Source organism: Streptomyces sp. NPDC059696, from assembly GCF_042733745.1.
Classification (GTDB): Bacteria; Actinomycetota; Actinomycetes; order Streptomycetales; family Streptomycetaceae; genus Streptomyces.
Genome location: NZ_JBHWFG010000027.1, coordinates 57,672 through 109,110, shown reverse-complemented (window position 1 = coordinate 109,110; position 51,439 = coordinate 57,672). Strand labels below are relative to the sequence as shown.

Below are 51,439 nucleotides of genomic sequence, written 5' to 3'. Positions count from 1 at the left end.
GGCTCTGCTTTGATTATTTGACCCTGGGCCCCCAGGTGGGGGTGGGCGGGTCGCGGCTACCCGTCGGGGCGCTCCTGAACCTCGCGCGTACGGGTCGCCGTGCGTGTCGCTCCGCGGCCACGACGCCCGCGCCCGCGCCGCCGCCCGCGCCGCGCCGCGGCTACGACGCCCTCGCCACCCGGGAGTTCGCCGCTGCCCGGTGGACGGTGTCGGCCCGCGGTCAGCGGTCCCGGCCGCCGAAGACCTCGGCCGTGTGCTCACCGAGCTCCGGTGGCGGCAGCCGGTGCCGTGCCGGTGACGCGCTCAGGGTGATCGGGCACGCCACCTGCCGGGACCCCGCTCCGCCGTCCGTCCCGGGCACCGTGACGACACCGGGCAGTCCGAGCCGTTCCGCGAAGGCGAACGCCTCGTCGACGGTGTTCACCGGACCGGCGGGCACGCCGACCGCCGCGAGCGCCTCCGCCCAGTGGTCGGCGCCCGCCGTACGCAGCCGTTCGCCCAGCACCGCGCACAACTCGGTGCGATGGGCCACCCGTTCGGGGTTCGTGCGGAAGCGGGGGTCGCCGGCGAGTTCCGGGCGGCCGAGCGCCCCGGCCAGTGCCGCGAACTGCCCGTCGTTGCCGACGGCGAGGGCCAGCGGACGGTCGGCGGTGGGGAAGGTCTCGTACGGGGCGATGCTCGGGTGCGCGTTGCCCATCCGGCCGGGCACGACGCCCGCGACGGCGTACGCCGAGGCCTGGTTGACCATGGCCGACAGCAGGGAGCTGAGCAGGTTGACCTCCACGCGCTGCCCCTCGCCGGTGGCGTCCCGGTGCCGCACGGCCGCCATGATGCCCAGGGCCGCGTGCAGTCCGGTGATCACGTCGACGAGAGCCACACCGGCCTTGGTCGGTTCGCCGTCGGGCCGGCCGGTGACGCTCATCAGCCCGCCGACCGCCTGGACGAGGAGGTCGTAGCCGGGGATCGCGGCGCCGCCGCCGGTGCCGAAGCCGCTGATGGAGCAGTAGACCAGGCGCGGGTGCCGTTCGAGCAGGTCGTCGTGGCCGAGGCCGAGCCTGTCCATCGTGCCGGGCCGGAAGTTCTCCACGAGCACGTCCGATGCGGCGACCAGGGCGCGGGCCCGTTCCCGGTCGGTCTCGTCCGACAGGTCCAGGGCGACCGAGCGCTTGTTGCGGTTGACGCCGAGGAAGTAGGTGGAGGTGCCGTGTTCGTCGGTGGGCGGACGCCACTGCCGGGTCTCGTCGCCGGTCCCCGGGCGCTCGACCTTCACCACCTCGGCGCCCAGATCGGCGAGGAGCATGGTCGCGTACGGCCCGGCCAGGACCCGGGAGAAGTCCGCGATCCGCAGCCCCTTCAGGGCGCCGTGCTCCAGGTCCACGTCTGCCTCCGAGAGATCGTCGCTGATCGTTTCCGGCTACCGGCCCCCACCCTCTCACCCTCACCCCTCTTGACGCGTCACCGACAACGGTGGCTTGATGCCTTGGGAGCGCTCCCACTCCTCAGGGAGACCGCGCCGGGCGGGAGGCGTCCCGCCCGGGCCGCCCTTACCCGGCCCCACGGCAGCACCCCGTTCCGCACGGCAGCACCCCAGCGCGACCTCCGACGAGTGCCACCCGACCCCCACCCCTGGAGCCGTCATGAGACTCCGCACCCCCACCGCGCCACGCCGGGCCACCGTGGCCGCCGCCCTGCTCGCCCTCTTCCTGTCCTTCCTCGTCCTCACCCCGCCCGCCCAGGCCGCGCCCACCGGGTTCCGGGTGCACAACGGCAGGCTGCTGGAGGCCGGCGGGAATGACTTCGTGATGCGGGGCGTCAACCACGCCCACACCTGGTATCCGGACCGGATCGGCTCCCTGGCCCACATCAAGGCCGAGGGCGCCAACACGGTGCGCGTGGTCCTCGCCAGTGGCGACCGCTGGACCCGCAACGACGCCGCCGATGTGGCGAACGTGGTCTCCCAGTGCAAGCGGAACCGGCTGATCTGCGTCCTGGAGGTGCACGACACCACGGGCTACGGCGAGCAGAGCGGAGCGGCCACCCTCTCCCGCGCGGCCGACTACTGGATCAGCGTGCACAGCGCCCTGGCCGGCCAGGAGGACTACGTCATCGTCAACATCGGCAACGAGCCCTACGGCAACACCGGCTACTCGGCCTGGACGGCCGACACCAAGGCCGCGATCGTCAAGCTCCGCGACGCCGGGTTCGACCACACCCTCATGGTCGACGCGCCCAACTGGGGCCAGGACTGGGCCTTCACGATGCGGGACAACGCCGCATCGGTCTTCGCCGCCGACCCCGACGCCAACACGGTCTTCTCGATCCACATGTACGGCGTCTTCGACACCGCCGCCGAGATCACCGACTACCTGAACCGCTTCGTCACCGCGAAACTGCCCATCGTCGTCGGCGAGTTCGGCCACGACCACTCGGACGGCAACCCCGACGAGGACACCATCCTGGCCGTCACCCGGCAGCTCCGCCTCGGCTGTCTCGGCTGGTCGTGGAGCGGCAACGGCGGCGGGGTCGAGTACCTGGACATGGTGACGGACTTCGACCCGAACCGGCTGACCTCCTGGGGGCAGCGTCTCTTCCACGGCGCGAACGGCATCGCCGCCACCGCCGAGGAGGCCGCTGTCTTCGGCTCCGGCGGAGGCGACACCACTCCCCCGACGGCCCCCGGCACCCCGGCCGCCTCCGAGGTGACCTCCTCCTCCGCCACCCTCGACTGGGCCGCCGCCACCGACGCGGCCGGCGTCACCGGCTACGACGTCGTGCGGATCAGCGGTGGCGCCGAGACGGCCGTCACCAGCACCACGCGGACGACCGCCACCCTCACCGGACTGTCCCCCGGCACCTCCCACACCTTCGCCGTCTACGCCCGCGACGCCGCCGGCAACCGCTCGCCCCGCTCGGGCACGGTGACGGTCACGACCTCCTCCGGCGGCTCGCCGGCGGCCTGCGGGGTCGGCTACCGGGTGACGGGCAGCTGGCCCGGCGGCTTCCAGGGCGAGATCGTCCTGCGCAACACGGGCACGGCGGCGATCAACGGCTGGACGCTGCGCTGGGCCTTCCCGGACGGCCGGCGCATCACCAGCCTGTGGGGCGGCACGGCGACCCAGAGTGGCTCCGCGGTGAGCGTGGCGGCCGCCCCCTACACCGCGTCGATCCCCGCGTCGGGCTCGGTCACCCTCGGCTTCACCGCCACCGGGCCGGCCACGAACCCCGCTCCGACGGCCTTCACCCTGAACGGCACCGACTGCTCCGTGAGCTGAGCCCGGTCCTCGTGCGCCGGTGCCGCCGCGCCCGGGCCCGGCGGCACCGGCGTCCCTGTGATCCGCGCTACAGCCCGGCGGAAAGCGGTTTGGGTCGCTCCGCTTCGGTCAGGCGGCGGGGATGGCGCACCGGCTCCCCATCGCCGTATCTCCGGCACGACGCGTACGCACCCGTCCGGGTTTCCCGCACGCCGGGCGGGAGGCGCGATGAGTGAGGACACCCTGCGTCTCCGCGCGGTCCGGGCCGACGGGCCGGAGCGACAGGCCGCCGCGGCGGAACCGGCCGCAGGGCGGGACGCGTTCTTCGACAATGCGAAGTACCTCGCGATCGTGCTGGTGGCGATCGGGCACTCCTGGGAGCCACTGCGGGACGGCAGCCGGGCGGCCTCCGCGCTCTACATGGTCGTGTACGCCTTCCACATGCCGGCCTTCATCGTGATCTCCGGCTACTTCTCGCGCTCCTTCGACGCGAGCCCCGGCCGGATCAAGCGTCTGGTCACCGGGCTCGTCGTGCCGTACGTCGTCTTCGAGACCGCGTACACCCTCTTCACCCGGTGGACGGACCAGGAACCGGACCGGCCGGTGAGCCTGCTGGACCCCCTCTATCTGACCTGGTTCCTGATCGCCCTGTTCATCTGGCGGCTGACCACACCGATCTGGCGGCGCGTACGGTGGCCGCTGCCGGTCGCCCTCGTCATCGCGATCCTGGCGACGCTCTCGCCGTCCCTCGGCAACGACCTCGATCTCCAGCGCACGCTGCAGTTCCTGCCGTACTTCGTCGTCGGTCTGCTGCTGCGGCCCGAGCACTTCCGGCTGGTGCGGCGTCGTGCGGCGCGGGTCCTCGCCGTGCCGGTCCTGGCCGGGGCGCTCGCCGTGGCCTACTGGGCGGTGCCGCGGATGAGCGGTGCCTGGTTCTACCACCGTGACAGCGCCGCGGAGCTCGAGGCGCCCTCCTGGTACGGGCCCGTCATGACGCTCGTGACCTTCGGCTGCTCGCTGGTCCTGGTCGCCTGCTTCCTCGCCTGGGTGCCAGGCCGCCGCACCTGGTTCACCGTGCTGGGCGCGGGCACGCTCTGCGGTTACCTGCTGCACGGTTTCGTCGCGCAGGGCTCCAAGTTCTGGGGCTGGTACGAGCCGGCGTGGGTGCACCGGCCCCTGGGCGAGATCCTCGTGACGGTCGCCGCCGCGGCGCTCGTGACGGTCCTGTGCACCCCGCCGGTGCGGCGGGTGTTCCGCTGGGTGCTGGAGCCCGACATGGCGTGGGCGTTCCGCCGGGACGCACGCGACCGGGCACGGGAGCGGAACGCCGTCCGCGCCTGAGCGGACCCTCTCACGGCTGAGGGACCAGCCGGACGAGCAGCACTCCGGGTGTGCGCGGCACGGACACCGTCAGCGCCTCCCCGTCCCAGACGGCCCGGCCGGCCGCCGTCGACGAGGGGTGCAGGACGTCCGCCCGGGCGGCCCGGCCCGCCAGGTGCCGGACGGGGACGCGGAGTGTGCCGGGCCCGCCGCGCCGCCACAGGGAGAGGTAGGCCGTACCGTCGCCGGGGATCCGCAGTCCCAGGGCCAGCCACTCGTCCGTCCAGCCGGGCAGGCCGAGCGGCCAGAACGGCAGGGCCCGGGCGAGGTCTTCGCGGATCGACTTGTAGACGCCGACGGCGTCCCGCACGAGCGCGCGCTGGTGGGCGGACATGCGGTCCAGGTGCCCGGAGAGGTGGATGCGGCCGAGGAGCGCCCCGCCGAGTGTCCAGGTGATCAGGTCGTCGTCGTACTCGGGCTGCGGGTAGGCCCAGACGGCGCCCTGCTCGGGCGGGACGGCCGTGGGCGCCGCGGCGGCGATGGGCGGGTAGCGCAGCGGGTCCTGCTGGTCGCTGGTGGACTGGAGCTGGGCGACGGCGAGGGTGGCGCCGTCCATGCGCATGCCGCCGGAGGCGCAGTTCTCCACGACGAGGCCGGGGTGGCGGTCGAGGACCGCGGAGAGCCAGTCGAGGTAGGCCTGGGCGTGGCCGAGCAGGCCGGCTCCCGGGGCGAGGTCGCCGGGGGCCTGGGTGCCGGGGTCGACGACGATGTTGTAGTCCAGTTTGAGGTAGCCCACGCCCCACTCGCCGGCGATGCGGTCGACCGTCCTGTCGAGGTGGGCGCGGGCGGCCGGGTGGCGCAGGTCGAGCTGGTGGCGGCCCTGTTCGGTGAGGCGTACGCCGTCGCGCTGGAAGAACGCCTCGGGCGGCAGTCCGGCCGCGACGGGGCTGCGCGCCCCGACGACCTCGGGCTCCAGCCACAGCCCGGGCACCATGCCGCGCTCCCTGATCCGGTCCAGGACGGCCCGGATGCCGCCGTCGGGAAAGCGGCGCGGCGAGGGCTGCCAGGCGCCGACGCTGTCCCACCAGCCGCGGGTGTCGTCGTCGTACCAGCCGGAGTCGACGCAGAAGTACTCGGCGCCCGCGTCGGCGGCGGCGTCGATCAGCGGCAGCAGCTTGGCCGTGGTGGGGTCGCCCATGAGGGTGTTCATGTAGTCGTTGAAGACCACGGGGAGGGCGGTGTGGTCGGGATGGGGGCGTCGGACGGCCCTGCGGTAGGAGGTCAGGGCGCCGAGCGCGGCGTCGAGGTCCGTGCCGAGGGCCAGGGCGGCCGGGACGGTGGTGAACTCCTCGCCCGGTGCGAGCCGGACGCGCCACTGGTGCTCCGCGTCCGTGGGGCCGTTCAGCGCGAGACAGGTGGCGTGTGCCCGTTCGCCGAGGTCCCAGCGCCAGCCGGCCGGGGATTCGACCTGCCACGCCCAGGCCCGCTCGCCGTTCCGCTCGGTCAGCGCGCCCATGGCGAGGTGGCCGTCGGTGGGCCAGCTGCCGCGTCCGGTGAGGGCGAGGGCGGCCCGGCTGTCGTGCTCGTGGACGTCGGTGTGGACGTCGGCGACGGTCGCGCGCAGCGGCTCGGTGTACCAACGGCACTCGGCGAGCCAGTCGTTGCGGGCCCGGTGGACGTCGAGGGTGTCCGGGGAAGGAAGGCCGCCGAGCAGCAGGCTGCTGACGGACTGGACGACGAGGGGTTCGGTTCCGTCGTTGCGGAGCCGGACGCGGGAGCGCAGGACGGGCAGGCCGGTGGGTGAGCTGAATGCGGCGAAGGCCGTCAACCCGGTGTCCGGGTCGTGGAGTTCGACGGTCAGCCGCTCCCAGCCGTCGCTGCTGCTCGCGTGCTGGGCACGGTGGGCGAGCCTGCTGCCGAGGGCCGTCCCGGTGAAGCGGGGGCCGGACCAGCCGCTGCCGTGGCCGAGGGCGGTGAGCTCCACGAGGGGCAGCGCGGACTGCGGCGTGGCCCCGCGGTCGTCGCCGGGGTGCGCCAGCCGGACCAGTCGCGGTGTTCCGTCGGGGGCGACGACGAACCGGGCGTCGAGCGCCTCGTGCCCCCAACCGAACTCGTTTCGCCGCTGGTCGGAGACCATGTGCGCCGCATCCGCCGTGCCGGTCAAGGTGCTCCCCCTCCTGACCACGCCCCGCCGCCCGGGAGCGGAGGCCCGTGTGCGTCCCTCGTCGCGGTCTCTTGACGACCCAAGTGTGACCGGTCAGCGGGAGAACGTGCTCGGGGGCCACGGCCACGCTCGCGGGTGGCGCGAAGCTCGTCGACGCGAGAACACCTGGAGCAAGGAACCACCGCGCGGGGCCCGGGGTACGGCCCCCCTCTCACAGGGGAGGGCTGAGGGACTGGGTGGGTCCGTTGTCTGCCGGGTGCGGCGCCACCGTGGCGTGTCGCCCGGTTCCCCGCGTCGCTGAGGGCGCGACCCGACGGCGGACCGAATCCGCCGCCAGAGCGGTGTTGCCGCGTGGAGGATGAGGACCATCAGACCCCCATGAGCCTTCAGTCTTCCCCTTCGCCCCGGGCCTGATCCAGCAGGTCGCGCAGCAGCCGCTCCTCGTCCGGTGCCGAGGCCGGTGACGAAGCTGGCCAGTACGGCCCCGCGGTCGTTCTCGGCGTCCAGCACCTTGCGCATCTTGCGGGCGGCCAGCCCCGCCTGGTCCGAGGCCGGTGTCCACGCGAAGGAGCGTCCGACCCGCTCCCGGGTGACCGCGCCCTTGCCCAGCAGCCGGGTGAGGATCGTGATCACCGTCGTGTACGCGAGGTCGTCGCCGAGGCGTTCCTGCACCCACCCCGCCGTGGCCGGGCCGTCCGCCTCCCGCAGCACCGACAGCACCAGTGCCTCCAGCTCGCCCTGCCCCCGTCGGGCGCGCTGCCCGGGATCCGTCACCGCCCCGCCTCCCTTGCGCCGCCCCGTGTCGCCCTGTGTCGACCTCGCGGACATCGGAGAGACCGGCACACGCCCGGCTGGTCCGGCGGCAGGAGCTGCTCGACCGCGGGATGCTGCCCCACCTGCGCCGGCACCCGGGGTCGCATCCCGGAACGGCGATCACACCGTGCTCCCCGCCCGATACGCTCACGCCGTGCCCGGACCGGGCCGGAGAGGACAGGACACCATGTTCGGACTGAGCGAGCTCGCGCTCCTTCTCATCGTCGTCACAGCCGTCATCGGGATCAAGAAGCTCCCCGAGCTGACCCGCTCGGCCGGCAAGGCGGCTCGCATCCTCAAGGCGGAGGCACGCGCCGCCAGGGACGAGGAGGCCGGGACGGCCCCCGCGCCGCGGGTGGTCCAGGGCGAGACCGTCCCGCCGGGCACCGGCACGACCCCGCCCGGCGCCCGGCCCGCGGGCACCCCGGACCACCCCTGATCCGGCCCTGACTACAGCGTGCGCTCCAGGCGGTCCGCCACGAGCCTGACGAAGCGCGCCGGGTCCTTGGGCTGGCCGCCCTCGGCCAGCACCGCCAGCGTGTGCAGCAGCTCCGCGGACTCGGCGAGCTCCGTACGGTCCTCGCTCGTCTGATACGCCTGGTGCAGCCCCTTCACCAGCGGGTGGCCCGGGTTGAGCTCCAGGATCCGCTTGGTGCGCGGCACCTCCTGGCCCATCGCCCGGTACATGTTCTCCAGGGCCGGGGTCAGGTCGTGCGCGTCGGAGACGATGCAGGCCGGGGACACGGTGAGCCGCGTGGAGAGGCGCACCTCCTTGATGTCCTCCTCGAGCCGCTCCCGCATCCAGCCGAGCAGCCCGGCGTACTCCTCGGCCTGCTTCTCCCGCTCCTCGCCGGCCTTCTCCTCGCCCTCGGCGTCGAGGTCGATCTCGCCCTTGGTGACGGAGCGCAGCTTCTTGCCCTCGTACTCGCCGACGGCGTCGACCCAGACCTCGTCGACGGCGTCGGTGAGCAGCAGGACCTCGATGCCCTTGTCCCGGAACGCCTCCATGTGCGGGGAGTTCTCGATGCTCTGCCGGGACTCGCCGGTGATGAACCAGATGTCGTCCTGGCCGTCCTTCATCCGCTCCACGTACCGCGCCAGCGTGGTCGGCTCGTCGTCGGAGTGCGTGGTCGCGAACGAGGAGACGGCGAGGATGGCGTCGCGGTTCTCGGAGTCGGTGACCAGCCCCTCCTTCAGGGCGGTGCCGAACTCCCGCCAGAAGGTGGCGTAGCGGTCGGCGTCCTTGGTCATGAACTCCTTGACCGTGGAGAGCACCTTCTTGGTCAGCCGGCGCTGCATCATCCGGATGTGCCGGTCCTGCTGGAGGATCTCGCGGGAGACGTTGAGCGAGAGGTCCTGCGCGTCCACGACGCCCTTGACGAAGCGGAGGTACGGGGGCAGCAGCGCCTCGCAGTCGTCCATGATGAACACGCGCTTCACGTACAGCTGGACGCCGCGCTTGAAGTCCCGCGTGAACAGGTCGTGCGGGGCGTGCGAGGGGACGAAGAGCAGGGCCTGGTACTCGAAGGTGCCCTCGGCCTGGAGCCGGATCGTCTCCAGCGGCTCGCGCCAGTCGTGGCTGATGTGCTTGTACAGCTCGTGGTACTCGTCGTCGGACACCTCGTCGCGCGAGCGCGCCCACAGGGCCTTCATCGAGTTCAGCGTCTCGGGCTCGGGCGCGTCCTCGCCGTCCTTCGCCTCCGGGACCATCCGGATCGGCCAGGTGATGAAGTCCGAGTAGCGCTTGACGATCTCCCGGATCTTCCATTCCGAGGTGTAGTCGTGCAGCTGGTTCTCGGGGTCGGCGGGCTTGAGGTGCAGCGTGACGGACGTGCCCTGCGGCGCGTCGTCGACCCGCTCCAGGGTGTACGTGGCCTCGCCGCGCGACGTCCAGCGGGTCCCCTGGCCCTCCCCGGCCCGGCGGGTCACCAGCGTCACCTCGTCCGCCGCCATGAAGCCCGAGTAGAAACCGACACCGAACTGGCCGATGAGGCCCTCGGCCCCGGCTCCCTCCTTGGCCTCCTCCAGCTCCTTGAGGAAGGTGGCGGTCCCCGAGTTGGCGATGGTGCCGATGAGCTGTCCCACCTCGTCGTAGGACATGCCGATGCCGTTGTCCCGCACCGTGAGGGTGCGGGCCTGCTTGTCGACGTGGAGCTCGATGTGCAGGTCCGAGACATCGGCGTCGAGGGAGTCGTCCCGCAGCTTCTCCAGACGCAGCTTGTCGAGCGCGTCGGAGGCGTTGGAGACGAGCTCCCGCAGGAAGACATCCTTGTTCGAGTAGACCGAGTGGATCATCAGCTGGAGCAGCTGACGCGCCTCTACCTGGAACTCAAACGTTTCGGTCGTCATGGTTCGCGAATCCCTCACAGGTCCCACAGTCGCCTGAACTGGTGAGAGTCACTGTAAAACACCAAGTCAGGCCGGTGCCCCGGTTGTCAGACGAGGTGGGCGAAGACGACGAGGTTCTCGGTGTAGTCCCGGGCCTGGCGGTCGTAGGAACCCGAGCAGGTGATGAGCCGGACCTGGGCCCGTGGCGTGTCGCCGTACACGCGGTCGCTGGGGAAGGCGTCCTTGTCGAAGGACTGAGCGGCGTCCACGGCGAAGGTCGCCTTGCTGCCGTCGGCCCGCACGACCTGGAACCGGTCGCCCTTCTTCAGCTCGCCGAGCCCGGCGAACACGGCCGGGGACGTCAGGGTGTCCACGTGCCCGGCGATGATCGCGGTGCCGGCCTCTCCGGGTGTGTGGCCCTTGGCGTACCAGCCGACGAGGTTGGTGTCGTTCGGCGGCGGAGGCTCCAGCTGGCCCGACGGGTTGATGGCCAGGTCGGTGAAGGGCGCGTCCACCGAGATCTTGGGAATGAGCAGGCGGACCGGCCGGGAGCGCGGCAGGTGGGGCCCCTCGGACCGGTCCGGTGCCGCGGACGTGCGCGTGTCGGGCAGGTCCGGAACGGCCGAGGAGGCGGCCACGGCGGGCGGCGCGTGCGGTGGGCCGGCGTCGTCGGGCGACTCGCCACCGCCGCCGAACAGGTTCACGGTCAGTACGAGTGCGGCCACCGACCAGACCACCGTCACGACGGCGCGGAAGCGACGCCTGGACGGTGCGGGGCCGAGGTCGGACAGGGTGGAGGGAGGGGCTGCCATCGAGAACCACCTCATTCGGCACGGCAGCGGTTACGGCACACGGGAGGACGAGCCGGGCCGCCGCGACGTGCGGGGCACGTGCGGCGGCCACGGCGGCTATGAGGTCAAGCCGGTCAGGCGGCGCCCTGCGCGGCCTTGCGGCGGCGCAGCGCGTACATGCCGGTGCCGGCCACCGCCAGGGCGGCCAGACCGCCGGCGGTCACGCCCGGCGCGGAGGCCAGGCCGCCGCCACCGGTGTGCATGCCGCCGTGCGGCTTCTCGTGCTTGCCCTCCCAGGAGCCCTTGTCGTGCTTGTCGCCCCAGTCACCCTTGTCCTGCTTGCCGGAGCCGCCCTCTTCCTTGCCGCCCCAGTCGTCTCCGTCCTTGTAGGACTCCGGGTCGTACTTGGAGCCCTCCCAGTCGTCCGAGTTCACGGAGGCCAGGGCCCCGCCACCGGTGTGCATGCCACCGTGCGGCTTGTGGTGCTTGCCCTCCCAGCCCTTCTCCTCTCCGTCCTCCTTGCCGTGCTCCTTGCCGTTCTCCTTGCCGTGCTCCTCGTGCTTGCCCTCTTCGCCCTTGGCGCCCTTCTCCTCCTCCTCGGAGGAGCCCCAGTCGTCCGAGGTCACCGCGGCCAGCGCTCCGCCACCCGTGTGCATCCCGCCGTGGGGCTTGTGGTGGTCGCTGTCCTTGTGGTGCTCCTTGCTGTAGGAAGTCGAGTCGTGGTCGCCGTCGCCCATGGCGTCGGCGTAGGCGGCGGGTGCGGCGATCGCGAGGGCGGCCGTGGCGGTGGCCGTCGCGAGCATCATGCGGGCAGAGCGCATCGGTGAGTCCTTCCGTCGCGAACCGGGCAGCTGACGCCTCGCCAGCTCACGAGACCCGGTCTCGACGTGAACCACCGTCAGTCGCGTCGGGCCGTCCCACCATCCGGGGCGTGCACACGGGTTACCACGACACCCTGACGGCCCACACGACGGCCGCCCGGCCCCCGTGGGGAGCCGGACCCGGAGGGCCGCCCGCGTCAGCGGCGCCCGAACCCCCGGTGCGTCGTACGGGCCGGGTCCGGATCCGCCAGCTGGGCCGCCATGCCGACGAGCACCAGCCCGCCCGCGATGAGCAGCCCCTCGGCCAGGACGATGCCGGAGACCAGTACGGCGACTCCGAGCGCCAGCCCCCACCAGGCTCCGGTCCGCCGGTACTCACGGGGCCGGGCGGGGCGGCCGGAGCTCATGGCCCGCGCGAACCGGGGGTCGTCCCGTTCGAGTCGTGCTTCGAGATCCACCAGACGGTGGTCTTCGGACCGGGGCACGGCTTCTCCTTCCCGGACCCGAGCGCTTCGGAACAGGCGCTGGCCGAGGTCATGACAAGGCCCGGGGTGTCGGGTCCTGTGACGGTGCGCGGGGAGGCGGGCCGCGGGTGCGGCTGTGCCGGGTGACACGACCGCCTCACCAGGGCTTCAGCCTCTCCCCCCGACGGCGGCTCGCACCATCGGGCCCCACCCCCATCCTTCCCGGTGGCGGCACCGCGTGAACGCCGGTCCGTGGGCGGGGTGTTCACCCGGAAATGGGTCCCGTCACGGATGGCGGCCGTGCCGCGCACACGCTGGCGGTGACGGTCCGGAGGAGGCGGTACGCGGTGCTCCTGTTCAAGCGGATGTTCGAGCGAATCCCCCGGCGGATGTTCCCGACGACGGTCGGATCACCGGCCTGCTGGTCGTCGGCGCCAGGACGGTGGAGCGCCCGCTAGCGCTCGGCCTCGGCAGGCTGGGGAGCGGACCGGCCGCCGTCGTGCGCGGGCTCGCCGTCGTACGGCGGTGAGGGGCGGTGGGGCAGGAGTCCCTGCCCCGCTCGGAGCGTGCGGGCGAGCAGGTGGGCGCGTCCGGCGGCGATGGGTCCGAGGACCGCGAGGACGAGGACGTACCCGGCGATGAACGGGGCGAGCCGGGCGTCGAGACCGGCGCCGGCGGCCATGGCGGCCAGGATCAGCGCGAACTCGCCGCGGGCCACGAGCGTGGTGGCGATCTCGGCGGCGGGCTCGATGCCGTAGCGGTAGACGCGGGCGACGAGGAGGCCCGCGGCGACGTTCATGACGAGGGTCAGCACGGCCGCCACGGCGACCGGTCCGGCCACGGAGACGATGTCGCCGGGGTCGATGGAGAGTCCGAAGGCGAAGAAGAAGAGGGCCGCGAAGGCGTCGCGCAGCGGATGCACCAGGTCCCGGATACGTGGACCTGAGGGCGTGCCGGCCAGGATCAGGCCGACCATGAACGCGCCGATGGCGTCGGCGACTCCGAGGACCTCGGCGACGCCCGCCACCAGGACGGCCGCGCCGAGGAAGCTGATGACGAGCAGTTCGTCGTCGCGGGTCGCGATGAGCCGCCCGACCAGTGTCGTGCCGTAACGGGCTGCCGCGGCGAGCAGCAGCAGGAAGCCGAAGGCCCTGACGCCCTGAAGGACCATGTCCCCGACTCCGTGGGCGCCGCTGATCACGGGCTGGAGGGCGGCGAGGTAGAGGGCGAGGAAGATGTCCTCCACCACGATGACGCCGAGAATGAGGCGGGTCTCCGGGCGGCCGATGCGGCCGAGGTCGATGAGGATCTTGGTGACGATGGCGGACGAGGAGATGCCGAGGACACCGGCGAGGACCAGCGCCTCACGGACGCCCCAGCCCAGCGCGAAACCGAATCCGAGGCCCGCGCCGACGTTGAGCAGCAGATAGATCCCACCCGCCGTCAGCAGGCGCCGGCCGCCCTCTTCCAGGTCGTCGAGGTGGAACTCCAGGCCCAGGTAGAACAGCAGCAGCACCAGACCGAGCGCGGAGAGCATCTCGAAGTCGTGGGCGTCCTGGACGATCACCAGGCCCGGGGTGTGCGGGCCGAGCAGGATGCCGGCGAGCATGAACAGCGGGATCGTGGGGAGCCCGATTCTGCCGCCGAGACCGGCGAGGAGGGCGGCGGCCAGGAAGGCTCCGCCCAAGGCGAGGAGGCTGTCAGCGTGTCCCACGGATCACCGCCTTCGTGGACGCGCGGGCGGATCGTTTCACCGGACGGGGAGGGATAGGGGCTCCTCCTTCAGGGGCATGGGCGAACGGGGGTGTACGCCTCTCGGCGCATCCGCGACACCGCGCCCGGGACGGGGGCGCGGCGGCTCAGGCGGTGCTGCCAGCCTCACACGGGCACCGGGGTCCCCACCATCGGTGCCGCCACCCATCCGCGGGCGGGGACGACACCCATCCGTGCCCTCGGCGTCTCACCGTGCCTGCCGGCCCTGCCCGAGGCGACCCTCGCCCGGGCCCACGGGCGTCCCGCGCTGCTGCACGGATGTGTCAGACGTGCCGGTGGTCGATGCCCAGCAGGCTCGCGGCGGCCCGGAAGTCGGCCGCGTGACGGCCCACCGTGAGGGACCAGTGGTGGCCGACGCCCGTGGCGCTCCAGGCGTCGACCCATTCGCCGGGGTCCCGGCCGAAGTCGACGCGGCTGGTGGTGTTGCCGATCTCCAGCAGCGGCCCGGGTACGACGGTTCCCTCGGAGGTGACGAAGGACAGACCGCCATCGGCGTCCTGGCCGAGGCCCAGCAGGGTGACGGGCCCGTGCCGGACGTCCAGTTCGACGCTCACTCCCCAGCCGCGTTTGCCGTGGTAGACGCCGAGCCCGCGCAGCAGCGGGTCGCGGGCGCCGACCCCGAGGTGGGCCGGTCCGTCGTGGCCCATCTCGACCACGCCGTCCTCGAAGTTCACAGCCGAGGGCGCCGACCGCGAAGCAGAAGATGTCCCAGTTGTAGACGCGGCGGCGGCCGAAGAGGTCGGCGAGCCGTCCGCCGATGAGTGATCCGACGGCGATGCAGCCGGTGACGATCGCGCTGATCGCCCCGGCCATCCACACGCCCATGCCGTAACTGTCCCGGTAGACGGCCAGGTTGACGGAGATGCTCACGATCAGCCCGGCGTCGAGGTAGGAGGCCATGCCCGACAGCGCGGCGGCCTTCCAGAGCGGTCCGGGGATGGGGCGGGTACCGGCCATGATGCGACTCCGTCGTCTGGTGACATCGCGGTTCCGGGGGCCTGGTCGCAGCGAATATAGGGGGAGAAAAACGTTCCAACAAGGTGTCGCGCACGCATCGCCGCCGCGGGGCCGGGCCGCGTGACTCCGCACGGGGGTGTGGCGCGTCCGTGCCAGCTCACCTACGGTGAAAGCGGCCTGAAAACGTTTCAGGGGAAGGACCGCGTCCGTGATCTCCCCCGAGCTCCGGCGACTGTTCGACGACCCGCCCCGCGCCTTCGGCCCCACACCCCTGTGGTGGTGGTCGGGTGCGAAGGTCACCCGTGCGCGACTCGCCTGGCAGCTGCGGGCGTTCGCGGCCGGCGGCGTCCACAATCTCGTCGTCATCAACCTGGCCCCGGCCGGCCCGACGTTCGGAGCCCGGGCCGACGATCCCGCGTGGTTCGGCGAGGAGTGGTGGGCCCGCTTCACCGACGCCTGCGAGCTCTCGGCGGAACTGGGCACGCGGCTGTGGTTCTACGACCAGATCGGCTTCTCCGGGGCCAATGTGCAGGGCGGTGTGACGCGCCGTCACCCGGAGGCCGCCGGACTGGCGCTGCGCTGCCGCGAGGTGCGTGTCGCCGGGGGCGCGGTCGGCCTGACGGGCCCCGGTACTGCGCTGGCCGCGTACGCGCCGCAGGGGCGGCGGCTCGACCTCTCGGGGGACGGCCGGATCGCCGCCGCCGACGGGACCGCGGTCCGGCTCGTCACCGCCGTACCGACGGCGTTCGACTACCTGGACCCGCACGCCGTGGGTCTGCTGATGGACGCCGTCCACCACGAGTACGACCGCCGCGTGCCGGAGTACCTGGGCACCGTCGTCGCGGGCAGCTTCCAGGACGAACTCCCCGGCACCAACGCCTGGAGCCACCGTTTCGCCGACGAGTTCCGCACGCGGCGCGGCTACGACCTGCTCGACCACCTGCCCGCCCTCTTCGGCACGGCGGCGGGCGTCGCGGAGGGGAAGATCCGCGCCGACTACTACGCGGTCCGGGCGGAACTGACCGAACAGGCCCTGTTCCGGCCGCTCGCCGCCTGGCACCGCGAGCGCGGCCTGCTGCTGGGCAGCGACCAGAGCCACCCGGCCCGCGCGGGCTACCCGGCCCAGTCCACGCAGATCTACACCGACTACTTCCGCACCCACCGCTGGTACAGCGCCGCGGGCAGCGACCACCACGGCGACGCCAAGGTGCATTCCTCGATGGCCCACCTCCACGGCCACGAACGCGTGTGGATCGAGGCGTTCCACTCCTCCGGCTGGGGTGGCACGCTGGAGGACACCTACGACTGGCTGCTGCCGTTCCTGCGCAGCGGCGCCAACCTGTACAACCCGCACGCCAGTTACTTCGGCACGGCGGGAGGCTGGTTCGAGTGGGCGCCGCCGTCCACCGACTGGCGCCAGCCCTACTGGAGGCAGTACCCGGCGTTCTCGCGGGCCGTGGCCCGGATCTGCTCGCTCATGTCGTGGGGCGGCTACGCGGCCGATGTGGCGGTGCTGCACCCGACCGCCACCATGCAGGCCCTGGTGCCGCTGGACGCACCGGTCCGGCACTTCGGCGACGGCCGGCTGGGCGGGGGCCACGCCCTCGCCGACGAGACCCAGCGGCACTACCTGGACCTGTGCGGCACCAACAACTGGCTCGGCCCGCGTGCCGGTGCCCTGGACCGGCACGGGGTGTCCTTCGACGTCGTCGACGACGACTCGGTCCAGCGCGCCGGGGCCTGCGACGGTGCCCTGCGGATCAGGGATCTGGCGTACCGGGTGGTGCTGCTGCCCTCGGCGAGCGTGCTGGAGGAGGGCACGGCACGGCGACTGTTCGACCTGCTGGACGCGGGCGGGCGGGTGGTGGTCGTGGGCCGTCCGCCCGCGACGGCCGCCGGCCGGTCCGGTGACGACGCGGTCGTGGCGGCGCTGCTCGCCCATCCCCGGCTGGAGCGGGTGCGCGACCCGCAGGCCGCGGCCGCGGCGGTGGCCGACGCAGCCGGGCACGCGACGGGCGACGTTCCGCTGCTCGTCCGGCGGAAGGGGAACCAGGCGGTGGCACTGGTCACGGCGGCCTTCCCGGAGCTCGGCGCGCATCCGCTGCGGACCGGCCCCACACCCGAGCCCGTGCACACCACGTCCGTCACCGTCCGGGCCGCCGTCGCCCGGGCCGAGGTCTGGAACCCGGCGACCGGCTCCCGCCGCCCGGCCCGCGTCACGGTCCTGGCGGACGGCGCCTCGTCGTCCGTCGAGGTGCCGCTGGAGGGCGCCCCGGCGGTCCTCCTCGTCTGGCGCGAGGGCCGTGCGGAACCGGCGCCGGCCCCGCAGGCCACGGCGGTCCGGGTGCTGGACCTCTCGTCCGGCTGGCAGGGCCGGCTGGTGCCGACGATGGACAACACCTGGGGCGACCTCGCACTGCCCCCGGGGGCGTCGGTGCGGGAGCCGCAGATCTGGACCATGGAGTGGACCGAGGGGACGGTGTGGGAGCGCGCCCGGGTCACCTACGGCAACCGGGTCCGTGTCCTGCCCCCGGTGCCGCTCGGCCGGGCACCCGCGCCACTGGACGCGGGGGACGTGGAGCGGGTCCTCGCGGGCGAACTGCCGCTGGTGCCGCCGGAGTCGGCCTGGGACACAGGGGTGTACTCGTCGAGCAGGGGTGTCCCGGACCAGGGCGGACTGCTGGGCACCAAGGGGCTGGTGAACGAGGAGTTCGTGCGGGTGCCGGTGCCGACCGCCGGCACGGCCGCACGGGTCCGGGCGATCGTGGAGAGCGGCCGTCGGGGCCCCGCCGAACTGCACGTCGGCGCCGAGGCCGCCAAGCGGGTGTGGTGGAACGGCGAGCCGCTGGGCCCGTTCGACGGTGGCTACCTGGCCTCCGCCCCCGTCGTCGTGAGCCGGGACCGCAATGTGCTCGAGTACGAACTGTCCGGCGCCCAGGACCGGCCCTCGACGATCTCGGCCGTCGCCGGCACACCGCTCGGCAGCTTCTTCTGCCTGTCCGAGCCGGGCGGCCTCGGGCCGCGGCCGCGGTTCATGCGTCCGCCGGACGGGGTGCGGCCCGACGGCCGGGTGATCTACCGCGGACGGCTCCCGGTCCCGGCCGGGGGTGCGCGTGCGGTGCTCGTCGTCGGGGCCGCGTGCGCGGTGACGGTGCTGCTCGACGGGGACGTGCTGGCGCGGCAGGAGAAGGTGGAGTACTACGAGGCGGACTGGGGTGCCGTGCCGATGTTCTTCCGGCACGAGCGGGAACTCGGTGCGGGCGAGCACACCGTGGAGGTCGTGGCCGACAGCGCCGATGTCCGGGACGCGGTGTTCGTCGACCTGGTGGCGCGGACCGCGTCCGGGGTGACGGCCCTGGCCGGCGGCGCCGGCTGGGAAGCCCGGACGGGCTCGTGGCGGGGCCGGACCGTCGAGGACACCCGAAGGCGCGGCGAGCTGCAGCACTGTCACGCGGCCGTGCGGCCGCACCCGCTCCCGGACACGGCGTGGCTCAACGGCACGCCGGTGCCGGGCGGGACCGTGTGGCCGTCGCGGTCCACCGACGACATCCGGGCGGTACCGCAGCGTTTCCGGTTCACCGTTCCGCCGGGGACGGTGTCGCTGGAGCTGCCGACGGTTCTCGGCGCCACCGTGCGCGTCGGGGACGGCGGCCGACTGCCGTGCAGGGGCGGTCGGCTGACGCGCCGTGAGCCCGTCCCGGACGCCACCGAGGTCGAGGTGGTCACCGAGCCCACGGCCGTCCTGCGGGGCGGCTCGGCGTGGCGGGGGCCGGTTCGGGTGCGGACCGTGCCGGCGCCGCTGGCGCTGGGCGACTGGCGCGAACGGGGGCTGGGCGGTTGGAGCGGGGGCGTGACGTACAGCCGGACGGTGGAGGTGCCGGCCGGGCCCGATCCGGTGCTGGATCTGGGGCGGGTGCGGGGCAGTGTGGAGGTCGCGGTCGACGGGGAGCCGGCCGGTGAGGCGTTCTGCCGGCCGTACCGTTTCCCGCTGCGCGGTGCCGCGGGGCGTACCGTCCGGCTGGAGGTGACGGTCCGGGGCACGCTGGCCCCGTATCTCGCGGAGGCCACGCCCACCGACTGGGCCTTCGCGTCCCAGCTGTCGTCGGGGCTGTGGGGGCCGGTGACGCTGCGGATCCCGGCGGGGGGTTAGCCGCCGGCGGGCGACCGGGTGGAGTCGCGCAGGACCAGGCCGGGGGCGAAGACGCGGGTCTCGTGCAGATGGTCCGCGCGGGCGTCGATCTCGTCCAGCAGCATCTCCACGGCCGCCCGCCCGAGTTCCTCGACCGGTTGGCGGACCGTCGAGAGGGTCGTCGCCCCGAAGGTCGCGACGTCGAGGTCGCCGTAGCCGACGACCTGCACGTCCTCGGGGACGCGCACGCCCCGTTCGGCCAGGCCCCGGCACAGGCCCGCGGCGAGGAAGTCGTTGGTGCAGAACACCCCGTCGGGCAGCTCCGTCAGCCCGCGGGCGATCTCCGTGCCGTACGCGACGGTCATCCGCTCGGCGACGACCTGGCCGAGCCGGGCCTCACGGCGGCTGCGCACGGCCTGCCGGGCACCCTGGTAGCGGTCCGCGCACTGGCGGATGCCACGCTCGCCGTTGACGACGAGGAGGTCACGGGCCCCGCTGTCCAGGAGGTGCTGTACGGCGATGCGGCCGCCGGCGATGTCGTCGACGGAGGCCGAGCAGCCCTCCCGGTCGGGCATCGCGCGGTCGGCCAGGACGAGCGGGATGCCCCGCTCGCGCAGCCGGGCCAGCCGGCCCGGATCGGCGCTGAGCGGCACGACCACGACTCCTACGGCACGCTGCTCGACGAGCATGCTGAAGTAGCCCTGCTCCCGGGCGGGGTCGTCGCCGCTGTGGCACAGGACGAGGGAGTAGCCGTGGTCGTAGGCGGCGTCCGCGGCGCCGCGCGCGATGCGTGCGTAGAAGGAGTTGGTGACGTCGGGCAGGACGAGCCCGATCGCAAAGGAGTGGCCGGTGCGCAGGCCCGCGGCCCCGGGGTGGGGGACGTAGTCGAGCGCGGCGACGGCGATCCGGACGCGTTCGGCGGTCTGTGCGGTGACCCGCTCGGGCCGGTTGAGCACGTTGGACACCGTCGACACCGAGACCCCGGCGGCCGCGGCGACGTCCTGGATCCGGGCGGGGCGTGCGGGAACGGCGTCCACCCCCCTCGCTGTTGCGGCCGCGCGACCAGGCACGACGATGGCCATGTCGGGCGCCGCACAGTATAACGCGGCGGAGTTGGAACGTTTTTCGCGCGGCGCGGGTGCGGTTGCGGCGGCCCGGCGGGGCGGCTGCCGGGCCACCGTTCGGTCAGGCGGCGAGGCCCGACAGCGGCCGCAGGGCCGTCACCGGCGCTCGGGCGGACGTCTTCCCGGCGCCGTGACACCGCCGGAGGCCGCCGCGTCGAGCAGGCGGCGGAAAGTGTCGCACTCCAGGTGGCTGGGCGCGGGGCACGCGGCGGCATGCCGCAGGGAGTCACGCAGAACGCCCAGTTCGCGGATGGTGCGGTCCAGTTCCTCCGCTCTGGCCGACAGCATCCGCCGGTCGATGCGCGGCTGCCCGTCCGGCGCGAACATCCGCGCGATCTCGTCGAGCGAGAATCCCGCCGTCCGTCCCAGCGCGATCAGTGCCAGCCGCTCCAGCACCCCCGGGTCGTACTGGCGGCGCAGTCCGCGCCGGCCGGTCGGGGCGATCAGCCCCTTCTCCTCGTAGAAGCGCAGCGTCGAGGCGGGCACCCCGGCGCGGTGCGCCACCTCCGCTATGTCCAGGTCTGTCATTGTCTTGACCTCAAGTCGACTTGAAGTAGAACGCTGTCATCACGTCCCGGCGAAGACAAGCAGGACGAAGACGAGCCGGATGAAGACGAGCCGGACGAAGACGGGCCGGACGAAGACGAGCCGGACGGAAACAAGCCGGACGGCAACAAGCCGGACGGCAACGAGCGGGACGACGACCGGCCGGGCGAAGACCGGCAGGCCGCGGACGAGCCGAGGGAGATACGACGATGAACGCCGCGCACAGGTCCTACGACGAGCAGGCCGCCCGCTGGAACGGGCCCGCCGGCCACGCCTGGGTGGATCTCCAGGAGGTGCTGAACGGGATGTTCAGCGGCATCGAGGAGCTGCTCGTCGACGCCGTGGCCACCGAACACCCGGCGAGCGCGCTCGACGTCGGCTGCGGTACCGGCGCCCTCACCCGGGCCGTCGCCCGCCGGGCCGGCCGCTGCGTCGGCGTCGACCTCTCCGGCCCGATGATCGAGGCGGCCCGGGCGCGGGCCGAACAGGAGGGTGTACCGGCCTCCTTCATCGAGGCCGACGCGCAGGAGTACGCCTTCGAACCCGCCGCCTTCGACGCGGTCGTCTCACGGTTCGGCGTCATGTTCTTCAGCGACCCCGTGCGGGCCTTCGCCAATCTCCGGAGCACGATGAAGGACGGGGCCGGGCTGCGGTGCGTCGTGTGGCGGGGCGCCGAGGAGAACCCGTTCATGACGACGGCGGAGCGCGCCGCGGCCCCGTTCCTGCCGGAGCTGCCCGTGCGACGGCCGGACGAGCCGGGCCAGTTCGCGTTCGCGGACCCGGGGCGCGTCCACCACGTCCTGACGGAGAGCGGCTGGGCCGGGATCGACATCCGGCCGGTCGACGTGCCCTGCGCCCTGCCCGAGAAGGACCTCGTCACCTACTTCAGCCGGCTCGGACCGCTCGGCACCGTGCTGCCCGACGCCGACGAGCGGACCCGGGCGGAGATCGTGAAGGTGGTCCGTCCCGCCTTCGATCCCTTCGTGCAGGGCACGGAGGTCCGTTACACCGCCGCGTGCTGGATGGTGTCGGCGCGGGCCGCGGGCGCGAAACTTTCGTGAGGTCCGGCCCTCTTTTCCGATCGCGGGCGACCGGCGCATAGTGAGATCACGATGACGCAGAAAAGAGCGCTGGTGGTCCGGGGCGGCTGGGAAGGTCATCAGCCGGTCGAGGCCACAGAACTGTTCCTGCCCTTCCTCCGCGGCAACGGATACGCCGTCCGGGTCGAGGAGTCGACCGCGGTCTACGCGGACGGCGCCGAGATGGCCGCCACCGACCTCGTCGTGCAGTGCGTGACGATGTCCGAGATCACGCGCGAGCAGCTGGCGGGCCTGACCACCGCGGTCGAGGCGGGCACGGGCTTCACCGGATGGCACGGCGGCATCGCCGACTCGTTCCGCGCCTCCTCGGACTATCTGCACCTGGTGGGCGGGCAGTTCGCCACACACCCCGGCAAGGAGCCGTGCGAACGCCGGGGCGAGGCGGCGGACCACTTCCTGCCGCACACGATCAGCGTGACGAAGGCCGGCCGGACGCACCCGATCACCGCGGGCATCGAGGACTTCACCCTGGAGACCGAGCAGTACTGGGTGCTCCACGACGACCTCATCGACGTCCTGGCCACCACCACGCACCCCACCCGTCCGTGGCAGCCCTGGCACCGGCCGGTCACGTCCCCGGCGGTCTGGACCCGCCGGTGGGGCGCCGGGCGGATCGTGGTGACGACGCCGGGGCACAGCGTCGACGTGCTGGAACACCCCGGCGTCCGCACCATCGTCGAGAGGGGCATGCTGTGGGCGACGCGCACCGCGTCGGGGTCGTAGGGCTGGGCGTCATATCCCGGGCCTACCTGGAGACGCTGTCGGGCCATCCCGCGGTGCGGGTCACCGCGGTCGCCGACCTCGACGCCTCCCGGTCGGCCGCGGCCGCCGCCGGTCTGCCCGGCGCCCGTGCGCTGACGGTCGGGGAGCTGCTGAGCAGTCCGGACGTGGACACGGTGCTGAACCTGACGACGCCGGCCGCCCACGCGGAGATCGCCCTCGGGGCGATCCGGCACGGCAAGAACGTCTACGGGGAGAAGCCGCTGGCCGCGGACCTGGCGGCCGCCCGTGCCGTACTGGAGGCCGCCGGCGAGGCGGGCGCCGGTGTGGGCTGCGCCCCGGACACCGTCCTGGGCACGGGAGTGCAGACCGCGCGGGCGGCCGTGGCGGCGGGAACCATCGGACGGCCCCAGTTCGCCACGGCCGTGATGGTGACGCCGGGGCATGAACGCTGGCACCCCCACCCCGACTTCTACTACACGCCCGGCGGTGGCCCGTTGCTGGACATGGGGCCGTACTACCTGTCGGCGCTGGTGCATCTGCTGGGGCCGGTGCGCGCCGTGACCGGGGCGGCCGGGCGGCTGCGCACCGAGCGCGTCATCGGGTCCGGTCCGCGCGCGGGTGAGCGCATTCCGGTCGAGGTGGACAGCCACGTGTCCGGGGTGCTGGAGCATGTGAACGGGACGCTGACGACGCTCACCACCAGCTTCGACGGCGTGGCCACCACGGCCGCGCCGATCGAGGTGCACGGCGAGAGCGGCACCCTCTCGGTGCCCGACCCGAACCGCTTCGACGGCGAGGTCCGCCTCCACGCGCTCGGCGACACCGGCTGGCGCACCCTGCCGACGTCGGCGGGTTACGTGGACGGCGCCCGCGGCGTCGGACTGCTGGACTTCCTCACCGCGGGCGGTGGGCGTGCGCCGCGCGCCAACGGTGAACTCGCCCTGCACGTGCTGGAGACGATGACCGCGCTGCTGCGTTCGGCGGCCGAGGGTCGGCGGATCGAGCTGACGACGTCGGCGGAGGTGCCCGCGCCCGTACCCCTGACGGCGGCGTCGCGGTGGCACGGCCGGACCGGCTGACGTCAGTCCACGGGCCAGGTGTGCGCGGGCGCGTTCATGTGCATGTAGTCCATGTACGTCCTGGTCATCTGCCGCAGCGCCTCACGCCGGTCGGAGATGCCGGCCTTCTCCAGGTGGTGCACCGTCTCCGCCTGCCACAGGGCGCCGTTGCGGCCGGTGACGCAGCGCTGCTCGATGATGCCGAGCAGGGGTTCGCGCCACTCGGCGTCCATGCCGGTGAGCTCCAGGCCCCGGTGGGCCAGGGGCAGCAGTCGCCGCAACACCAGTTCCGTGACCGGCACTTCGCCCACTCCGGGCCAGTACAGCCGGGCGTCGATGCCGTCCCGGGCCGCGGTGTGCAGGTTCTCCTCGGCGACCGAGAAGGACATCCGCGTCCACACCGGCCGGTCCTCGTCGACCAGGGCGCGGGTCAGGCCGTAGTAGAAGGCGCCGTTGGCGATGATGTCCGCGACGGTGGGGCCGGCGGGCAGCACCCGGTTCTCGATGCGCAGGTGCGGGCCGCTCTCGGTGACCGCGTAGATGGGGCGGTTCCAGCGGTAGATCGTGCCGTTGTGCAGGGTCAGTTCGCCCAACTGGGGGACGTTGCCGCTGTCCAGCTCCTGCTGCGGGTCCTCGTCCTCGCACAGCGGCAGCAGGGCCGGGAAGTAGCGCACGTTCTCCTCGAAGAGGTCGAAGACGCTGGTGATCCAGCGCTCCCCGAACCACACCCGGGGCCGTACGCCCTGGGCCTTGATCTCCTCGGGCCGGGTGTCGGTGGCCTGCTCGAACAGGGGGATGCGGGTCTCGCGCCACAGCTCCTTGCCGAACAGGAAGGGCGAGTTCGCCGCGAGGGCGATCTGCACGCCCGCGATGGCCTGGGCCGCGTTCCAGTAGTGCGGGAACTCCTTGGGGGCGACCTGGAGGTGGAACTGGGTGCTGGTGCAGGCCGCCTCCGGGGTGATGGTGTCGGCGTACGTCGACAGGCGCTCCACTCCGTCGACCTTGATCCGCAGGTCCTCGCCGCGCGCCGCGAAGATCTGCTCGTTGAGGAGGCGGTACCTGGGGTCGCCGGAGAGCGCGGACCCGCTGACGTCCGGCTCGTCGAGGGTCGGCAGGATGCCGACCATGATCAGGTGCGCCCCCACCGCGGCGGCGCGGTCCTCGGCGTGGTTGAGGGCGTCGCGGATCTCCTGCTCCCAGGAGCCGGGGCCGCCTGCCGTGAGTTGCCGGGGCGGGATGTTGATCTCCAGGTTGAAGCGGCCCAGCTCGCTCGACCAGGCGGGGTCGGCGATCGCCTGGAGCACGTCGGTGTTGCGCATCGCGGGCAGCCCGGCGTCGTCGACGAGGTTGAGCTCGATCTCCAGCCCGACCTGCGGGCGCTCGCTCTCGAACCCCGACTCGCGGAGCATCCGGGCGAGCACTTCGAGGTCGGTGTGCATCTTCTCCCGGTACCGACGGCGGTCCTCCCGGGTGAACACCAGGGCCGGCACGTCACGTCCCATGTGCCCTCCTGCGCTCCTTCGGCGGCGACGCCCGCTCCTCTGCGGACGGGTCTCGTCCCAGAGTCGCACCTTGTCCTCCACCCCGCACCCACCTAGCCTGACTTTGTGCCGCAAATAAACAAAGCCCGATCGCACAAGGACGTGCCGGGCCACAGCAGCTCCTGGACCCCGCTCCGGATCGCCCTCACCGTCTTCTTCGCCCTCGACGGCTTCGTCTTCGCCGGCTGGGTCGTGCGCATCCCCGCCATCAAGGCGCAGACCGGCGCCTCCGCCAGCGCCCTGGGCCTCGCCCTCCTGGGCGTCTCCGCCGGGGCCGTCGTCACCATGACCCTCACGGGCCGGCTGTGCCGCCGCTACGGCAACCACCGGGTGACCGTCGTCTGCGCGGTCCTGCTCTCGCTCAGCGTCGCCCTGCCGCCGCTGACCCACTCGGCGCTCGCACTGGGCCTGGTCCTGCTGCTCTTCGGGGCCGCCTACGGCGGGATCAACGTGGCCTTCAACAGCGCGGCCGTGGAACTCGTGGCCGCGCTGCGACGGCCGGTCATGCCGAGCTTCCACGCGGCGTTCAGCCTGGGCGGCATGACCGGAGCCGGGCTGGGCGGACTGGTCGCGGGGGTGCTCTCCCCCACCCGGCACCTGCTGCTGCTCACGGTCGTCGGCCTGCTCGTCACCGCCGCCGCGGGCCCCGCCCTCCTGCGGCACGAGCCGCCGCTCCCCCCGCGACGGGCCCTGCCCGCCGAGGACACCGGGCGCCGCCCGGACCGCCGCACCCGGACCCTGGTGATCGTCTTCGGCGTCATCGCGGGCTGCACCGCCTACGGCGAGGGGGCGCTGGCCGACTGGGGCGCCCTGCACCTCGAACAGGACCTGCACGCCTCGGCGGGTGCCGCGGCCGTGGGCTACTCCTGCTTCGCGCTGGCCATGACGGTGGGGCGGCTGACCGGCACGACGCTCCTGGAACGTCTGGGGCGGACCCGGACCGTGGTCGCCGGCGGCACGACCGCGGCGGCCGGGATGCTGCTCGGTTCTCTTGCCCCCTCCCTCTGGGCGGCCTTCGCCGGCTACGCGATCACGGGCCTCGGCCTCGCGAACCTCTTCCCCGTGGCCGTGGAACGCGCGGGCGCTCTCGCCGGCCCGGGCGGCGTCGCCACGGCCTCCACCCTGGGCTACGGGGGCATGCTCCTCGGCCCGCCCGCGATCGGCTTCATGGCGGACTGGTTCACGCTCCCGGCCGCCCTGACCAGTGTGGCGGTGCTGGCCGCCGTGGCCGCGGTCGTCGGTGCGCTGGTGGGCGCGGCCGTCCGGCGGGCGGCCCGGGCTTGAGAGGAGGCCCGGGCTTGAGAGAAGGAGAGGCCGCTACGAGGTAGGCCGGTGATCCTGGGTACCCGTGGCGGCGCCCGTAGTGATCAACGGGCCGTACGCCATGCACAAGGAGGCAGACCCGTGACCGAACAGCAGCACCCCGGCAAGCAGCACCCGACCCCGGAGTTTCCCTCCCAGGATCAGCCGCACCCCGGCTGGACGGGGCCGATGGACCCGCCCCCGGACCATGGTGAGGAGTCCTACCGGGGCAGCGGCAGGCTGGAGGGCCGCAAGGCCGTGATCACCGGTGGGGACTCCGGTATCGGCCGCGCGGTCGCCCTGGCGTTCGCCCGCGAGGGAGCGGACGTGCTGTTCACCCATCTGGATGACGAGAAGGACGACGCCGCCGAGACGGTCCGGCTCGTCGAGGCGGCGGGCCGCCGTGCCGTGCCCGTCGCGTGCGACGTGCGGGAGGAGGAGAACTGCCGGGCCCTGATCGAGCGCGCCGTGGACGAGTTCGGCCGGATCGACGTGCTGGTGAACAACGCGGCGTACCAGATGTCCCAGCCGGACGGCATCGAGGCGATCAGCACCGAGCAGTTCGACCGGGTGCTGCGCACCAACCTGTACGGCATGTTCTGGCTGTGCAAGATGGCCCTGCCGCACATCCCGGAGGGCGGCAGCATCATCAACTCCACGTCGGTGCAGGCGTACAAGCCGAGCCCGCATCTGCTGGACTACGCGACCACGAAGGGCGCGATCGTCACCTTCACGCAGGGGCTCGCGCAGATGCTGATCGAGAAGGGCATCCGGGTCAACGCGGTCGCGCCGGGGCCGGTGTGGACGCCGCTGATCCCGGCGACCCTGCCGGACACGCAGACCTTCGGCAAGCAGGCCCCCATCGGGCGGCCCGCACAGCCCGCCGAGATGGCTCCGGCGTACGTCTTCCTCGCCTCGCAGGAGGCGTCGTACATCACGGCCGAGATCCTCAACGCGACGGGCGGGACACCGCTGCCGTAGTAGCCGGCTGCCGGGCGGGAGCGGTGCGCCGCGGCGGATCGGGCCGGTGAGCCGGCCGGCCTCCGGAAATCCCCGGGCCTGGAGAGCGCTTCATGCGGCAGACTCGGCGCCATGGAGACCGCCGAGTTCCTTCAAGCACTGGAGACGGAAGGCCGGCTGCTGGCCGCGGCCGCCGAGGAGGCCGGGACCGACGCGAAGGTGCCGACGTGCCCCGAGTGGCAGGTGCGCGACCTGCTGCGGCACACCGGCGCGGTGCACCGCTGGGCCGCCGCCTACGTCGCGGAGCAGTTCACCGAGCGGCGGCCGCTGACCGAACCCACGGGTCTCGACGGTGCGGAGCTGGTGGCCTGGTACCGCGAGAGCCACCGGGAGCTCGTCGGCACGCTGGCCGGCGCCTCGCCCGGCGTGGAGTGCTTCACCTTCCTGCCCGCGCCGTCCCCGCTGGCCTTCTGGGCGCGGCGGCAGGCGCACGAGACGGCGGTGCACCGGGTGGACGCGCAGTCCGCGCGCGGCGGCGTCCCGACGGGCGTCACCCCGGAGTTCGCGACCGACGGCATCGACGAGCTGCTGCGGGGCTTCCACGCCCGCTCCAGGAGCCGGGTCCGCACCCCGGAGCCGCGCGTGCTGCGGATCCGCGCGCAGGACACCGGCGCGGTGTGGTCGGTACGGCTGTCGCCGGAGCCGCCCGTGACGACGCGGGACGCGTCCGGGGAGGCCGCGTGCGAACTGTCCGCGCCGGCCGAGCAGTTGTATCTGGCGCTGTGGAACCGGGCTCCGCTGCCGGCCGCCACGGGCGACCGGTCGCTCGCCGCGCTGTGGCGGGAGGCGTCCGCGATCTGAGCGGTCACCGGCGGGAGCGGTCACCGACGGCGGTCAGCCGTCGGTGAGCATCCTGGCCAGTAAGGCGCGCTGCACGGGGAGCACCTCGCCGTGCAGCGCGCGTCCCTTCGCCGTGAGGCAGACCTGCACGCCGCGCCGGTCCTCGGAGCAGATGCCGCGCTCGACGAGTCCCTCTTTCTCCAGCCGGGCGATCAGCCGCGACAGTGCGCTCTGACTCAGATGCACCCGCTCGGAGATCTCCTGCACACGGTAGGACGGTGTGCCCTTCGGGGTCCGGCACCCGGCGAGGACGTCGAGCACCTCGAAGTCGCTGGCGCACAGGCCGTGGCCGTGCAGCGCACGGTCGAGTTCGCACTGGGTGCGCGCGTGCAGCGCAAGGATGTCCCGCCACCGTGTCACGAGCGCCTGCTCGGCCTGCTGAGCCGCCATGACGCGCACCGTAACAGAGAACCGAGATTGTTGCACCTGAATTAAATGCGCTTGCATCTCATGCATACGCATGTAGTGTCTCCGGCATGACCTCTCCGCTCATCTCCCCCACGTCCGAGGTGCGTTGGACGCCACGGCTGTGGGGCACCCTGCTCGTGCTCTGCGCCGCGATGTTCCTGGACGCCCTGGACGTGTCCATGGTCGGCGTCGCCCTGCCGTCCATCGGCGCCGACCTCGGCCTGTCGACCTCGGCGCTGCAATGGATCGTCAGCGGCTACATCCTCGGCTACGGCGGTCTGCTGCTGCTCGGGGGGCGCGCCGCCGACCTGCTCGGCAGGCGTCAGGTGTTCCTGGTGGCCCTGGCCGTCTTCGCGCTCGCCTCGCTGCTCGGCGGTCTCGTCGACTCGGGGCCCCTGCTCATCGCCAGTCGCTTCATCAAGGGCCTGAGCGCGGCCTTCACGGCACCCGCCGGCCTGTCGATCATCACCACGACGTTTCCCGAGGGCCCGCTGCGCAACCGCGCGCTGTCCATCTACACCACCTGCGCGGCCACCGGCTTCTCCATGGGCCTGGTGCTCTCGGGCCTGCTCACCGAGGCCAGTTGGCGCCTGACCATGCTGCTGCCCGCACCCATCGCCCTGGTCGCGCTCGTCGCCGGCCTGAAGCTGCTGCCCCGCAGCGAACGGGAGAAGGACCACAACGGCTACGACGTCCCCGGAGCCGTCCTCGGCACCGCCTCGATGCTGCTGCTGGTCTTCACCGTCGTCCAGGCCCCTCAGGTCGGCTGGGCGTCGGCCCGCACCCTGCTGTCCTTCCTCGCGGTGGCCGCGCTGCTGACGGTGTTCGTCCTGGTGGAGCGGCGGTCGGCGGGACCGTTGATCCGGCTCGGCGTGCTGCGCTCCGGCAGCCAGATCCGCGCCCAGCTCGGCGCGATGGCCTTCTTCGGCTCGTACGTCGGCTTCCAGTTCCTGGCGACGCTCTACATGCAGTCGCTGCTGGGCTGGTCGGCGCTGCACACGGCGCTCGCCTTCCTGCCCGCCGGCGCGCTGGTGGCGGTGTCGTCGACGAAGGTGGGCGCGATCGTCGACCGGTTCGGCACCCAGCGGCTGATCGCGAGCGGCTTCGCGCTCATGGTCCTCGGATACGCGCTGTTCCTGCGCGTCGACCTGGACCCGGTCTACGCAGCGGTGATCCTGCCGAGCATGCTGCTGATCGGCGCCGCCTGCGCCCTGGTCTTCCCGTCGCTCAACATCCAGGCCACCAACGGCGTCGACGACCACGAGCAGGGCATGGTCTCCGGGCTGCTCAACACCTCCGTGCAGGTCGGCGGCGCGATCTTCCTTGCCGTCGTCACGGCGGTGGTGACCGCCGGCGCCCCCTCCGACCCCACCCCGCAGGCCGTCCTGGACAGCTACCGGCCCGGGTTCATGGTCGCCACGGGCATCGCCGTCGCCGGCCTGCTGATCACCCTCACCGGCCTGCGGCCCCGCCGCGCCCGGAAGTCCGCCGGACCGTCCGTCGTCGTCGCCAGGTCCATCCCCGAGGAGGCGGAGCGCGTCGCCGTGCGCGACTAGCGCGACCGGGGGTACCGCCTCCGACCGTGCGCCCGGGGGGGTACCGCCACCGCCGGGCCCCCGGGGGGGCTGCCTGGCCGGCGGGGCCCACCCCTGTTTGACTCGCCGTATGACCAGTCACGGGGGACGACGCAGTCAGGCCGAACGGGACGCCGTCACCGTCGAGATCGGGTACGCGCTGTGCAGCGCGGCCTTCGCGGCGGCGGTGGTGTTCGGGGCCGTGGCCGGGCCCGCGTTGCTCTTCGACCTGCCCCGGACCCCGGAGCTCCTGCTGATGCGCGCCGGCCTGGTCCTCGCGCCGGTGCTCTTCGCCGCCCGGGTGGTCAGTGTGCTGGTCCGGTTCCGCAGGGCGGGTCAGCCCAGCCAGCCCGGCCGCACCAGCCCCGACTCGTAGGCGAGCACGACCAGTTGGGCACGGTCGCGGGCGCCGAGCTTCACCATCGTGCGGCTGACGTGTGTCTTGGCGGTGAGCGGGCTGACGACCAGGCGCCGGGCGATCTCCTCGTTGGACAGGCCCATCCCCACCAACGCCATCACCTCCCGCTCCCGTTCGGTGAGCCGGCCCAGCGCGCCCGCCGCCGCGGGTTCCTTGGAGCGGGAGGCGAACTCGGAGATCAGCCGCCGCGTCACGCCCGGCGACAGCAGCGCGTCACCCGCGACCACCGCCCGCACGGCGCGCAGGAGTTCCTCCGGCTCGGTGTCCTTGACCAGGAAGCCGGAGGCGCCGGAGCGGAGCGCCTCGAAGACGTACTCGTCGAGCTCGAACGTGGTGAGCATGACGACCCTGACGCCCCGCAGGCCGGGGTCGTCGGTGATCTGCCGGGTCGCGGCGAGGCCGTCGAGGACGGGCATGCGGATGTCCATCAGGACGACGTCGGGCCGCAGTTCGCGGATCCGGCGCACGGCCTCGGCGCCGTCGGCGGCCTCCGCGGCCACCTCGATGTCGGGCTGCGCGTCGAGCAGCGCCCGGAACCCCGCCCTCACCAGTGACTGGTCGTCGGCGAGCAGTACACGGATCACCGGTCCTCCTGTGTCGGTCGGGCGGACGCGTCGGCGGACGGCGCCAGCGGCAGCACGGCGAGCACCCGGAACCCGCCGTCGGGGCGGGTGCCCGCCTCGACGGTGCCCCCCAGGGCGGCGGCCCGCTCCCGCATCCCGGCGAGCCCGTTGCCGCTGCCGCCCGTGTCGGCGCCGGTCGCCGGTCCGTCGTCCTCGACCCGCAGCCGGAGCAGGTCCTCCTCGTGCGTGAGGTGCACGCGCGCGTGCCGCGAGCCCGAGTGCCGCACCACGTTGGTGAGGGCCTCCTGAACGATCCGGAAGGCGGCCAGGTCCGCGCCGGGGGCGAGGCGTGGCGGCTGCCCCTCGACGTCCACGGTGAGGCCCGCGCTCGCGGCCTGCTCGACGAGTTCGGGCAGCCGGTCGAGCCCGGGCGCGGGAGCGCGCGGCGCGGCGCCGGGGGCGCGCAGGGTGTCGAGCACCTGACGCACCTCGCCGAGCACCTCCTTGCTCTGGTCCTTGATCGTGGTGAGGGCGCTGCGGGCCTGCTCGGGGTCGGTGTCGAGCAGGGCGAGACCCACTCCCGCCTGCACGTTGATGACGGAGATGCTGTGCGCGATGACGTCGTGCAGCTCCCGCGCGATACGCAGCCGCTCCTCGTCGGCCCGCCGCCGTGCGGCCGCGGCGCGCTCGGCGCGTTCCCGGGCCCACTGTTCGCGCCGGACGCGGACCAGCTCCGACACCGCCGCCACGGCCACCACCCAGGTGGCGACCACGATCTCCTCGCCCCAGGAGACGGCGGAGTCCCCGCGGGGCGGCAGCCGGCGGAAGAGCCAGTGCGCCACCAGGACGTGCCCCGCCCAGAGCATGCCCATCGCGGCCCAGGCCGCCCGGCGGTGCCCGGCGACGATGGCACTGAAGCAGGCCAGGGCGACGGTGAACAGCACCGGCCCGTAGGGATACCCGGCCCCCAGGTAGACCATGACGGCGGCCGCCGTGCCGAACACCACGGCCACCGGATGCCGCTTGCGCCACAGCAGCGCCCCGCAGGCCACCACCAGCAGCACCCGGGCGAAGAGATCCAGCTCCGCCCGCTCGCCCCGCTGCCCGTGGGCGGCGACGTGCGACCCCACCAGGACGAACACGGTCACGAGGGCCGTCGACCGCCAGGGCCACCGCGACTCATGCCCCTCCCACCCCTCCCACCGGTCCCACCGCCCGGGCCCGTGCCGCCACCACTGCGGCGGACCTCCCCGCGCACGCTGCTCGTCCATACGGCCACGCTAGACGCCGCGCTCCCGCGACCGCGTCACCCCGGCGCGGTGATCACGCGTACTCCCCGCGAAGTACGTCCGCCGATGCCGGCCCGGCGGCCTACGCGGGCCCGGGAACCAGTCCCACTCCCCGGGCGAGCTGCCCCGCCGCGTGCCGGAAGAAGGTCTCGCGGTCCTCCACCACCCGGTTGAACTGGCCGAACAGCTCGAAGCCGACCAGTCCGTACAGCTGGGCCCAGGCCGCGACGAGTGCCGTCACGGTCTCCGGCGGGAGGTCGGGAGCCAGGTCGGCGGCCATCCGTTCGGCCTCCGGGCGGAGGGCGGCCGGTAGTGCGGGCCCGTCGAGCCCGGGGCCCTCGTGGGCGTCGCGCGCGATGCCGATGAGCAGGAGGCCGACGCGGGCGGCGGCCCGGACGGTGGCGTCGGGGGCCGTGTAGCCGGGGACGGGCGAGCCGTAGATCAGCGCGTACTCGTGCGGGTGGTCCAGCGCCCAGCCCCGCACCGCGGTGCAGACCGCGATCCAGCGTTCGTAGGGGCCGGCCGACGCCTCGTGGGCCGTCTCGGCGCTCGCGCCCAGGGAGTCGTAGGCGTCGATGATGAGTGCGGTGAGCAGGTCGTCACGGCTGGGGAAGTAGCGGTACAGCGCGGAGGAGACCATGCCGAGTTCGCGGGCGACGGCCCGCAGGGACAGCCGGGCGGCGCCTTCCGCCGCGAGCTGTCTGCGGGCTTCGTCCTTGATGGCCGCCGTGACTTCGATCCTGGCCCGGGCGCGGGCGCCGTGTGCGGTGCTCATGACGGGGAGTCTCCCACGGAAACGGAGCAGTGCACACAAACGAGAGTAGCGAACAGAAAAGAGAGCAGTGCTCTTGCGACGGCGCCCTGCCTCGTGCAGACTGACAGCAGAAAGCGAGAGCAGTGCTCACAAGAGAGAGCACCGTGTCGCCTCAGACGAGGGGATCCCCATGTCGACGCACGTCCAGAAGCCCGGTTGGTTCACCGTCCACGTCCTCAACCGCTTTGTGGCCTGGCTGACCCGCCGCGGCGTCAGCGTCTGGGGATCCCGCGTCCTCGCCGTCCGCGGCCGCAAGAGCGGCCAGTGGCGCACCACGCCGGTCAATCTGCTCACTCTGGACGGCAGGCAGTATCTGGTCGCCCCCCGCGGCCATGTGCAGTGGACGCACAACATGCGCGCCGCGGGCGGCGGCGAACTGCACCTCGGCAAGCGGGTGGACGCCTTCACCGCGACCGAGGTCGGAGACGACGACAAGACCCCGATCCTGCGCGCCTACCTCAAGCGCTGGAAGGCGGAGGTGGGGGTCTTCTTCAACGGCGTCGGCCCCGACTCCCCGGACGACCGGCTGCGCCGCATCGCACCCGACCACCCGGTCTTCGAGATCACGATCACGAGCTGAGCACGCGCGAGCGGGCGGTCACTGCGCCGGGCCGGCCTCGCCACCGGTGGCCGGACGGCGGTCCAGCGCGGCGAGGGCCCGCTGGGCCACCGGGTAGGTGCGGACGATCTCGCCCAGCGATGTCGAACCCTGCGTGATCTCCTTGAACGCCTTCCACGCCGGGCGGAAGGACGTCAGCGCCGCGTGGAACAGCCCCGGCCGGCGCTCGAACACCGTCAGCAGCCGCTTGCCGACGCTCATCTCCACCCCGAGGCCGGCCTTCACCGCGAACGCGTAGTTGAGAGCCTGCCGACGCGTGTCCACGGCGTCGTGCGCCTCGGCGATGCGCACCGCCCACTCCCCCGCGAGCCGGCCGGAGCGCAGCGCGAAGGAGATGCCCTCGCGGGTCCACGGCTCCAGCAGCCCCGCGGCGTCACCGCACACCAGCACCCGCCCGCGCGAGAGCGGGGAGTCGTCGGCGCGGCAGCGCGTCAGATGCCCGGAGGAGATGCTCGGTTCGAACCCGGCGAGGCCCAGCCGCCCGATGAACTCCTCCAAGTACCGCTTCGTCGCGGCGCCTTCACCCCGGGCCGAGATCACTCCGACCGTCAGGGTGTCGCCCTTGGGGAAGACCCAGCCGTAACTGCCGGGCATGGGGCCCCAGTCGATGAGCACCCGGCCCTTCCAGTCCTCCGCGACGGTCTCCGGCACCGGGATCTCCGCCTCCAGACCGAGATCGACCTGGTCCAGCTTCACTCCGACGTGCGCCCCTATCCGGCTGGCGCTGCCGTCCGCCCCGACCACCGCCCGCGCGAGCACGACCTCGCCGCCCTGCAGGACCACGGCGACCGTGCGCCGGTCCGGCACCGCCGAGCCGTGCTGCTCGACCCGCTGGACCGTGACGCCGGTACGCAGCTCGGCGCCGGCCTTCTGCGCGTGCTCGACCAGCTGCTGGTCGAACTCGGGACGGTTGATCAGCCCGAAGAGCATCTGCCGGGAGCGGCGCGTGCGGGTGAAGCGGCCGTTGCTGGAGAACGTCACCGCATGCACTCGGTCCCTGAACGGCAGCTCGAAACCGGGCGGCAGGGCGTCGCGCGAGGGGCCGATGATGCCGCCGCCGCACGTCTTGTACCGCGGCAGCTCCGCCTTCTCCAGCAACAGCACGCGTCTGCCGGCCACCGCCGCCGCGTACGCGGCCGAAGCGCCCGCGGGTCCCGCGCCCACCACGACGACGTCCCACACCTGCCGCACGTCGTCCGCCGAAGTGTTCTCGCTGCTCACGATGGTCTGTTGCTCCCGATCAAAGCCGCCTGCCGCTGTCTCCCGCATCCTACGGCGGCGGTCACCGCAGGCCCCTGTGGGAGGATCGGCGGCGTGGGTGGCCCCTACACGGGGACGCGCCCGCACCACACGATCACGCGTACCGAGAGGTACGCGTCCTTTACAACGTCGCACCCACGAGGAGCGTGCCCATGTCGTCGAATCCGGTCGCCGAGACCGTCGCCTCGCTGATGCCCAGGGCGAAGGAGGAGCTCACCGAACTGGTGGCCTTCCGGTCGGTGGCGGACTTCGACCAGTTCCCGCGGAGCGAGAGCGAGGGCGCCGCACGCTGGGTGGCCGACGCGCTCACCGCCGAGGGCTTCGAGGACGTGGCCCTGCTGGACACCCCCGACGGCACGCAGTCCGTCTACGGCTACCTGCCCGGCCCCGAGGGCGCGAAGACCGTCCTGCTCTACGCCCACTACGACGTGCAGCCGCCGCTGGACGAGGCCGGCTGGACGACCCCGCCGTTCGAGCTGACCGAGCGGGACGGGCGCTGGTACGGGCGCGGGGCGGCCGACTGCAAGGGCGGCGTGGTCATGCATCTGCTGGCCCTGCGCGCACTGAAGGCGAACGGCGGGGTGCCCGTCCACGTGAAGGTGATCGCCGAGGGCTCGGAGGAGATGGGCACCGGCGGCCTGGAGCGGTACGCCGAGGAGCACCCCGGGCTGCTGGAGGCGGACACGATCGTCATCGGCGACGCGGGCAACTTCCGCGTCGGCCTGCCGACCGTCACCTCCACCCTGCGCGGCATGACCATGCTCCGCCTGAAGGTCGACACGCTCGCCGGCAACCTGCACTCGGGCCAGTTCGGAGGCGCCGCGCCCGACGCGCTGGCCGCGCTGATCCGCGTGCTGGACTCCCTGCGCGCCGAGGACGGCTCGACGACCGTCGACGGGCTCCCGGCCGACGCGGGCTGGGAAGGGCTGCAGTACGACGAGGAGCAGTTCCGGAAGGACGCCAAGGTGCTGGACGGCGTCGGGCTGATCGGGTCCGGGACGGTCGCCGACCGCATCTGGGCGCGTCCCGCCGTCACGGTCCTCGGCATCGACTGCCCGCCCGTGGTCGGCGCGACCCCGTCGGTGCAGGCCAGTGCCCGCGCGCTGATCAGTCTGCGGGTGCCGCCGGGTGTGGACGCGGGCGAGGCGACCAAGCTGCTCCAGGCGCACCTGGAGTCGCACACGCCGTGGGGTGCGCGGGTGAGCACCGAGCAGATCGGCCAGGGCCAGGCGTTCCGCGCCGACACCACCAGCCCGGCGTACCAGGCCATGGCGGCCGCGATGGCCGTGGCCTACCCGGGTCAGGAGATGCAGTACGCGGGGCAGGGCGGCTCCATTCCGCTGTGCAACACGCTGGCCGCCCTCTACCCGCGTGCGGAGATCCTGCTCATCGGGCTGAGCGAGCCGGAGGCGCAGATCCACGCGGTGAACGAGAGTGTGTCCCCGGAGGAACTGGAGCGGCTGTCGGTGGCGGAGGCCCTGTTCCTGCGCAACTACGCCGCGAGCTGACCGCTCCCCCCTCCACCCACAGCACACACGGCAGAAGGCCCTCGTCCGCGCTCAGGTTCCAGCGGACGGGGGCCTTCCCTGTGACGGCCCTCCGGCGGAGCAGCGGGGATCCAGCCGTGTTCACCGACCGGCGGCCAGGACGTCCGCGAGGCCTTCTCGCAGATCCCTGACGAAGTACCCGGGGACCTCCAGCGACGGGAAGTGTCCCCCGGTTCCGGGGGTCCTCCACCGCACGATGCGCCGGTACCGCTGCTGTGCCCAGGCGCGCGGGCACTTCTCGATGTCGCGGGGATACACGGTGATCGCCGAAGGGACGTCGACCCGGAGTCCGGGATCGAGCGACTGGTGGCTCTCGTGGTAGATCCGGGCCGCCGAAGCGCCGGTCCGCGTCAGCCAGTACAGGGTGACGTCGTCGAGTACGCGGTCCCTGGGGATCGTCTCGAACGGGCTGTCCTCGGTGTCCGTCCACTCGGCGAACTTGTCGAGGATCCAGGCGAGCAGCCCGACCGGTGAGTCGACGAGCGAGTAGCCGATGGTCTGCGGCCGGGTCGCCTGCTGCTTCGCGTACGCCGCGCGCAGGCCCCAGAAGTCGCGGGTCTCCTCGGTCCACGCACGCTCGGCGGCCGTCAGTCCGTCCGTGGTCAGCCCGGGCGGTGCCTGCGCGGTCGTCGTGTGGATGCCGAGAACGTGCGCCGGGAACCGGCCGCCGAGGACGGTGGTGATCACACCTCCCCAGTCGCCGCCGTGGGCCACGAACCGGTCGTAGCCGAGCCGTCCCATCAGTTCCACCCAGGCGGCGGCGATCTTCTCGATGCCCCACCCGGTGGTGGCCGGCTTGTCGCTGTAGCCGAAGCCCGGCAGGGACGGGACCACGACGTGGAACGCCGGCGTGGCCGGATCGTCCGGCTCCGCCAGGTCGTCCACCAGGTCGACGAACTCGGCGACGCTGCCCGGCCAGCCGTGCGTCAGGACCAGCGGCGTGGCGTCCGCGCGCGTGGACCGGCGGTGCAGGAAGTGGATCCCCAGGCCGTCGATGGTCGTGCGGAACTGGCCGATGCGGTTGAGGCGCGCTTCGAACGAGCGCCAGTCGTACCCGGTGCGCCAGTGGTTCACGACATCGACGAGATCGGCGAGGGGGACTCCTTGCGCCCAGCGGCGGGGCCCGGGTGCCGCCCGGGAGACCGTTTCGGCCTCCGGCAGCCGCGCGGCGGCCAGTCGCGCGCGCAGATCGTCGAGGTCGACATCGGTCGCGCGGATCTCGCAGGCTTGCACCTCGCCGGGCATGAGACCTCCTGCTGGTGGTGGGGCCGGCCGTGACCTGTCGTGAACCGGCTTAGACGGTTCTAGCAACTCCGGGGCGGGCACGCAACCGGCTAAGGTGGTTCCATGCATGATCGGTTCCCGGACTTCCGTCTCGGCAGGGTGCTGGCGACCAGCTTCACGGCGACCCTGACGGAGCGTTGCGGCGACGCCGTGGAACGCATTCCCACGCCGCAGCGACTCGCCGACTGGCTGGCGGTGAACGGCCTCGCGGTGGAGTCCTGCACGCCCGCCCAGCTCGAACTCGCCCGGGAGCTGAGGGAATCGATCCACGCCGCCCTCACGGCGGCAGCGGTCCAGGACCTTCTCCCCGCCTCCGCCGTCCGCGTCATCAACGACCGCAGCACCCAGGGCCGGGCCGCGGCCGTTCTGACACCCGAGAACAAGCGGGAGTGGCGACTCGGTTCCGCTTCCCGCGTGGAGGATGCCCTGAGCGTCATCGCGGCCGACGCGATCGGGATCCTCGCGGGCGAACGGGACGGAAAACTGGCCTTGTGCGCATCGCCGACCTGCCGGGCGGCCTTCTTCGACACCAGCCAGAGCCGGACCCGCAAGTGGTGCGAGATGAACACGTGCGGGAACCGCCAGAAGAAGGCGCGCTACGCCGACAGGCACAAGAAGGCCGGGGCGGCGAAGTAGGCGGTGGCGGGCGGCGTCGAGCGGGGCGCCCGCACCGCACGGGATCCCCGGCCGAGGCCGCGGGCGGGCCGGCCGTCCATCGGAACCGGCTCCGGCCCCGCACGAGCACGGGGTCCGGTCTGTCCGGCCGTGCGCGGGGAGCACCGGCGCGCCGCGCAGGCCCTTTTGCGCCAAGATCCCGCCAGTCCTCCCAACTGAGGTTAGGCTTGGCTAAATTGAGCTCCCTGGCCCGGCGGCCTGCCCGGCCCATCCGTGAAAGGGAGTGATCGCGTGACCGTGACCGCGCCCCGAGAAGGGGATCCGTCCGCCCCGGCGCTCCCCTCGCCCCAGGAGCCGCGCGGCCGGGTGGTCGTCGTCAAGTTCGGCGGCAGCGCCATGGTGGACGCGGATCTCCGGCTGACCTTCGCCCGGGACGTCGTGGAGCTGGGGCACGCGGGGCTGCGCCCGGTCGTCGTGCACGGCGGCGGACCGCAGATCAGCGCGATGCTGGACCGGCTCGGACTGGAGAGCCGCTTCGAGGGCGGGCTGCGCGTGACCACGCCCGAGACCATGGACGTGGTGCGCATGGTGCTGGCGGGGCGCGTCCAACGGGAGCTGGTCGGTCACATCAACGCCCATGGCCCCTACGCGGTGGGGCTGACCGGGGAGGACGCGCGCACGATGACCGCCGTGCGGCGGACGGCCCGGGTGGACGGGCGCACGGTCGACCTCGGTCTCGTCGGTGACGTGGTGGATGTCGACCCGGCCATGGTGCGCGCCCTGGTGGAGCAGGGGCGTATCCCCGTGGTCTCCCCCGTCGCGCGCGGCGCGGACGGTCAGGTCTACAACGTGAACGCCGACCTGGCGGCCGCCGCCCTCGCCGTGGCCCTCGGCGCCGAGCGGCTGGTGATGCTCACCGACGTGGCCGGGCTGTACGCGGACTGGCCGCGCAGCACCGAGGTGATCGGGCGGGTGACGGCCCGCGCCCTGGACGGTCTGCTGCCCGGGCTGGCCGGCGGGATGGTGCCGAAGATGGAGGGCTGCCTGCGGGCCGTCCGCGGTGGGGTGCGCGCGGCGCACGTGGTGGACGGGCGGGTGCCGCACGCGGTGCTGCACAGTGTGCTCACCGGGACGGGCGCGGGCACCACGGTGGTGCCCGACGCGGTCACATGCTCCTGACCAGGACCCGCGCACCGCGCCGCGGGTCGAGGGAGTCCGCCCGGGCGCGCGGCGCCCGACGCGTCGTTGTGCGGCCGGTCGGAGCTGCCGACCAGGGGGATGCCGTGGTCCAGGAAGGCCCTGCCCCGGTACATCCAGGGCGCCGTCAGGTGTCCTGGGCCGTCGCGAGGGACCGGGGGCGCAGGTCCGTCCAGTGCGTCTCGACGTATTCCAGGCAGGCCTCGCGGGTGTTCTCGGCGAAGGCGATCGTCCACCCCCCGGGCACCTCGGCGAAGGACGGCCAGAGGGAGTGCTGGCCCTCGTCGTTCACCAGGACCAGGAAACGGCCTTCGTTGTCGTCGAAGGGGTTGGTGCTCATGCGTACAGCCTCCTCGGAGGTCCAAGATTAGGTTAGGCTCGCCTAATTTACGGAGCCTAGCCTTTGGCCCTTCCCTCTCACAAGGAGACGTTCATGCACGTGGCCGCGGCCGGCGGGGAGGACGTGTTCGCCGGGTTCGGGGTGGCCGGGACGCCCGGCTCGGACGGGTTCTGGGCCGGGGTGGGAGCGCCCGCGTCGGTACCGGACGGTGCGGGCGGCTGGCGCACGCTGTTCCTGTGGCGCGGCCCGTCGCCGGTCACGCTCGAGTTCGAGAGCCGGCCGGAGCCGGTGCCGCTGCGGCGCTGGGCCGACTCGGACTGCTGGTACGCCGAGGTGCGCCTGCCCGCCCGGCTGCGGGTGACGTACCGGTTCGCGGCGGGAGAGGCGTTCCACGCCGACCCGTTCAACCCGGACGGCGCGGGCGGTGACCGGTCCGTCGCGGCGACCCCGGACGCCCCGGAGCAGCCGCACTGGCCCCGCGTCGGAGCCGACGCGGTGCTGCCCGTGCCGCGTGCGCGGATCCGCTGGTCGAGTGAGCTGCTGGGCGGGCGGCGTACGGTGCGGCTCCATCCGGCGGGAGGTGGTGGGCCGGTGGTGCTGCTGCTCGACGGGGACGACTGGCTGTATCTGCATCCGGCCGTGACCGCGTTCGACTCGGCCGTGGCGGCGGGTGAGATGCCGCCGGTCACGCTGGTGTTCCTGCCGGCGAAGGACCGGGCCGCCGAGTTCACGTGCCGGCCCGAACTGTGGGAGGCCGTGCGCGACGAACTGCTGCCGCTGGTGGCCGAGTCGGGGGTGCCGGCCGACCCGGAGCGGCTCGTGGTCGCCGGGCAGAGTCTCGGGGGGCTGAGTGCGGTGTACGCGGCGCTGGAGTTCCCCGGGCTGGTGTCGCGGGTCGCCTGTCAGTCGGGGTCGTTCTGGTGGACGCCGGATGCGCCCGGCTCGGCGGACCCGTTGGGCGGGCCGGTCGGTGGCGCGGTCGCCGCGCGGCTGCGGGCGGGGGCGGATCTGTCGGGGTTGCGGATCGCGTTCGACGTCGGGGAGCACGAGGACCGGATGCTGCCCCACTGCGCGATGACCGAGGACTTGGTGGAGCGGGCCGGGGCGACCGTGCGGGTGTCCCGGTCCGCGTCGGGGCACGACCGGGCGGGGTGGCGTCATGCGCTGCTCAGGGATGTGGGCTGGGCGCTTCACGCGTAGCGCCGTTGCCGGGTGCGGATGCGTGGGAGCTCGGCGCGCGGTTCCCCGCGCCCCTGAGGCGTTTCCCCCGAGCTCCCTCGAAGCGTCAGCGTGCCACCGCCGCGCGGTAGTCCTGGTCTCTTGCCAGCAGGTTGCGGTGGGTGCCCTCCGCCGCGATGACCCCGTCGTCCAGGATCAGGACCCGGTCCGCCGCGTCCAGGAACGCCGGGCTGCTGGTGATGACGATCGTCGTGCGGCCCCGGCGCAGCTTCGCCACGTTGCGGGCGATGAGCTGCTCGGTGACCGCGTCCACCGCCGTCGTCGGATCGTGCAGGACGAGGACGTCCGTGTCGGCGGCCAGGGCGCGGGCCAGGGACAGGCGTTGGCGCTGGCCTCCTGAGAGGTTGGCACCCCGGTCGCGGACACCGTGGTCGAGGCCCTCGCGGTGCAGGGCGACGACGTCCGTCAGCAGGGAGGCCTCGACGGCTTCGGGGACGCTCCGGCTCGTGCCCGACGGGTCGATGTTCGTGCGCAGGGTGCCCGCGAAGATCTCCCCGTCGTACGGGTTGACCAGCAGGTGCTCGCGGACCGCCTCGACGGACAGGTCCGCCAGGTCCCGGCCGCCGATCCGGACCGTGCCCTCGTACGCGGTGGGCGGCACCCGCACGGCGAGGACGGCCGCCAGGTCGGCCGCCGCACGGGGCCGGTAGGCGGCGACGGCGACGAACTCGCCCGCCTTCACCTGGAACTTCAGGTCGGTGAGGGTGCCGTGGCGGACGCAGTCCAGCTCCAGGTCGCCGCCCCCGGCGGGGCGTTCGGAGCCCGGCGTCATGACCGGCGGGGCCGACAGCACCAGCGCCATCCGCTCGGCCGAGGCACGGGCGATCATCACGTACTTGGGCATCTCCGAGAAGAGCTTGAGCGGTTCCATGATGAACTGCGCCAGGCCCACGGCCATGACGAGTTCCCCGATGGTGATGCGGCCCTCGAACGCCAGCCGGCCGGCCGTCAGGGTCACGGCGCCGGCGAGGACCGCGTTGAGGGCCAGCGCGGTGCCCGCGTAGGCGCCGTTGACCTTCGCGACCGTGATCGACTGGTGCTTCGCCTCGGTGCTGACCTGCCGGTAGGACCGGAACGCCGCGTGGTTGCCGCCGAAGCCGTGCAGCGGGCGCAGGCCGGTGATCAGGTCCGCGACCTTCGCACCCGCCCGGGCCACCCGGGCCTGCTGCTCCTGTGTACTGCTGCCGATCCGCTTCGACATCACGCTGAGGACCGACAGGATCGCGACGGTGCCCACGATCACCAGCAGGCCGAGCCGGACGTCCGCCAGGCCCAGGGCCACCGCCGCCACCAGCACCGCCACCAGTGAGCTGATCAGCAGCGGCACCACCTCGATGATGTCGGCGGTCTGGTCGGCGTCCTCGGTGGCGATGGTCAGCACCTCGCCGGACTTGAGGTCGACGTCCCGGGCCACGGGCTGCAGGCCGTCGGCGGCGACCTTCACCCGCCAGCGGTGCGCCTCGGTCGTGTTGGCCCTCTGCAGGATCCGCATGCCGAACCGCCACGACAGCGACACCGTCGTGATGATCACCGCCAGCGCGCCGATCGACAGGGCGAGCGCCTGGGGGCTGCGGCCGTCCCGCAGGGCGTGCTCGACGATCAGGCCGAGCGCGATGGGGAAGGCCGTCTCCCCGGCCTGGTAGAGGCCCATGAGGAGGGTGCCCCAGGCCATGGCGCGGAGGTTGCGGCGCAGGGCGGTGCGGAGGATGGCGGCCCCTGCGCGGGGCCGCTGCGTGTCAGTTGTCATCGAGGTGGCGGGCAATCGCTTCCGGGGTTCGCAGGGTGAACAGATCGCGGATGGTGATCACAGGACCGTACTCACGGCGCAGCAGTCCGATGAGCCGTACCGCCAGCATGGAGTGTCCGCCCAGGGACACGAAGTCGCTCACCGCGCTCACCTCGTCGTCGTCCAGGTCCAGTGCCTCGGCGAAGTACGCGCAGACCACGCTCTCGGTCTCCGTGCGCGGGCCCCGCTCCCCCGCCGTGGTCAGCGCGCCCAGCGGTTTGGCCTCGGGCAGAGCCTTGGTGTCGGCCTTCCCGTTCACCGTCAGCGGGATGCCGTCGACCTGGGCGTAGTGCGTGGGCCGCAGGAAGTCCGGCAGTCCGGCGCCCACCTCGGCGGCGACGGCCGCCAGGTCCGCGCCGTCCAGGACCAGGTAGGCGGCCAGCCGGTGGGCGCCGTCGACCTGCGGGTCGGGCTGGGCGACCGCGGCCACGAACCGCACCGCGGGGTGGGCCGCGAACACGGCCTCGACCTCGCCGAGTTCGACGCGGTGGCCGCGGATCTTGACCTGCTGGTCGGTGCGGCCCAGGTACATCAGGTTGCCGTCCGGCCGGCGCACCACCAGGTCGCCGGTGCGGTACATGCGCTCGCCGGGCTCACCGAACGGGCAGGCGACGAAGCGGTGGGCGGTCTGGGCCGGCTGCCCCAGATAGCCGCGCGCGATGCCGACGCCGGACACGTACAGCTCGCCGGGCACACCGTCCGGCAGCGGCCTGAGCCAGGGGTCCAGGACGTACACGTCCGTGTTGTCGATGGCGACGCCCACCACCGGGTCCACGCAGTCGAAGGTGCCCACGCCCAGGGTGTTGATGGTGTACTCGGTGGGCCCGTACAGGTTGTAGCCGACGGTGCCCTCGGTCGCGGCGAGCCGCTGCCACAGCGCCGGGGTGACGGCCTCACCGCCCAGCAGCACCAGCGCGGGCCGCCGCGCCGGGTCGTCCAGCAGGCCCTCGGCCACCAGTTGCTGCGCGTACGTCGGGGTCACGTTGACGACGTCGATCCGGTGCTCCAGGCAGTACTCCACCAGCCGGGGCGCGTCCCGGCGCAACTCCTCGTCGCAGATGTGCACTTCATGGCCGTCGGCGAGCCACAGCAGCTCCTCCCACGACATGTCGAACGCGAACGACACGGTGTGCGCGATCCGGAAGACCCGGTGCCCGTGCTCGGCCAGCACCGGCTCGAAGATCCGGCGCCGGTGGTTGATCAGCATGTTGGTGAGCCCGGCGTACTCGGTCACCACACCCTTCGGCTTCCCGGTGGAGCCGGAGGTGTAGATCGTGTACGCGGGGTGCCGCAGTCGGTCCGGGTCGTCCGGCGCGAACGTCCGGTACGGCTCGGCGTGCGGGAGCGGCCGGTCCAGTTCGATCAGCTCGCCGCTCAGCCGGGGCGACACGGTGCTCACGGTGAGGGTCACGTCCGGCCCGGCGTCCTCGACGACGGCGGCGATCCGCTCGTCCGGATGGTCCAGTTCCAGCGGTACGTACGCGGCACCGACCCGCAGGACGGCGAACAGCGCCGCGATCCAGTCGAGTGAGCGCGGGATCGCGAGACCGACGGTCCGCTCCGGGCCGATGCCACGCGCGGCGAGCACGCCCGCCAGGGCCCGGCTGCGGTCGCGGAGTTCGGCGAACGTCATCGTCGCGCCGTGGGCGACGAGCGCCACCCGCTGCGGGTCGCGGTCCGCCGCCCGGTCGAACCGGTCGACGACGGTGTCCGTGCCGACGTCGGTGCGTGGGGCCGGCGCGGGGACCGGTTCCGGTCCGCTGAGCGCGCCGAGGGGCCCGGCCGCCCGGGAGAGCTCCTCCAGCACGCGCAGGTAGTCGTCGAGGAGACGGCGGGCGTGGCCGGTGTCGCCGTCGCGGTACTCCAGCTTGACGGTGAGCCGGTCCCCGGGCGTGACGACCCAGGTGAACGGATAGTGGGTGGAGTCGTCGGCCCGGACCGAGGTGATGCCGTGCCGGGCGTTCATCGCGGCGAACGCGTCCATGTCCAGGAAGTTCTGCAGGACGAAGAGGTTGTCGAACAGGGTGTCGTGCCCGGCGGCCCGCTGGATCTCGCCGAGTCCTAGGTGCTCGTGCTCCATGGCCTCGACCCGGGCCTCCTGTACGGCCGACAGGTAGGCGCGGACGCTGTCGTGCGGGCGGGCCCTGGTCCACATCGGCACGGTGTTGAGCAGCACGCCGACGATGTCCGACAGGCCCTCCCCCTCGCGGCCGGACACGGTCACGCCGAACACGGCGTCGGCGCGGCCGGTGTGCGCGCCGAGGAGCAGGCCGAACGCGCCGGTCAGCACCGAGTTCAGGGTGACGCCGTGCACCCGGGCCGCTTCCCGTACCAGGTCGGACCGTTCGGCGGACAGGGTGCGCACGAGGGCCTTCGGCAGCTCGTCCGTGAAGGCCGGCGCGGGCCCGGCGAGCAGGGTCGGGGCGGACAGACCGGCGAGGTGGTCCGTCCAGAAGCGTTCCGACGCGGACGCGTCCCTGGCGGCGAGGGCGCGGGCGTACTCCTCGAAGCTCGGCGTGGCGGGCGCCGGGTCGAGCGGCTCGCCGGCGAGGACGGCGCTGTAGGCGTCGAACAGGTCGCGCAGGACGATCTCGCGGGACCAGCCGTCCCACAGCAGCAGGTGGTAGCTGAACAGCAGACCGTCCCGGTCACCCGGCAGGCGGACGACCGTCAGCCGGATCAGGGGCGGCTCGCCCGTGTCGAACCCGGTCTCGCGGTCCCGGGCGCGCAGGGCGTCGGCCTCCGCGTCCGTCGCCAGGTCGATCGTACGGACGTCGACGCGCCGGCCCGCCTTGAGGATCTGCACCGGGTTGCCGTCGTCGTCGGTGCCGAAGCCGGCGCCGGCGACCGGGTGCCGCGCGATCACATGGGCCATCGCCTCGGCCAGGGCGCCGGTGTCCAGGCGGTGGTCGAAGGTGAACCAGCTCTGTGCGACGTAGTGTCCGGCCGCGCCCGCCAGCTGGGCCTGGAAGAACAGGCCGCGCTGGAGCGGGGTGACCGGGGCGGTGCGCTCGGCCGTCGTCGCGACGTCCGCGAGGTGCCGGAGCGCGCCGCGCCAGTGCTCGGTGATCTCGTCGGGGACACCCTCGGCGAGGACGAACTCGGCGAGCAGGCTCCCGGTGGCCCCGTCGGTCCACGCGTTGACCTCGACGGCGTACGGGCTGCCCTGGTCGCCCCCGGTGAGGTGCAGGGCCTGCGACTCGCTGCCCCGGCCGAGGTAGTTGAACAGCACCTGTGGCCGGGCCGTGAGCAGGGGGGCCGTCTGCGGGTTGAGGTACCTGAGCCGGCCGTAGCCCGCGTGCCCGTCCTCGTCCGGCTGGCGCTCGGCGAGTTCCCGCGCGGCCGCCACCGGGTCGGTGTGCGCGGTGAGCCGTACGGGTGCGACGGCGGTGAACCAGCCGACGGTACGGGTGTAGTCGTGCTGGGGGAGGACCGGGACGCGGCCGTGCCGTTCAAGGTCGATCGCGAGGTCGGTGGGCGACGGCTGGATCCGCGTCAGCGCGGTGCGCAGGGCGCCGCAGAGCAGCTCGGTGAGACCGATGCCGAGGGCGGCGGGCGCGGTGCGGGTGAGGCGCTCGCTCACGTCCGGATCCACGACGACCGTGGTCACGCGCGGTGCGCCCGGGGCGGGCAGCAGTGGGGGCGCCTGGAGGGTCGTGATCCAGCGGCCCAGGTCGTGCGGGTCCCGGGCCGACCGGAGCGTCAGGGCTTCGGCGTACGCGGCGTACGCGGTGGTGGGCGCGGCGAGGGGCTCGCCGCGCAGGGCCGTGGCCAGGTCGTCCAGGAGGATCAGCCAGGAGACCGCGTCGACGGCGAGGTGGTGGACGGTGACGACCAGGGTACGGGTCGCCTCCAGCCACGCGAACGCGATGACGTCGCCTGCCTCCGGGTCGAGCTGCTTCGCTGCCCGGTTCGCCACAGCCGTCGCGTCGGTGGTGTCCGGGCGTACGACGGTGATCTCGCGGGCGGGTTCGGTGCGCAGGGTCCACACACCGTGTGCGGTGTCGAGGCGCAGCCGCAGGGCCGGGTGGGCGGCGGCCACGGTGTTCGCCGCGCGTACGGCGTCGGCGTATCCCGTGCCCTCGGGGGCCTTGAGCGCCCTGGCCTGGGCGAAGCGGGTGAGGGAGCCGCCGAGTTCGCGTTGGCGGAGGATGATCGGGGTGGGGGGCAGGGGGCCGTCTGTGCGGTGGGTGGTCTCCGCAGTGGCCCGGGGTGCGCTGGTTCCCAGGTGTTCGGCCAGTGCGCGGGGGGTTTTGAGCAGGAAGACGTCCCTCGGGGTGAGGGGCAGGCCCAGGGCCCGGGCCCTGTTCACGACCGTGATGGCGATGATGCTGTCGCCTCCGGCGCGGAAGAAGTCGGTGTCGGCGGTCGCTTCCGTCCCGGGCAGTGTCTCGGTGAAGATCTCGGTGAGTGCGGCTGCCGCCGTGGTCGCGTCCGCGGGTGCGTCGTGGCTGATCACGCGGTTCCCCGCGCCCCTGAGGGGGCGTGCGGCCAAGGCCTTCCGGTCGAGCTTGCCGTTGACCGTCAGGGGGAGGGCGTCGAGGGGCAGGACCCGGCCCGGGATCATGTGTACAGGCAGCTGCTCCGACAGGCGGCCTTCGAAGTCGTCCGGCACCCGGCCCACCACGTGCGCCACCAGGTGGTCCCCGGTGTCCGCCACCGTCACCGCCACGTCGGTCACGCCGTCCAGGGCCCTGATCGCGGTCTCCACCTCGCCCGGCTCGATGCGGAAGCCCTTGAGCTGGACCTGGTCGTCGGCGCGGCCGGTGAAGACCAGTTCGCCGTCGAGGGTGCGGATCGCGAGGTCGCCCGTGTGGTACATGCGGGAGCCGTTGGCCGCGAACGGATCGGCCACGAAGCGGCCCGCTGTGAGCCCCGGCCTGCCCAGGTAGCCGAGCGCCACCTGGTCCCCGGCGACGTAGATCGCGCCCTCGCGACCCGGCGGCACCGGGCGGAGCCGGTCGTCCAGGAGGTGGGTGACCAGACCGGGGATCGGGCCGCCGATGGGGCTGACGTCCTCGCCGGGGGTGAAGTCCTCGTCGGTGAGCACCCGGTGGGTGACGTGGACCGTGGTCTCGGTGATGCCGTACATGTTGACCAGCTCGGGGGCGGTCGTGCCGTGCCGTTCGACCCAGCCGCGCAGCCTCGCCAGGTCCAGTGCCTCACCGCCGAAGACGATCCGGCGCAGTGCGGGCAGCGGTTCGCCGGCGAGCCGGTCGGCCTCGATGAACTGGTGGAAGGCGGACGGGGTCTGGTTGAGCACCGTCACGCCGCGCTCGCGGACCAGGCGGTGGAAGTCGACCGGGGAGCGCGTCAGCGCGTACTCGGGTACCAGCAGCTCACCGCCGTGGGCCAGTGCGCCCCACAGCTCCCAGACGGCGAAGTCGAAGGAGAAGGAGTGGAACTGGACCCAGACGTCCCGCGGGCCGAAGTCCATGTCCGGCCGGGTGTTCGCCAGCAGCGCCACCACGCTGGAATGCGGAACGACGACGCCTTTGGGGCGGCCCGTGGACCCGGAGGTGTGGATGACGTAGGCGGGGGTGTGCCAGTCGGGCTCGGGGGCGGGCTCGGCGTGGGCGGCCGGGGGCTCGTCGCCCTGGACCAGCACCCGGGCCGGCACTCCCGCCCGGTCCAGGAGGTTCGTGAAGCGGTCGCGCTGGTCGCGGGCCACGAGGACGACCTGCGGGGCCGCGTCACCGAGGACGTATTCCAGCCGCTCGTCCGGGTAGGCCACGTCGAGCGGGACGTACGCGCCGCCCGCGGTGACGACCGCGACCAGGGCGACGACCTGTTCCAGGGAGCGCGGCACGGCCACGGCGACCCGCTTGCCCGGGCCGACTCCGGCCGCGCGCAGGGAGGCGGCCAGGTCGTTCTTCGCGGCGGACAGTTCGCCGTAGGTCAGGGACCGGGTGGTGCCGTCGAGGGCGCACTGGGTGACGGCCGTCGCGGCCGGGTCGCGGCGGGCGGCGGTGTCGAAGAGTGCGCCCAGGGTGGTCGGGGTGACCGGCGCGGGACGCCGCTCGCCCTCGGGTGTCAGGTCGCCGATCCGGGCGTCCGGGCGGGTGAGCAGGGCGGTCAGGGTCCGGGTGAAGGTGTGCAGGATGCCCCGGGCGGTCGGCCCGCCGAGCAGTTCGCCGTCGTAGATGAGGTTGAAGCGCGGACGGCCGTCGGGGGCGCGCTCGACCACCAGCGTGAGCGGGTAGTGCGGGGCGCCCTCGTTGGTGAGGTCCGTGATGGTCAGTGTGTCGCCGGGGCGCCCCAGCGAGGTCACGTCGGTGGCCACGTCGAACACCACGAGCGTGTCGAAGAGCGAGCCGGAGCCGGTCTGGCGGCCGATGCGCGCCAGGGAGACGTGCTGGTGCGGCAGGACGGCGCTCTGGTGGTCACGTACGGCGTCCAGGAGGTCGCCCGCGGTGGTGTCGTGGGTCCAACGGGCGCGTACGGGAATGGTGTTGATGAACAATCCCACCATGTCGCCGATGCCGGGGACCTCGGCGTCGCGGCCGGAGACCGTGGAGCCGAACACGACGTCCCGGCTCTGGAGGATGCGGCCCAGGGTGACGGCCCAGGCGCTGTGCACGGCGACGCTCAGCGGCACGCCGGACTCGCGGGCGGCGGCGTCGACGTCGGCCTCGGGTTCCACGGCGAGGTCGGCGAACCGGTCCGAGGGCGCGTGTCCCTCGGCCACCAGTGAGGGCCCGGGCAGTCCGGCGAGTTGCTCGCGCCAGACCCGGTCGCTCTCGTCGGCGTCACGTCCGGCGAGCCAGTGCACGTAGTCGGCGAAGCCGCCGACCGGGTGGACGCTGCCCGGTGCGTGGTATTCGGCGAGCAGCGCGCGGAGCATCGGGGGTACGGACCAGCCGTCGGCGATGATGTGGTGCACGGTCTGCACCAGGACGTTCCGGCCGGAGCCGGCGCGGACGAGCGTGTACCGCATGAGGGGGCCGGTGGCCAGGTAGAAGCCGGTGCGGCGGTCCTGTTCGGCGAGGTCGCGTATCTCGTCGTCGGTGATGCCGGGGCGGTCCAGCGTGGTGAACGGGGCCGTGGCGCCGTGCGCCAGGACGGAGACCACGCGGCCGTCGGCGAGGGCGGTGAAGCGGGCGGCCAGATTGGGGAACAGGGTGAGCAGCCGGGTGGCGGCCGTCGCGAGCCGGTCGGCGTCCACCTCCCCCTGAAGGGTGAGCAGTTGCTGCTCCACGTAGGCGCCGGTGGAGTCGTCGTCGAAGACCGAGTGGAAGTAGAGGCCTTCCTGGAGCGGTGTCAGCGGGAGGATGTCCCGCAGGTCCGGGCCGTCCAGGGCGTCCACGTCGGACTGTGCGAGCGGCACGAGGGGGAAGTCGCTGGGCGAGTGGCCGCCCCCGTCGAGCGCCGCGAGTCCGGTCAGGGCCGTGCGGAAGTAGTCGCCGAGTGCGGTGATGTCGGCGTCGGTGAACAGGCCGTCGGGCCAGGAGATGGTGGTGACCAGCTCGTAGGCGCCGGAGGCGGCGGGTTCGGCGATCGCGTTGAACTCCAGGGCGCGGGGCAGGCGCATCCGCGGGTCGCGCTTCTCGCCGAGTTGGCCGGTGGTGTGGGCGAGTTGCCAGTCACCGGGAGCGCCGGCGGCGAAGCGGCCGAGGTAGTTGAAGAGCACCTGGGGTGCGGGGGCGTCGAACTCGCTGTGGGTGAGGTAGCGCAGGGCGCCGTAGGAGACGCCGTTGTCCGGGACCCGGGCGAGGTCCTCCTTGACCCTCTTGAGGGCGGCGGTCAGGTACTCGGGGGTGGTGAGGTCGGCCGCCGTGCCGGGGTCCACGGTGACCGGGAAGAGGGTGGTGAACCAGCCCACCGTGCGGGACAGTTCCGGTTCGAATCCGGCGGAGCCCGCCACGAACCGCCCCTCGCGGCCGTGGCCTTCGAGTTCGATGTGGGCGAAGGTCTGGTGCTGGCCGAGGTCGCGGCGCCGGCGGGCGAGGGCGACGGCGAGGGCGGTGAGCAGGACGTCGTTGACGCCGGCGTGGAATCTCGCGGGGATCTCGCCCAGCAGCGCGGCGGTGGTCTCCGGGCCGACCGTGACGGTCCGCAGGCGCTCGTGGGCGACGGTGTCCGTCCCGGCCAGGGGGCGGTGTGCCAGTGGCCGGTCGTCGCCGGGCAGGGGGCGCCGGTAGTACGCGCTGTCGGCGTCGAACGCGGCACGCTCCAGCAGGTGCGTCCAGCGGCGGAACGACGTTCCCACCGGCGGGAGTTCCACGGGCTCACCGGCGGTGAACCGGCGCCAGGCGGTGGCCAGGTCCTCCATGAGGATGCGCCAGGAGACGCCGTCGACGACCACGTGGTGGGCGACGAGCACGAGGTGGCGTGCCGCGGGGCGCCAGACGGCCCGGAGCATCACGCCCTCATCGGGGTTCAGTCCTGCGGTGGCGAGGGCGACGCACTCGTGGAGCGGCC

The 51,439-nt window shown here is 73.1% G+C and carries 36 protein-coding genes and 2 pseudogenes (1 of these 38 running past the window's edge); 17 read left to right on the top strand and 21 right to left on the bottom strand.

The window, feature by feature from the left end; translation table 11 throughout:
- Positions 1-220: 220 nt before the first annotated feature.
- Positions 221-1,372, bottom strand: coding sequence for a CaiB/BaiF CoA transferase family protein (locus tag ACFV20_RS26755; RefSeq protein WP_385660533.1), 1,152 nt, complete (start codon positions 1,370-1,372; stop codon positions 221-223).
- 265 nt (positions 1,373-1,637) lie between these two features.
- On the opposite strand from ACFV20_RS26755, the gene ACFV20_RS26750 reads away from it, so the two are divergent.
- Positions 1,638-3,272 (top strand): cellulase family glycosylhydrolase, encoded by a 1,635-nt coding sequence (locus ACFV20_RS26750; protein WP_385660492.1) that lies wholly within the window; start codon positions 1,638-1,640, stop codon positions 3,270-3,272.
- Between the two features lie 207 nt (positions 3,273-3,479).
- Positions 3,480-4,592 carry an acyltransferase family protein gene (locus tag ACFV20_RS26745; protein WP_385660489.1) on the top strand — a complete coding sequence of 371 codons (1,113 nt, stop codon included), beginning with the start codon at positions 3,480-3,482 and terminating at the stop codon, positions 4,590-4,592.
- Positions 4,593-4,602: 10 nt separating this feature from the next.
- Here ACFV20_RS26745 and ACFV20_RS26740 read toward each other — a convergent pair whose 3' ends face one another.
- Both ACFV20_RS26740 and ACFV20_RS26735 read right to left on the bottom strand, forming a co-directional pair.
- Positions 4,603-6,708, bottom strand: coding sequence for an alpha-galactosidase (locus tag ACFV20_RS26740; protein ID WP_385660530.1), 2,106 nt, complete (start codon positions 6,706-6,708; stop codon positions 4,603-4,605).
- A gap of 413 nt (positions 6,709-7,121) precedes the next feature.
- A pseudogene (locus tag ACFV20_RS26735) lies at positions 7,122-7,509 on the bottom strand (BlaI/MecI/CopY family transcriptional regulator).
- 226 nt (positions 7,510-7,735) lie between these two features.
- Between ACFV20_RS26735 and ACFV20_RS26730 the strand changes: the two are divergent.
- Positions 7,736-7,987 carry a twin-arginine translocase TatA/TatE family subunit gene (locus ACFV20_RS26730; RefSeq protein ID WP_385660487.1) on the top strand — a complete coding sequence of 84 codons (252 nt, stop codon included), beginning with the start codon at positions 7,736-7,738 and terminating at the stop codon, positions 7,985-7,987.
- Positions 7,988-7,998: 11 nt separating this feature from the next.
- On the opposite strand, the gene htpG is transcribed toward ACFV20_RS26730, so the two are convergent.
- The 6 genes and pseudogenes from htpG to ACFV20_RS26700 form a co-directional block, all read right to left on the bottom strand.
- The gene (htpG, locus tag ACFV20_RS26725; protein ID WP_385660485.1) at positions 7,999-9,897 is read right to left on the bottom strand and encodes a molecular chaperone HtpG; all 1,899 of its coding nucleotides are present in this window, start codon (positions 9,895-9,897) and stop codon (positions 7,999-8,001) included.
- Positions 9,898-9,983: 86 nt separating this feature from the next.
- Positions 9,984-10,688, bottom strand: coding sequence for a class F sortase (locus ACFV20_RS26720; RefSeq protein ID WP_385660482.1), 705 nt, complete (start codon positions 10,686-10,688; stop codon positions 9,984-9,986).
- A gap of 113 nt (positions 10,689-10,801) precedes the next feature.
- Complete coding sequence (locus ACFV20_RS26715; protein ID WP_385660479.1) at positions 10,802-11,488, bottom strand: hypothetical protein; 687 nt, start codon at positions 11,486-11,488, stop codon at positions 10,802-10,804.
- Between the two features lie 197 nt (positions 11,489-11,685).
- Entirely contained in the window at positions 11,686-11,973 is a 288-nt protein-coding gene (locus tag ACFV20_RS26710; protein WP_385660477.1) for a DUF3040 domain-containing protein, read from the bottom strand.
- 433 nt (positions 11,974-12,406) lie between these two features.
- Complete coding sequence (locus ACFV20_RS26705; RefSeq protein WP_385660473.1) at positions 12,407-13,666, bottom strand: cation:proton antiporter; 1,260 nt, start codon at positions 13,664-13,666, stop codon at positions 12,407-12,409.
- A 322-nt stretch (positions 13,667-13,988) separates the two neighbouring features.
- Positions 13,989-14,525 (bottom strand): annotated as a pseudogene (locus ACFV20_RS26700) (arabinose isomerase); the annotation flags it as partial.
- Between the two features lie 365 nt (positions 14,526-14,890).
- On the opposite strand from ACFV20_RS26700, the gene ACFV20_RS26695 reads away from it, so the two are divergent.
- Entirely contained in the window at positions 14,891-18,832 is a 3,942-nt protein-coding gene (locus ACFV20_RS26695) for a glycosyl hydrolase (protein WP_385660470.1), read from the top strand.
- Here the strand turns inward: ACFV20_RS26695 and ACFV20_RS26690 are convergent.
- Together ACFV20_RS26690 and ACFV20_RS26685 are read right to left on the bottom strand one after the other, a co-directional pair.
- On the bottom strand, positions 18,829-19,893 hold the full coding sequence (locus tag ACFV20_RS26690) for a LacI family DNA-binding transcriptional regulator (protein ID WP_385660468.1): 1,065 nt from the start codon (positions 19,891-19,893) through the stop codon (positions 18,829-18,831). The two genes, ACFV20_RS26695 and ACFV20_RS26690, sit on opposite strands and share 4 nt — an antisense overlap.
- 138 nt (positions 19,894-20,031) lie before the next feature.
- Positions 20,032-20,463 (bottom strand): helix-turn-helix domain-containing protein, encoded by a 432-nt coding sequence (locus ACFV20_RS26685; protein WP_234847638.1) that lies wholly within the window; start codon positions 20,461-20,463, stop codon positions 20,032-20,034.
- A 227-nt stretch (positions 20,464-20,690) separates the two neighbouring features.
- On the opposite strand from ACFV20_RS26685, the gene ACFV20_RS26680 reads away from it, so the two are divergent.
- From ACFV20_RS26680 to ACFV20_RS26670, 3 genes are read left to right on the top strand one after another with little or no spacing between them, the layout of a single operon-like run.
- On the top strand, positions 20,691-21,542 hold the full coding sequence (locus tag ACFV20_RS26680; protein WP_385660464.1) for a class I SAM-dependent methyltransferase: 852 nt from the start codon (positions 20,691-20,693) through the stop codon (positions 21,540-21,542).
- A gap of 51 nt (positions 21,543-21,593) precedes the next feature.
- Entirely contained in the window at positions 21,594-22,304 is a 711-nt protein-coding gene (locus ACFV20_RS26675; protein WP_385660461.1) for a ThuA domain-containing protein, read from the top strand.
- Positions 22,274-23,383: a Gfo/Idh/MocA family protein gene (locus ACFV20_RS26670; protein WP_385660459.1), complete on the top strand. Its 1,110-nt coding sequence runs from the start codon at positions 22,274-22,276 to the stop codon at positions 23,381-23,383. Before ACFV20_RS26675 ends, ACFV20_RS26670 begins: the two co-directional genes overlap by 31 nt.
- A 2-nt stretch (positions 23,384-23,385) precedes the next feature.
- On the opposite strand, the gene ACFV20_RS26665 is transcribed toward ACFV20_RS26670, so the two are convergent.
- Positions 23,386-24,864 (bottom strand): glutamate--cysteine ligase, encoded by a 1,479-nt coding sequence (locus ACFV20_RS26665; protein WP_385660456.1) that lies wholly within the window; start codon positions 24,862-24,864, stop codon positions 23,386-23,388.
- A 105-nt stretch (positions 24,865-24,969) separates the two neighbouring features.
- Here ACFV20_RS26665 and ACFV20_RS26660 point away from each other — a divergent pair, with 105 nt between their 5' ends.
- From ACFV20_RS26660 to ACFV20_RS26650, 3 genes are all read left to right on the top strand, one after another.
- Positions 24,970-26,187, top strand: coding sequence for an MFS transporter (locus ACFV20_RS26660; protein ID WP_385660453.1), 1,218 nt, complete (start codon positions 24,970-24,972; stop codon positions 26,185-26,187).
- 120 nt (positions 26,188-26,307) lie between these two features.
- Positions 26,308-27,186: an SDR family oxidoreductase gene (locus ACFV20_RS26655; protein ID WP_385660450.1), complete on the top strand. Its 879-nt coding sequence runs from the start codon at positions 26,308-26,310 to the stop codon at positions 27,184-27,186.
- A gap of 111 nt (positions 27,187-27,297) precedes the next feature.
- Positions 27,298-28,026: a maleylpyruvate isomerase family mycothiol-dependent enzyme gene (locus tag ACFV20_RS26650; RefSeq protein ID WP_385660448.1), complete on the top strand. Its 729-nt coding sequence runs from the start codon at positions 27,298-27,300 to the stop codon at positions 28,024-28,026.
- A gap of 33 nt (positions 28,027-28,059) precedes the next feature.
- On the opposite strand, the gene ACFV20_RS26645 is transcribed toward ACFV20_RS26650, so the two are convergent.
- A complete protein-coding gene (locus tag ACFV20_RS26645; RefSeq protein WP_385660445.1) occupies positions 28,060-28,455 on the bottom strand; it encodes a MarR family winged helix-turn-helix transcriptional regulator in 396 nt (131 codons plus the stop codon).
- Positions 28,456-28,541: 86 nt separating this feature from the next.
- Between ACFV20_RS26645 and ACFV20_RS26640 the strand changes: the two genes are divergently transcribed.
- Both ACFV20_RS26640 and ACFV20_RS26635 read left to right on the top strand, forming a co-directional pair.
- Positions 28,542-30,029: an MFS transporter gene (locus tag ACFV20_RS26640; protein WP_385660443.1), complete on the top strand. Its 1,488-nt coding sequence runs from the start codon at positions 28,542-28,544 to the stop codon at positions 30,027-30,029.
- Between the two features lie 109 nt (positions 30,030-30,138).
- Entirely contained in the window at positions 30,139-30,423 is a 285-nt protein-coding gene (locus ACFV20_RS26635; RefSeq protein ID WP_385660440.1) for a DUF6332 family protein, read from the top strand.
- Here ACFV20_RS26635 and ACFV20_RS26630 read toward each other — a convergent pair.
- The 3 genes from ACFV20_RS26630 to ACFV20_RS26620 all read right to left on the bottom strand — a co-directional run bounded on the left by ACFV20_RS26630 (position 30,384) and on the right by ACFV20_RS26620 (position 33,092).
- Complete coding sequence (locus tag ACFV20_RS26630; protein ID WP_385660437.1) at positions 30,384-31,049, bottom strand: response regulator; 666 nt, start codon at positions 31,047-31,049, stop codon at positions 30,384-30,386. The two genes, ACFV20_RS26635 and ACFV20_RS26630, sit on opposite strands and share 40 nt — an antisense overlap.
- A complete protein-coding gene (locus tag ACFV20_RS26625; protein ID WP_385660434.1) occupies positions 31,046-32,299 on the bottom strand; it encodes a sensor histidine kinase in 1,254 nt (417 codons plus the stop codon). Before ACFV20_RS26625 ends, ACFV20_RS26630 begins: the two co-directional genes overlap by 4 nt.
- Positions 32,300-32,399: 100 nt before the next feature.
- Positions 32,400-33,092, bottom strand: a complete 693-nt coding sequence (locus tag ACFV20_RS26620) for a TetR/AcrR family transcriptional regulator (protein WP_385660431.1) — start codon at positions 33,090-33,092, stop codon at positions 32,400-32,402.
- Between the two features lie 169 nt (positions 33,093-33,261).
- Between ACFV20_RS26620 and ACFV20_RS26615 the strand changes: the two genes are divergently transcribed.
- Positions 33,262-33,711 carry a nitroreductase family deazaflavin-dependent oxidoreductase gene (locus ACFV20_RS26615; protein ID WP_385660428.1) on the top strand — a complete coding sequence of 150 codons (450 nt, stop codon included), beginning with the start codon at positions 33,262-33,264 and terminating at the stop codon, positions 33,709-33,711.
- Positions 33,712-33,729: 18 nt separating this feature from the next.
- Here ACFV20_RS26615 and ACFV20_RS26610 read toward each other — a convergent pair whose 3' ends face one another.
- Positions 33,730-34,971, bottom strand: a complete 1,242-nt coding sequence (locus tag ACFV20_RS26610) for a geranylgeranyl reductase family protein (protein ID WP_385660425.1) — start codon at positions 34,969-34,971, stop codon at positions 33,730-33,732.
- A 191-nt stretch (positions 34,972-35,162) separates the two neighbouring features.
- On the opposite strand from ACFV20_RS26610, the gene ACFV20_RS26605 reads away from it, so the two are divergent.
- Positions 35,163-36,518 carry a dipeptidase gene (locus ACFV20_RS26605; protein ID WP_385660422.1) on the top strand — a complete coding sequence of 452 codons (1,356 nt, stop codon included), beginning with the start codon at positions 35,163-35,165 and terminating at the stop codon, positions 36,516-36,518.
- 120 nt (positions 36,519-36,638) lie between these two features.
- Here the strand turns inward: ACFV20_RS26605 and ACFV20_RS26600 are convergent, their stop codons facing one another.
- Positions 36,639-37,802 (bottom strand): epoxide hydrolase, encoded by a 1,164-nt coding sequence (locus ACFV20_RS26600; protein WP_385660420.1) that lies wholly within the window; start codon positions 37,800-37,802, stop codon positions 36,639-36,641.
- A 102-nt stretch (positions 37,803-37,904) separates the two neighbouring features.
- On the opposite strand from ACFV20_RS26600, the gene ACFV20_RS26595 reads away from it, so the two are divergent.
- Positions 37,905-38,477 carry a CGNR zinc finger domain-containing protein gene (locus tag ACFV20_RS26595; RefSeq protein ID WP_385660417.1) on the top strand — a complete coding sequence of 191 codons (573 nt, stop codon included), beginning with the start codon at positions 37,905-37,907 and terminating at the stop codon, positions 38,475-38,477.
- Positions 38,478-38,753: 276 nt separating this feature from the next.
- On the top strand, positions 38,754-39,635 hold the full coding sequence (argB, locus tag ACFV20_RS26590; protein WP_385660527.1) for an acetylglutamate kinase: 882 nt from the start codon (positions 38,754-38,756) through the stop codon (positions 39,633-39,635).
- 145 nt (positions 39,636-39,780) lie between these two features.
- Here argB and ACFV20_RS26585 read toward each other — a convergent pair whose 3' ends face one another.
- A complete protein-coding gene (locus ACFV20_RS26585; RefSeq protein ID WP_385660414.1) occupies positions 39,781-39,993 on the bottom strand; it encodes an MbtH family protein in 213 nt (70 codons plus the stop codon).
- Positions 39,994-40,086: 93 nt separating this feature from the next.
- Between ACFV20_RS26585 and ACFV20_RS26580 the strand changes: the two genes are divergently transcribed.
- Positions 40,087-41,193 carry an alpha/beta hydrolase-fold protein gene (locus tag ACFV20_RS26580; RefSeq protein WP_385660411.1) on the top strand — a complete coding sequence of 369 codons (1,107 nt, stop codon included), beginning with the start codon at positions 40,087-40,089 and terminating at the stop codon, positions 41,191-41,193.
- An 85-nt stretch (positions 41,194-41,278) separates the two neighbouring features.
- Here ACFV20_RS26580 and ACFV20_RS26575 read toward each other — a convergent pair whose 3' ends face one another.
- Together ACFV20_RS26575 and ACFV20_RS26570 are read right to left on the bottom strand one after the other, a co-directional pair.
- Entirely contained in the window at positions 41,279-42,979 is a 1,701-nt protein-coding gene (locus tag ACFV20_RS26575; RefSeq protein WP_385660408.1) for an ABC transporter ATP-binding protein, read from the bottom strand.
- Positions 42,969-51,439, bottom strand: partial view of an amino acid adenylation domain-containing protein gene (locus tag ACFV20_RS26570; RefSeq protein ID WP_385660406.1) — the 3' portion only. Its footprint extends 2,431 nt past the window's final position; 8,471 of the gene's 10,902 nt are visible here — the last part of the coding sequence; the start codon falls outside the window, past its right edge — the gene reads right to left on this strand; its stop codon occupies positions 42,969-42,971. The genes ACFV20_RS26575 and ACFV20_RS26570 overlap by 11 nt, the downstream gene beginning before the upstream one ends.

Excerpts from the sequence above, each read along its gene's own strand:
- ACFV20_RS26750 (WP_385660492.1), top strand. The coding sequence starts at position 1,638 with ATGAGACTCCGCACCCCCACCGCGCCACGCCGGGCCACCGTGGCCGCC.
- ACFV20_RS26745 (WP_385660489.1), top strand. The coding sequence starts at position 3,480 with ATGAGTGAGGACACCCTGCGTCTCCGCGCGGTCCGGGCCGACGGGCCG.
- ACFV20_RS26740 (WP_385660530.1), bottom strand. The coding sequence starts at position 6,708 with ATGGTCTCCGACCAGCGGCGAAACGAGTTCGGTTGGGGGCACGAGGCG.
- ACFV20_RS26730 (WP_385660487.1), top strand. The coding sequence starts at position 7,736 with ATGTTCGGACTGAGCGAGCTCGCGCTCCTTCTCATCGTCGTCACAGCC.
- htpG (WP_385660485.1), bottom strand. The coding sequence starts at position 9,897 with ATGACGACCGAAACGTTTGAGTTCCAGGTAGAGGCGCGTCAGCTGCTC.
- ACFV20_RS26720 (WP_385660482.1), bottom strand. The coding sequence starts at position 10,688 with ATGGCAGCCCCTCCCTCCACCCTGTCCGACCTCGGCCCCGCACCGTCC.
- ACFV20_RS26715 (WP_385660479.1), bottom strand. The coding sequence starts at position 11,488 with ATGCGCTCTGCCCGCATGATGCTCGCGACGGCCACCGCCACGGCCGCC.
- ACFV20_RS26690 (WP_385660468.1), bottom strand. The coding sequence starts at position 19,893 with ATGGCCATCGTCGTGCCTGGTCGCGCGGCCGCAACAGCGAGGGGGGTG.
- ACFV20_RS26685 (WP_234847638.1), bottom strand. The coding sequence starts at position 20,463 with ATGACAGACCTGGACATAGCGGAGGTGGCGCACCGCGCCGGGGTGCCC.
- ACFV20_RS26680 (WP_385660464.1), top strand. The coding sequence starts at position 20,691 with ATGAACGCCGCGCACAGGTCCTACGACGAGCAGGCCGCCCGCTGGAAC.
- ACFV20_RS26675 (WP_385660461.1), top strand. The coding sequence starts at position 21,594 with ATGACGCAGAAAAGAGCGCTGGTGGTCCGGGGCGGCTGGGAAGGTCAT.
- ACFV20_RS26665 (WP_385660456.1), bottom strand. The coding sequence starts at position 24,864 with ATGGGACGTGACGTGCCGGCCCTGGTGTTCACCCGGGAGGACCGCCGT.
- ACFV20_RS26650 (WP_385660448.1), top strand. The coding sequence starts at position 27,298 with ATGGAGACCGCCGAGTTCCTTCAAGCACTGGAGACGGAAGGCCGGCTG.
- ACFV20_RS26645 (WP_385660445.1), bottom strand. The coding sequence starts at position 28,455 with ATGGCGGCTCAGCAGGCCGAGCAGGCGCTCGTGACACGGTGGCGGGAC.
- ACFV20_RS26640 (WP_385660443.1), top strand. The coding sequence starts at position 28,542 with ATGACCTCTCCGCTCATCTCCCCCACGTCCGAGGTGCGTTGGACGCCA.
- ACFV20_RS26635 (WP_385660440.1), top strand. The coding sequence starts at position 30,139 with ATGACCAGTCACGGGGGACGACGCAGTCAGGCCGAACGGGACGCCGTC.
- ACFV20_RS26625 (WP_385660434.1), bottom strand. The coding sequence starts at position 32,299 with ATGGACGAGCAGCGTGCGCGGGGAGGTCCGCCGCAGTGGTGGCGGCAC.
- ACFV20_RS26620 (WP_385660431.1), bottom strand. The coding sequence starts at position 33,092 with ATGAGCACCGCACACGGCGCCCGCGCCCGGGCCAGGATCGAAGTCACG.
- ACFV20_RS26615 (WP_385660428.1), top strand. The coding sequence starts at position 33,262 with ATGTCGACGCACGTCCAGAAGCCCGGTTGGTTCACCGTCCACGTCCTC.
- ACFV20_RS26605 (WP_385660422.1), top strand. The coding sequence starts at position 35,163 with ATGTCGTCGAATCCGGTCGCCGAGACCGTCGCCTCGCTGATGCCCAGG.
- ACFV20_RS26600 (WP_385660420.1), bottom strand. The coding sequence starts at position 37,802 with ATGCCCGGCGAGGTGCAAGCCTGCGAGATCCGCGCGACCGATGTCGAC.
- ACFV20_RS26595 (WP_385660417.1), top strand. The coding sequence starts at position 37,905 with ATGCATGATCGGTTCCCGGACTTCCGTCTCGGCAGGGTGCTGGCGACC.
- ACFV20_RS26585 (WP_385660414.1), bottom strand. The coding sequence starts at position 39,993 with ATGAGCACCAACCCCTTCGACGACAACGAAGGCCGTTTCCTGGTCCTG.
- ACFV20_RS26580 (WP_385660411.1), top strand. The coding sequence starts at position 40,087 with ATGCACGTGGCCGCGGCCGGCGGGGAGGACGTGTTCGCCGGGTTCGGG.
- ACFV20_RS26575 (WP_385660408.1), bottom strand. The coding sequence starts at position 42,979 with ATGACAACTGACACGCAGCGGCCCCGCGCAGGGGCCGCCATCCTCCGC.